The sequence below is a fragment of the Anabaena sp. UHCC 0204 genome, from assembly GCF_009711975.1.
Classification (GTDB): domain Bacteria; phylum Cyanobacteriota; class Cyanobacteriia; order Cyanobacteriales; family Nostocaceae; genus Dolichospermum.
Genome location: NZ_VIKW01000030.1, coordinates 1 through 45,566, shown reverse-complemented (window position 1 = coordinate 45,566; position 45,566 = coordinate 1). Strand labels below are relative to the sequence as shown.

The 45,566-nt window shown below is 37.3% G+C and carries 35 protein-coding genes and 1 tRNA gene; 12 read left to right on the top strand and 24 right to left on the bottom strand.

What is annotated here, in order from left to right; all coding sequences use genetic code 11:
* From FJR04_RS20135 to grxC, 4 genes are all read right to left on the bottom strand, one after another.
* On the bottom strand, window positions 1-1,857 hold a 1,857-nt coding region (locus FJR04_RS20135), incomplete at its 3' end, for a filamentous hemagglutinin N-terminal domain-containing protein (protein WP_168498089.1).
* Between the two features lie 303 nt (window positions 1,858-2,160).
* Window positions 2,161-2,928, bottom strand: coding sequence for a 1-acyl-sn-glycerol-3-phosphate acyltransferase (locus tag FJR04_RS20130; protein ID WP_168498087.1), 768 nt, complete (start codon window positions 2,926-2,928; stop codon window positions 2,161-2,163).
* A 113-nt stretch (window positions 2,929-3,041) separates the two neighbouring features.
* A complete protein-coding gene (gene tadA / locus FJR04_RS20125) occupies window positions 3,042-3,485 on the bottom strand; it encodes a tRNA adenosine(34) deaminase TadA (protein WP_217359448.1) in 444 nt (147 codons plus the stop codon).
* Between the two features lie 270 nt (window positions 3,486-3,755).
* Window positions 3,756-4,076 carry a glutaredoxin 3 gene (grxC, locus tag FJR04_RS20120; RefSeq protein ID WP_168498083.1) on the bottom strand — a complete coding sequence of 107 codons (321 nt, stop codon included), beginning with the start codon at window positions 4,074-4,076 and terminating at the stop codon, window positions 3,756-3,758.
* A 505-nt stretch (window positions 4,077-4,581) separates the two neighbouring features.
* On the opposite strand from grxC, the gene FJR04_RS20115 reads away from it, so the two are divergent.
* The 4 genes from FJR04_RS20115 (at window position 4,582) to FJR04_RS20100 (ending at window position 8,886) form a co-directional block, all read left to right on the top strand.
* Window positions 4,582-5,655 carry an amino acid ABC transporter substrate-binding protein gene (locus FJR04_RS20115; RefSeq protein ID WP_168498081.1) on the top strand — a complete coding sequence of 358 codons (1,074 nt, stop codon included), beginning with the start codon at window positions 4,582-4,584 and terminating at the stop codon, window positions 5,653-5,655.
* A gap of 46 nt (window positions 5,656-5,701) precedes the next feature.
* Window positions 5,702-6,628: an amino acid ABC transporter permease gene (locus FJR04_RS20110; protein WP_168498079.1), complete on the top strand. Its 927-nt coding sequence runs from the start codon at window positions 5,702-5,704 to the stop codon at window positions 6,626-6,628.
* Window positions 6,629-6,667: 39 nt separating this feature from the next.
* Complete coding sequence (locus FJR04_RS20105; protein ID WP_168498076.1) at window positions 6,668-7,813, top strand: amino acid ABC transporter permease; 1,146 nt, start codon at window positions 6,668-6,670, stop codon at window positions 7,811-7,813.
* 332 nt (window positions 7,814-8,145) lie between these two features.
* The gene (locus FJR04_RS20100; RefSeq protein WP_168498074.1) at window positions 8,146-8,886 is read left to right on the top strand and encodes an amino acid ABC transporter ATP-binding protein; all 741 of its coding nucleotides are present in this window, start codon (window positions 8,146-8,148) and stop codon (window positions 8,884-8,886) included.
* Window positions 8,887-9,007: 121 nt separating this feature from the next.
* Here FJR04_RS20100 and FJR04_RS20095 read toward each other — a convergent pair whose 3' ends face one another.
* The 11 genes from FJR04_RS20095 to FJR04_RS20045 form a co-directional block, all read right to left on the bottom strand.
* Window positions 9,008-10,057: a WD40 repeat domain-containing protein gene (locus tag FJR04_RS20095; protein ID WP_168498072.1), complete on the bottom strand. Its 1,050-nt coding sequence runs from the start codon at window positions 10,055-10,057 to the stop codon at window positions 9,008-9,010.
* Between the two features lie 72 nt (window positions 10,058-10,129).
* A complete protein-coding gene (locus FJR04_RS20090; protein ID WP_168498070.1) occupies window positions 10,130-11,116 on the bottom strand; it encodes a GTP-binding protein in 987 nt (328 codons plus the stop codon).
* A gap of 247 nt (window positions 11,117-11,363) precedes the next feature.
* Complete coding sequence (locus tag FJR04_RS20085) at window positions 11,364-12,734, bottom strand: aminopeptidase P family protein (RefSeq protein ID WP_168498068.1); 1,371 nt, start codon at window positions 12,732-12,734, stop codon at window positions 11,364-11,366.
* 138 nt (window positions 12,735-12,872) lie between these two features.
* A complete protein-coding gene (locus FJR04_RS20080) occupies window positions 12,873-13,685 on the bottom strand; it encodes a carbon-nitrogen hydrolase family protein (protein ID WP_168498066.1) in 813 nt (270 codons plus the stop codon).
* 81 nt (window positions 13,686-13,766) lie between these two features.
* Window positions 13,767-16,559, bottom strand: coding sequence for a pentapeptide repeat-containing protein (locus FJR04_RS20075; protein WP_168498064.1), 2,793 nt, complete (start codon window positions 16,557-16,559; stop codon window positions 13,767-13,769).
* 131 nt (window positions 16,560-16,690) lie between these two features.
* Entirely contained in the window at window positions 16,691-17,344 is a 654-nt protein-coding gene (locus FJR04_RS20070; RefSeq protein ID WP_168498062.1) for an HAD family hydrolase, read from the bottom strand.
* Between the two features lie 268 nt (window positions 17,345-17,612).
* Window positions 17,613-18,806: an NAD(P)/FAD-dependent oxidoreductase gene (locus tag FJR04_RS20065; protein ID WP_168498060.1), complete on the bottom strand. Its 1,194-nt coding sequence runs from the start codon at window positions 18,804-18,806 to the stop codon at window positions 17,613-17,615.
* A gap of 40 nt (window positions 18,807-18,846) precedes the next feature.
* Window positions 18,847-19,419 carry a GNAT family N-acetyltransferase gene (locus FJR04_RS20060; RefSeq protein WP_168498058.1) on the bottom strand — a complete coding sequence of 191 codons (573 nt, stop codon included), beginning with the start codon at window positions 19,417-19,419 and terminating at the stop codon, window positions 18,847-18,849.
* Between the two features lie 45 nt (window positions 19,420-19,464).
* Window positions 19,465-20,595 (bottom strand): succinylglutamate desuccinylase/aspartoacylase family protein, encoded by a 1,131-nt coding sequence (locus FJR04_RS20055; RefSeq protein WP_168498056.1) that lies wholly within the window; start codon window positions 20,593-20,595, stop codon window positions 19,465-19,467.
* Between the two features lie 386 nt (window positions 20,596-20,981).
* Window positions 20,982-21,227, bottom strand: coding sequence for a ChaB family protein (locus FJR04_RS20050; RefSeq protein ID WP_168498054.1), 246 nt, complete (start codon window positions 21,225-21,227; stop codon window positions 20,982-20,984).
* A 164-nt stretch (window positions 21,228-21,391) separates the two neighbouring features.
* Entirely contained in the window at window positions 21,392-23,023 is a 1,632-nt protein-coding gene (locus tag FJR04_RS20045; RefSeq protein ID WP_168498052.1) for a DUF655 domain-containing protein, read from the bottom strand.
* Window positions 23,024-23,142: 119 nt separating this feature from the next.
* Between FJR04_RS20045 and FJR04_RS20040 the strand changes: the two genes are divergently transcribed.
* Complete coding sequence (locus FJR04_RS20040; protein ID WP_168498050.1) at window positions 23,143-24,306, top strand: cysteine desulfurase family protein; 1,164 nt, start codon at window positions 23,143-23,145, stop codon at window positions 24,304-24,306.
* Window positions 24,307-24,441: 135 nt separating this feature from the next.
* On the top strand, window positions 24,442-25,452 hold the full coding sequence (locus FJR04_RS20035; protein WP_168498048.1) for an adenosine deaminase: 1,011 nt from the start codon (window positions 24,442-24,444) through the stop codon (window positions 25,450-25,452).
* A 168-nt stretch (window positions 25,453-25,620) separates the two neighbouring features.
* On the opposite strand, the gene FJR04_RS20030 is transcribed toward FJR04_RS20035, so the two are convergent.
* Window positions 25,621-25,956 carry a rhodanese-like domain-containing protein gene (locus FJR04_RS20030; protein WP_168498046.1) on the bottom strand — a complete coding sequence of 112 codons (336 nt, stop codon included), beginning with the start codon at window positions 25,954-25,956 and terminating at the stop codon, window positions 25,621-25,623.
* 171 nt (window positions 25,957-26,127) lie between these two features.
* Between FJR04_RS20030 and mutL the strand changes: the two genes are divergently transcribed.
* The 3 genes from mutL (at window position 26,128) to hisS (ending at window position 30,967) form a co-directional block, all read left to right on the top strand.
* The gene (gene mutL, locus FJR04_RS20025; protein WP_168498044.1) at window positions 26,128-27,786 is read left to right on the top strand and encodes a DNA mismatch repair endonuclease MutL; all 1,659 of its coding nucleotides are present in this window, start codon (window positions 26,128-26,130) and stop codon (window positions 27,784-27,786) included.
* Between the two features lie 61 nt (window positions 27,787-27,847).
* Window positions 27,848-29,269, top strand: a complete 1,422-nt coding sequence (locus FJR04_RS20020) for an aldehyde dehydrogenase family protein (protein WP_168498042.1) — start codon at window positions 27,848-27,850, stop codon at window positions 29,267-29,269.
* 309 nt (window positions 29,270-29,578) lie between these two features.
* Window positions 29,579-30,967 (top strand): histidine--tRNA ligase, encoded by a 1,389-nt coding sequence (gene hisS / locus FJR04_RS20015; protein WP_168498040.1) that lies wholly within the window; start codon window positions 29,579-29,581, stop codon window positions 30,965-30,967.
* Between the two features lie 189 nt (window positions 30,968-31,156).
* Here hisS and FJR04_RS20010 read toward each other — a convergent pair whose 3' ends face one another.
* The 4 genes from FJR04_RS20010 to FJR04_RS19995 form a co-directional block, all read right to left on the bottom strand.
* Window positions 31,157-32,527: a hypothetical protein gene (locus FJR04_RS20010; RefSeq protein WP_168498038.1), complete on the bottom strand. Its 1,371-nt coding sequence runs from the start codon at window positions 32,525-32,527 to the stop codon at window positions 31,157-31,159.
* Between the two features lie 489 nt (window positions 32,528-33,016).
* Window positions 33,017-34,516, bottom strand: a complete 1,500-nt coding sequence (locus tag FJR04_RS20005; RefSeq protein ID WP_168498036.1) for an Ig-like domain-containing protein — start codon at window positions 34,514-34,516, stop codon at window positions 33,017-33,019.
* Between the two features lie 27 nt (window positions 34,517-34,543).
* A complete protein-coding gene (locus FJR04_RS20000; protein ID WP_168498033.1) occupies window positions 34,544-35,308 on the bottom strand; it encodes a TIGR03943 family protein in 765 nt (254 codons plus the stop codon).
* Window positions 35,309-35,547: 239 nt separating this feature from the next.
* Complete coding sequence (locus FJR04_RS19995) at window positions 35,548-36,600, bottom strand: permease (RefSeq protein WP_168498031.1); 1,053 nt, start codon at window positions 36,598-36,600, stop codon at window positions 35,548-35,550.
* Window positions 36,601-36,907: 307 nt separating this feature from the next.
* Between FJR04_RS19995 and FJR04_RS19990 the strand changes: the two genes are divergently transcribed.
* Window positions 36,908-38,269, top strand: coding sequence for an ATP-binding protein (locus FJR04_RS19990; protein ID WP_168498029.1), 1,362 nt, complete (start codon window positions 36,908-36,910; stop codon window positions 38,267-38,269).
* A gap of 136 nt (window positions 38,270-38,405) precedes the next feature.
* Here the strand turns inward: FJR04_RS19990 and FJR04_RS19985 are convergent, their stop codons facing one another.
* From FJR04_RS19985 to FJR04_RS19970, 4 genes are all read right to left on the bottom strand, one after another.
* Window positions 38,406-39,374 (bottom strand): DUF362 domain-containing protein, encoded by a 969-nt coding sequence (locus FJR04_RS19985; RefSeq protein ID WP_168498027.1) that lies wholly within the window; start codon window positions 39,372-39,374, stop codon window positions 38,406-38,408.
* A gap of 40 nt (window positions 39,375-39,414) precedes the next feature.
* Window positions 39,415-39,864 (bottom strand): DUF29 domain-containing protein, encoded by a 450-nt coding sequence (locus FJR04_RS19980; protein WP_168498025.1) that lies wholly within the window; start codon window positions 39,862-39,864, stop codon window positions 39,415-39,417.
* An 83-nt stretch (window positions 39,865-39,947) separates the two neighbouring features.
* Window positions 39,948-41,357, bottom strand: coding sequence for an aspartate ammonia-lyase (locus tag FJR04_RS19975; RefSeq protein WP_168498023.1), 1,410 nt, complete (start codon window positions 41,355-41,357; stop codon window positions 39,948-39,950).
* Window positions 41,358-41,414: 57 nt separating this feature from the next.
* Complete coding sequence (locus tag FJR04_RS19970; protein WP_168498021.1) at window positions 41,415-42,602, bottom strand: SLC45 family MFS transporter; 1,188 nt, start codon at window positions 42,600-42,602, stop codon at window positions 41,415-41,417.
* 376 nt (window positions 42,603-42,978) lie between these two features.
* Here FJR04_RS19970 and FJR04_RS19965 point away from each other — a divergent pair, with 376 nt between their 5' ends.
* Entirely contained in the window at window positions 42,979-44,877 is a 1,899-nt protein-coding gene (locus FJR04_RS19965) for a GAF domain-containing protein (RefSeq protein ID WP_168498020.1), read from the top strand.
* Window positions 44,878-44,927: 50 nt separating this feature from the next.
* Window positions 44,928-44,999 (top strand) — tRNA-Lys (locus FJR04_RS19960).
* The last annotated feature ends 567 nt before the right edge of the window (window positions 45,000-45,566 follow it).

Genomic DNA, 45,566 nt, shown 5'->3' with positions numbered 1-45,566 from the left:
AATATCTCCACTATTACCATTACTAGAACTTGAGTAAGAATTAATATTTCCTGTGGTAATATACTGATTAGCATTTAAAGATATCGTTCCAGCATTTGCTACTGTAGGAGTAGAAGATATGACTTCTGTAGATAGGGATTCTGTAGTGATATTACCTCCAGATGTGAGAGAAATTATCCCTCCATATCCTGCTTTCCCAAAAAAAGGACCTGAATATGCTGGAGGTTGTGATTGGCCACCACCGGAGTAATTACCATAATTATAATAGTTACTGTAATTATAATAGCCATTATTAGAGTAATTATTATTGTAATCTTGCTCTAAACGGGAATAGTAATCTTGATTATTTGTATATGAGTAAGCTGCTAAGGATTTTGTACTAATATTTCCTCTAGAATTAATAGTGATTGTACCCCCATCTTGTTCAGGAGAATCTATAGCGTTAATGTAAGTATCTATATTTCCAATAATAATATTTGCCGAATTTGATAATAAATTATGGTTAGGTTTATATTCATTAGTCAAGAAAACTGAACCCCCATAATTGATAAAATTATAAGTATTTTTAATTTCTGTATAGGTCGTATAACTATCTTCACCAGTCTGAACAGTAAATGTATAGTAATCAACCGATAAGATATCTGCACTGGTAGGATGATTATTCACTGTAGCTGTTACACCTGATGGCAAAATGGGATTATTGTCTAATATTCCTGGCATTTTTTCTGGGTCAATTCCTGCTCGTATATCTAATAGACCAACATCATTTTTACTATTAACTGTAATTATTTGATTTCCGCCTTGACCATCGGAAATATCTTGATTTATTGATTTATAATCAGGATTATTAATAGTGACATTTCCTGTGGTAACTTTTCCACTTGCTAATATATATAAAGACGAACCTGTGTAATCTTCTAACTTAATATCTCCATTGACTTTGATTACATTATTATGAGGTATGAGAAAATCTATGGTATTTTGATTTAAATCTTCTGTAGTGAAATAACCACCTACTGTATATCTGCCATTACTTAATAATCTCACTGGTGATCTAAATACAATATCTCGATTAGATGTAAAATTACTATCAGGATGATTCAAAGCGTTTATTTCAATACTTTGATTACCTTGAATTGTGATATTACCAGCAGATTCTAAAATTACAGGTTTATTAATACTATCTTCAATCTTGACTGTTTCTTGTGCTTCTAAGATTAAATCTCCTCCTGTTTTCAGGGTAGAATCTTTTACGGTTACATTTATTCCTGATAATGTTAAATCTTTTCCAGTTTGTAAATTACCTTCATTTTTAATTTCTGCTTGTTGATTTTTTAAAGCATTTGTAAATAGGGCGTTGGGTTGTATATTTAATAAATTGCTAGTCTGTGGATTTTTAGCACTAAATAATCCAGTATCTCCTAATTTAATTTCATTAGCAGTTGTAGCTGTAAATGAACCTTGAATATTTAATGTTGCACCAGTACCAAAATATATACCATTAGGATTAATTAAAAATAAATTGGCGTTGCCATTTACTCCTAATGTTCCTAATATGTTAGAAACATTACTGCCTGTGACGCGAGTGAGGATATTTTCAATATTGATAGGATTAGCAAAATTAACAGTTTTTCCTACATCAACATTAAATTCTTGGAAACTATGAAATAGGTTAATTCCTCTTGTTGCACCACTTTCTATTTGTGCTGTTGTTGAATTAATATTATTGATTTGAGAACTTTCTGCACCTAATGTGCTATCAGGTATGAGTTGAGCAAATGCTTTTTGATTTGTAAAGGTGAATATTCCTGTGAATAAAGTGACTAATCCTAAGTTATAAACAATTTGATTTTTCATGGTTGTTATCTCAGTTGTTAGTTTTGGTTAAAATCCATTTAAAAATACATACTGGAGAAACACTTTCTAGGCTGTTTTTGCTTGTTTGAATAAGGAATATTAGCATATAAACTAAAATATGCTAGATCAAACAAATCAGATTGAACTGTGTTGCATTTCACAATGCAACCGACAGGAGTTTTTCCCGAAAGAGTATGTAAATTAAATGTTTAACAGCTTATAGATAACTATTTTATGATACAACCTCTTATCTGATCACAGTAATATTACGGTTTTATGGGAAAGGATGTAAATTTCTTGTAACTAATTGTGAATTTCTACAAAAATGCGATCGCTTATTTCTGATTCTTGATGATTTAATTGTTTTAATTTATGGGTTAAATCTGCTGTTAACCGTTTCGCTTCTAACTTTAAATTGCCATTAATATAATCTGTGACCTTGATAGGTTCACCAATGTGAATATCCACATCTGTACCCCAATTTGGATAGGGTTCGCTGTACTGGATGCCAACAGGTATAACTTTCACTTCTAATCCTGGATAGCTAGATTCAGCACTAACAGCTAAACGAGCGATTCCCGGCTTGAGCGGGTGAAGTTGACCATCACGATAGATGTTACCTTCAGGATAAATAACTAGCATTTCCCCTTGTTGCATTAACTCTACTGTATGACGGAGAGTAGCGATCGCGGGACGTTCAGTATTGACAGGAAAACCCCCCATTCTCCTTACAAACCAACCTTGTAATCCCTGACATTCATTACTCGTTACCATAAATCGCATATCTCTACCTGTCACATGACGACCAGTAGCATAAGGTAAAACCAATGAATCCCAACGGGAACGATGAGTAGGAGCAAGAATTACAGGACCCCTTGTAGGGATATTTTCTCGGCCAATAATTTTAATCCGTCCAAAGAAAGATGGCAGAACAACATAACGTCCTAAAAGATACGCTAAAGGAGTTAACCAAGGAGAAACCCGTGAGGTACTCTGAGCCACCAGAGGATTTACAGGCTGATTGAGGGTTTGTGAATGGCGTTTAGTAGAAGCAGAGTATGATTTAATCATAACGGTGGCTGGTTTTTAAGGCGGATAAAAGATGACGCAAACTTGATTATGTCCACCGTAGATTTTCTTGGGTAATTTTTGTTTTCCTATCTGGACAGTTTTACCTTTGTCTGTTATTTTTGCTGACGGCGTTGCGTAGTAAACCAATTTTGTAATTGTTCTCGACAGTCTGATTCTAGAATGCCTCCTAGCACTTTCAGCCGATGATTAGACGCAGGATGATCAGGGATGTTGATAACAGTACGAATTGCGCCAGTTTTGGTATCGTCCACTCCATAGATCAATTTTCCCAACCGAGCATGAACTATAGCACCAGCGCACATCGGACATGGTTCTAGAGTGACATATAAGGTACACTGATGCAAGCGCCAACTTTGTAATTTTTGACTAGCAGCCCGAATAGCGATAATTTCCGCGTGTGCGGTAGGATCTTGATCCCGTTCTTTGCGATTTTCACCGACAGCAATCAGGTAATCATCGGTGTCCACAATCACCGCACCCACAGGAACTTCACCAGCATTACCCGCTATCTGTGCCAATTCCAGGGCGTAATTCATCCATTTTCGATATTTTAAATATTCTGGGGATTCAAGCATGAATTGTCAGTTGTCAGTTGTCAGTTGTCAGTTGTTAGTTGTCAGTTGTTAGTTGTCAGTTGTTAGTTGTCAGTTGTTAGTTGTCAGTTGTCAGTTGTCATTAGGAAATTCTTTCCCCTGCTCCCCTGCTCCCCTGCTCCCTGCTCCCTGCTCCCTGCTCCCTGCTCCCTGCTCCCTGCTCCCTGCTCCCTGCTCCCTGCTCCCTACCCCCTGCTCCCTGCCTCTTCTCTGTCACTTGTCATCTGTCAACTGAGATAACAGGGGGTCAAGTTGAGCTTTTGTATCTAACTGATACAGGTCATCACAACCGCCAATATGTTGATTATTAATGAAGATTTGGGGGACGCTGCGGCGGCCGTTGGCGCGTTCGGCCATGTTGGCTCTGGCTGTTTCGTCGCCGTCAATTTTGTATTCTGTAAAATTAACGCCTTTCCACCACAGTAGCATTTTGGCACGGATGCAGTAGGGGCAAGTTTGCCAAGTGTATATCTCAACATTAGCTTTAATGCGTTCTGGATGGCGACCTAGAAGGGAGTTGATAAAATTCGGCATATTATTCACTTATGAATTGGTGTTAGCGATATTTTTGGGCGCATTACCCTGCGCCCCTACAGATGATATATTTATCACCAATATCAAAAAATCTGGCAATTGTCTTCTACCTTTTTAGGGTTATTGTGAAAAACTGGATTGTCAATAACTCAGAGCTAAAGCCACTGAGCTTGTAAAGAACAAACTTTACGTGTTTGACTAGCCCATTGAGACTAATCCTGATACGCACTTCCGAATGCTTCCCTAGTATGGCTTACGCCACGCTACGCTATCGGATTATCTGCAAGACTGTTTGTTCAGTCGTTGGGTTAAGCCAAGACATTTTGGATTAGTTGGGCGAGGGGACTTAAACAGGTTTGCTAGTTCCTGGGATTATATCCATTCAAAAACTAGCATTCTCATGACCACAGCGGTTAAAACCGTGGTCAGTGAGCCTGTCGAACTGCTCGTGTCGCTTCCCTCTCAGGGCTAAAGCCGCTGAGTTTCCTACTTACCGCGAGGTCTTATGAAATTTAATAAATTCTCTGTAATTTTATCTGGTATTGCAATTATTCCCTTAATTTTTGCTCTGAGTGCTTGTAGTGATGAACCACAGAACAACGTCAATAGTCCTCAAGGACAAGTTACTCGCGTTCTCTGGAGTCGCATTAAAAGCCGTGGCCAGCTTGTTTGTGGGATTAGTGGTGAACTACCAGGATTTAGTTTTGTAGGGACTGACGGCAAATATAGTGGCATTGATGTTGATATTTGTCGAGCGATCGCCGCCGCAGTATTTGATAATGCAGATGCTGTAGAATATCGCACTCTCAATGCGAAAGAACGGTTTACAGCTTTGCAAACTGGAGAGGTAGATGTTCTCAGTCGTAATACTAGCTGGACTTTTAGCCGCGCTACTGCCCAAGGTTTAGATTTTGCACCTGTGGTATTTTATGATGGTCAAGCTGTCATGGTTCGCAAAAATAGCAATATTAAATCTGTAAAAGACCTGAAAGACAAAGCTATTTGTGTGCAAACTGGAACTACTACTGAACAGAATTTAGCAGACCAAATGCGAAAACAGGGTATTACTTATAAACCCGTTGTTTTTGAAGATGTGAATGTTACTTTTGCTACTTATACAGAAGGGCGTTGTGATGCTATAACCACAGACCGTTCGGCGTTGGTTTCCCGACGCACAACCCTAGCTAAACCTGAAGATAACGTTATTTTAGATGATGTTCTTTCTTCCGAACCTCTTGCGCCAGCAGTTGCTAAAGGTGATACTCAGTGGAGTGATATAGTTACGTGGACTATTTACTCTTTGATAAAAGCGGAAGAATTGGGGATTAATTCGCAAAATTTAGCCGAGTTTGCAAATAGTCAAGATCCCGATATTAAACGTTTTTTAGGAACAGAAGGAAACCTGGGGGAAGGAATTGGTTTAACAAATGATTTCGCTGCCAGAATAATTAAACAAGTTGGTAATTATGGCGAAATTTATGATCGCAATTTGGGAACAAAGACAAATATAAATCTCCCCCGTGGACAAAATCAACTAGGAACAAAAGGAGGATTACTTTATTCTCCACCCTTTAGGTAAATAATTGACAATTGACAACTAAAAACTGACTAATTACCAATTATTAATGACTAATTCTAAACCTCCTTTATGGCGTGATCATCGGTTTTGGCAAAGTGCTATCCAGGTACTTGTTTTATTTTTAGCAGTATTTATAGTTCTAATATTGTGGGGAAATGTCAGACGAAACTTACAGCAATTAGGAATTCAATTCGGTTTTAATTTTCTCAAGAGACAAGCATCTTTTGATATTGGTGAAACCTTAATTAACTATAAACCAACGGATGCTTATAATTACGCTTTATTAGTGGGATTAATTAATTCTCTCAGGATAGCAGTAATGGGAATTTTTCTTACCACAATTGTGGGGATTACTGCGGGCATTGCGCGATTATCAGATAATTGGTTAGTCAGAAAAATTAGTCTAGTTTATATAGAGATTTTTCGGAATACACCATTATTATTACAATTGCTATTTTGGTACTTTGCGGTTTTCTTGAGTTTTCCCAAAGCAGATAATAAAAGTTCCTTTTTAGGTTTGGTTAATTTTAGCCAAAATGGAATTGAATTTCCTTGGTTTACCTTATCTCCAGAGTTTTCCAGTTTATTATTAGGGTTGACTTTTTACACAGGTGCGTTTATTGCGGAAATTGTGCGCGGGGGAATTCAATCAGTACCAAAAGGACAAGCAGAAGCAGCTAAATCACTGGGGTTAAAACCAAGTTTAGCAATGCGATTGGTGATTTTTCCCCAAGCCTTGCGGGTGATTATTCCCCCATTAACCAGTCAATATCTTAATTTAACAAAAAATTCCAGTTTAGCGATCGCTATCGGTTATCCTGATATTTATTTTGTTGCTTCTACGACTTTTAACCAAACGGGAAAAGCAGTGGAAGTGATGCTGTTAATTATGATTACTTATCTCACTTTGAGTTTAATGATTTCCCTGACTATGAATTTATTTAATCGTTCTGTGCAGATTAAAGAAAGATAATTTTGACCGCAGATAAACGCAGATAAACGCAGATGAATAATGATTAAACTTACTTGGTTCAGAAACAATCTCTTTAATAATTGGTACAATAGTTTACTAACTGTTGTTTGTTTTATATTTCTATTTTGGCTAGTTCAAGGATTTGCAACGTGGTTAATTATTAAAGCACAATGGCAAGTAATCCAAGTTAATTTACATTTATTTTTAGTAGGAAGATTTCCCCAAAGTTTATATTGGCGGATTTGGGTTATTTTGGGAATATCTACAACTTTAACCGCACTGACTGGGGGTGCATTTACCACAAAAGCAATATTCGTAAAACGCAACTTTTTGATTTCTGCTTTTATCGTTTGGATTTTATTGGTTGTTTTACCCATAGCCTTAGCAAGCCGTTTATACCTATTATTAATAATAGGTTTGACAGTTGCAGGTTTGATAATTGGTCAAAAATTTACTAAAATTATCACACCTTGGCTTTCTCTAATTTGGTTATTATCTTTTCCCATAATTATTTGGTTACTTGGTGGTGGTTTAGGATTACAACCAGTATCTACAAATTTATGGAATGGGTTATTACTTACCCTATTAATGGCAATAATTAGTATTGTCCTTTCCTTCCCCATAGGAGTTTTACTCGCATTAGGAAGAACAAGTAATTTACCTGTAGTGCGTTGGTTTTCTATTCTCTATATTGAAATTCTCAGAGGATTACCATTAATTGGTATTTTGTTTTTAGCCCAAGTCATGTTACCCTTATTCTTACCAGCAAACTTACGTTTAGATAGATTAATCAGAGGAATTGCCGGACTAATATTATTTAGTGCAGCATACATGGCTGAAAACGTGCGTGGGGGACTACAAGCAATTCCCAAAGGACAAATAGAAGCAGCAAAAGCACTAGGATTAAATACACCTTTAGTATTAATATTAGTCATCTTACCCCAAGCCTTACGCGCAGTCATTCCTGCAATTGTTGGTCAATTTATTGGCTTATTTAAAGATACTTCACTTTTATCATTAGTAGGATTAGTAGAATTAACAGGAATGGCACGTTCTATATTAGCACAACCTCAATTCTTAGGAAGATATGCAGAAGTATATTTATTCATCGGTTTGATTTATGGACTATTTTGTTATTCAATGTCCTTAGCTGCTAAAAAATTAGAAAAAAAATTAATATCGTAGGTTGGGTTGACGGAAGGAAACCCAACATTTATCAAATGTTAAACTACACAAAAGGAATAACTGTCAGAATCAGGATATCCAGGATTAAAGGATGAACAGGATGAATAACAATGATTTTATCACCAATTACCCGTAGGTTGGGTTGACACAAGGAAACCCAACATTTATCAAAATTTAAACTACACAAAAGGAATAACTGTCAGAATCAGGATAGCCAGGATTAAAGGATGAACAGGATGAATAACAATGATTTTATCACCAATTACCCGTAGGTTGGGTTGACGCAAGGAAAACTAAAATTTCTCAAAATTTAAACTACACAAAAGGAATATATGACAGAATCAAAACCGATAATTATCGCTGAAAACGTTCACAAATGGTATAGTAAATTTCACGTTCTCCAAGGAGTCAGTTTAAATGTAGAACGAGGAGAAGTCGTTGTTTTAATGGGACCATCCGGTTCAGGAAAATCAACCTTCATTCGCACATTTAACGCCTTAGAAGAATATCAACAAGGGAATATTACCATTGATGGAATTACCCTCAGTCATGATTTACGCAACATTGAAACAATCCGTAGAGAAGTGGGAATGGTATTTCAGCAATTTAACTTATTTCCCCATTTAACAGTTTTAGAAAATATCACCTTAGCACCAATATATGTCCGCAAAACATCCAAAGTTAAAGCCGAAGAATTAGCAATGCAATTATTAGAAAGAGTGGGAATTTTAGCACAAGCGCAAAAATATCCAGGACAATTATCCGGTGGACAACAACAACGAGTAGCCATAGCGCGTGCATTAGCAATGCAACCAAAAATCATGTTATTTGATGAACCCACATCAGCATTAGATCCCGAAATGGTAAGAGAAGTTTTAGACGTAATGCGAAATCTTGCTAATGACGGAATGACAATGGTAGTTGTTACCCACGAAGTCGGATTTGCGCGAGAAGTTGCTGATAGAGTAGTGCTAATGGATAGTGGTTTATTAGTTGAATCCTCCACCCCCGACACATTTTTTACTAATCCCAAAGAAGAGAGAACCAGGAAATTTTTATCACAAATCCTGTAATTAAAAAATACAAAAACACAAAATCAATCTCTCCTATCTTCTTCTTTTCTTCCTTCGTGTTCTTCGTCCCTTCGTGGTTCATTCAATCCATATTCCCCAAATTCGTCCCCTCGTGGTTCATTCAATCCATATTCCCCAAACAAGTTGACCAAATGATTAATTCACCTTGTTCACCACCAGCGGCTAATAACTGTCCTTGAGGATGCCAAGATAGAGTAGAAAAACCTGCCGAAGTCTCAGTAAAAATCTGTGATACTTCTTGATTTTCATCCCATAAACATAGCCAACCATCAGCACCAGCAGAAGCGAGAATATCACTTTGGGGTGCAAAAGCGATCGCATTAATAATATCCACATGATTGCTTAATACTTGCGCTTCCCAACCCACAGATTCATCTGGGGACTTTTCCCATAAAACTATTCCTTCCACGCTGGAAGCAGCCAAAATTGGCGCACCTGTGGGGGTTTTTAAGTCTGACCAAGCTAATTGACGAATTTTCCCTGGAAAGCCACGCATGACCCAAGGATCAGGATTTTCCCATTCTACAACGGTGAGAGTCCGATCCATATTCCCAGACGCTAAATATTTACCATCAGAGGACCATGCGATCGCTATACTAACAGTAGGCATGGCAAGTATAAATGGTTCATCGTCCCAATCTTGACTAGACCAAATTTTCACCCCTTTATATCCATTAATAGCCAAATATTGGCCATCTTTACGCCAATCAATTCCCAAAATAGAAGAATCATTAAAATTCAGGGTAGCAATAACTTCTGATGTGTCTGCATCCCAAATCTGCACATAACGTCCTAAACTAAAAGCTAGTTGATTATCAGTAGGACTCCATGCTAATTGATCAACCCAAACAGGCGCATTTTCTAAAGTGCTAATTAATTGATCTCCGCACCAAATTTTTACTTTCCCATCTTGTCCAGCAATGGCTAAATATTTACCATCATGGGAAAAAGCCAGACAATTTATTGCTTTATCTGTAGCAGTTTGTAAGCTTGTTAATTCGCCGTTTTCCCATAAAACAACTTCTCCAGCAGCAGAACTAGCTGCTAATTTTTTCCCTTGAGAAGACCAAGCTAAAGCAGTAACATAATCTGCAAGTTTTGTTGAATAATGCTTTGTAAATTCGGGGGATGTTCTGGTTTTTAAGTTCATAATTTTGCTATTTTATTTCTAGATTTCCATATCCCCGACTTCTTAAATAAGTCGAGGATCTAATTAGTTTATTTAATTCATACAAGCAGAAAAATCTCGTTTTAATTTGGCTTCATCTAAATTTCGACCAATAAAAACAAGTTCATTTTTGCGAGATTCATTTACTTTCCAAGGTCTATCTGCTTTACCATCAAAGATCATGTGTACACCTTGGAAAACAAAGCGATTGTCTTCGTTGTCAATATTTAAAATCCCTTTCATTCTGAAGATATCTGTACCTTGGGTACTGAGTAATTCTGACATCCAGGCATTTAATTTTTCACCATTTACTGAACCATCTGCTACTATAGCAACAGAATAAACACTTTCATCATGAACATGAGCATCTTCTCCTAAGAAATTGGGATCAATTTCTAAAGCATGATCTAAATCAAATGCTTTCACTCCTAATAAAGATGACATTGCTAATTCGGAATTATGAGTGCGGTGAATTTTTGCCATTGCATTCATTGAACGAATGCGGGTTTCTAACTCATCTAAAACTTCAGGTGTTACCAAATCAGTTTTATTCAATAAAATCACATCAGCAAAAGCAATTTGTTCTTGGGCTTCGTCAGCTTCCCAATGTTGCCAAATATGTTTAGCATCTACAACTGTCACCACTGCATCTAATGACAATTGACTTTGTAAATCCTCATCAACAAAAAACGTTTGAATTACAGGTGCAGGATCGGCTAATCCGGTGGTTTCAATCACTAAATGATCAAACTTATCTCGACGTTTCATTAAGTTGCCAATGATGCGAATTAAATCACCACGAACTGTACAACAAATACAGCCATTGTTCATTTCAAAAATTTCTTCATCGGCATCAATTACTAATTGATTATCAATTCCTACTTCTCCAAATTCGTTGACAATAACGGCAACTTTTTTACCGTGTTCGTAGGTAAGAATGTGATTTAACAGGGTAGTTTTACCTGCGCCTAAATAGCCAGTGAGAACAGTTACTGGTACTGGATTGAATGTTTCTGATAGTTCCAGCGTGGTGTTAGTCATAGTTATGATAATGTCAAAACGAATTTGATAATCTTACAAAAAAAGGGAACAGGGAACAGGGAATAGGGAACAGATAAGAAACACTCATTTGGACCAGTTTAAAGCTCAGTCAAAAAAAGGATGTTTTTCAAAGATGACGAGCAGCGAAAAAAACAGTGCCATTATTTCCATCTCATTTTTTTAAACATGAGTTTTTTCTGTTCCCTGTTCCCTCTGAATTATCATAACAGTTTTTATCCAGAGCATATTATATTGAACAACTAACTAAATCTTCGACAGCAGTGGCTTGATTTGGTAATGCGGCTGTTAAAACTTCCCTTCCTGATTCTGTAACTAATACATCATCCTCAATCCGAATTCCCCGCACATCTGCAAATTGTTCTAATCGTTCCCAATTGACTAAATATTGATATTGTGACCGAGTTTTAGGATCATTTAAAATGGCGGGAACTTGATAAAATCCTGGTTCAATTGTTACTAACATTCCTGCACGTAAAGGACGATTTAATCGTAAATAACTTAAACCAAAACGGCTACTTCTACTTCTTCCTTGATCATAACCAGCGATATCTCCTAAATCTTCCATATCATGAACATCTAAACCTAAAAGATGCCCAATTCCGTGAGGAAAAAATAAGGCATGAAGATCCATTTTTACTAAATCTTCTGGTTTACCTTGCAAAATTCCTAAATTTACTAAACCTTCTGCAATGACAGTTGCTGCTAACAGATGAATTTCTGCATATTCCACACCAGGGGCGATGTTTTGAATACAAGCATCATGGGCGGCTAAAACAATATCATAAATATCTCTTTGGGTAGATGAAAATTTACCAGAAACAGGCCAAGTCCGGGTAATATCAGCAGCCCAACCTGTCTGGGTTTCTGCACCCACGTCAGCTAAAAGTAAATCTCCTGGTTTGAGAGAGTGGTAATAATGATTATTGTGTAAAACTTCGCCATGTACTGTCACAATACTGGTATAAGCAGTGGTCATATTCTGAGCCATGATGACTGCTTCCATTGCGGCACGGACTTCGGCTTCGAGTTTAGCTGGAGGAGTTGCAGCCATTCCTGCTTTATGTGCGGCGACACTCACTGCTGCGGCTTTGCGTAATTCCACTAGTGCGGTTTCGTCGTGGGTGAGACGGAGAGAAGCGATCGCTTGAGCTAATTCTAAATCAATTCCTGCCAGTTGATTTTTCGGTAAAACCCATCTATCTAAAAGTTGTGTTTGTTGTGTCCAAGTAGTCGCATCTTGGACGGGAAGAGTCGCCACATTTTCTAAGTAATTTGCTAATTCTGCCATTGGTCTGGCTTCATCTGCACCGATTGTGGCGGCTATTTCTTCACGGTTCGGGGTTTCACCATGCCAGAGGGCGTTACTGGGGTGGGGGTCATCTATAAATAGTTGTAGTTTGCCACTTTCTAGGCGAATGGCGGCGTTTTCAAGAGGAATGCCGGCAAAATAAAGGAAATGGCTATTGGCGCGGTAGGGGAAGGTATTGGCGGGGAAGTTACGGGGACTGCTACCACCTGACCAGAGGACCACGGGGAAGTCAATGATTTCTGCTAGTTTTTGGCGACGGTGACGGAGGGTTTCAGGAAGGGTAGACATGGGAATTTAGTTTTGGGGTGATGTCCCGACACCAAGCAGCGGTTTTGCTATGGTGTCAGTTGTCAGTGGTCAGTTGTCAGTTGTCAGGAGGAATAATTAGGAGGAGGAAAGGTTTTCAGTTTGTTAAGTCAGCCCCAATTAAAAGACGCGATGTTGTAAGGATGGCATTTGGCGACGGACTTGTTCTAATCTGGTGGGTTTGATTTCGGCGATCGCTACTCCCGGTTTTTCGCCAGCATCTGCTAAAATTACACCCCAAGGATCAATAATCATGGCGTGTCCATGGGTTTGACGGCGGTCATAATTAGTACCAGTTTGGGCGGGGGCGATGACGTAACAGGTATTTTCTATCGCCCTAGATTGTAGTAATACTTGCCAGTGGTCTTTACCAGTAAAAGCGGTAAAAGCGGCGGGAACAAATAATATATCTGCACCCTGATTTGATAAATGTCGGTACAGTTCCGGAAAGCGGACATCATAGCAAATAGAAAGGCCAATTTTACCCAAGTCAGAGGAAGCATAAACAGAAGGTAACTCCTGTCCAGCCATGACGGTACTTGATTCTCGATAGGTATTACCATCAGGGACATTGACATCAAACAGGTGTACTTTTTGGTAACGGGCAAGTTCTTGACCGTTGGGATCTATGAGTAATGCTGTATTATAAACTTTACCATTACTATCTCCTGGGATAGGGAAGCCGCCGCCGAGAATAGTCACTTGAAAGCGTTGTGCCATTTTGTAGAGAAATGTTTCCGTTGCTATTGCGATCGCATCCCCTTGAGCTAGTTTATCTTTTTCCTCGCCCATAAAGGAAAAATTTTCTGGTAAACCCACTAATTCCGCACCCCGACGCACGGCCAAATCAATTAATTCTTCTGCTTGTGCCAAATTTTTCTGCAAATCAGGCACACTGGTCATTTGAATAGCGGCGGCTAAATAAGACTTCATAAATTCAAGAACAAACGGTAGATTGAAATAATTCAGATATTTAAATATATCGTCATATCATCTCAGTTTGAACTTCTATCTTTAGCTGCAATCAGATTCTGACAAAAATCGTTTTTTTAAAGCTACTGGGACATTTTTCGCTAGTTCTAAACCTTCCGCATTTTGCCAATTAGTTTTTGCATCCCAACGGATATCACCACAGGTATCATTACTGAATATAGCACCCATAAAATTCGCACCATCAAAGTTTGCACCTCGCAAGTCAGCACCCCCCAGATTAGCACGACTCAAATCCACATCTTTGAGATTTGCACCAGAGAGGTTAGCACGGCTGAGATTTGCACCACTTAGATAAGTTTCGCCTAAATTGGCAGATGTAAAATCTACCTCTCTTAAATCTGCACCAATGAAATAAGCACTGTGAAGATTAGCATAGCTGAAATTTGCCCCACCCAGACTAGCACGGCTGAGGTCTGCTTCTGTCAGGTCTGCATAGCTAAGATTTATATGTAACAAACTTGCACCCCGAAGATGAGCGCCACTGAGAAATTGACCAACTAAACTCCGGAAATTTTCACCCTTTAAGCAACTACTGTAATAAATAATGTTTTGTAGTTGGTAAGTGAAATTATTTCCTTCTGGTTGACCAGATGGATAAAAAATTATATGTTCTTTAAGTACCTCATGTTCTTGGGCATAACGCTGTATAGCTAAAAGTAAAACCATCACATTTAACCCAGCATAAATATCTACTTGACGCTGACCTAATTGGTAAATACCAGCATTTTGCAATTCTCGCAGCTTAATTTGCGGTAAAGTTTCTTCAGCAGTATCAATAAATTTACCTTGACACCAACTAGCGTAAAAATTCTCTAACCGTCTATATAGTCGTATCCAGTTAAAGTTGGGAATACCAATAATTAATCCCATTAAATATTCAACTATCTCTTTGGTGAGAATTCCATAACCTAGCAAGTCATAAATTTGCCAATTCATTTGGGAGTCGCTGGTAATTATTTCCTTTTGTGTCCAATCAATTAGGCTTAATTTCAAACGTTCAGTAAATAGAAATTCACCAAAACTGCGGTGAAAAAATTTTATCCCTTGATCTGATTCATGGAGGGAATCAAGATGAGAATATACCAAAGGCGTTTTGATCATGCCGTTGTTAATTATCTCCAAAGTTTTGGTATCATCTTGACAGCGAGATTTGAGCATAGGAATAGAAGCAAATTCTCTACCTGACTGCACTACAGCAACAGCAGCTTCTGTCAAAAAATGTTTTACATCATCACCTGATTTACGAATTAACCAATTTATAGCTTCTTGATAAATTAAAGCTGTCACAGTTCGAGAATCATCTGCTCTTAAATTATCAATTATGAGTTGATCATCTCGATACATTCCCGCCAAGAAGTAGAGTAATATTGGTTGATGAATTAATTCTTGAACAATTGCGGGACATTTTTGATTTGATAAAAAATGCTGTAAATCTGTATTTTTATCATGATTAGTTGGTAACGATTGCCATTTTTCTAACCATTTTTCCTGTTGTTGTTGATCTAAAGGCAGAATTTCCACCAGTTCTAAATTTGTGGGTAAATTAGGAATAATTTCTAAAGGAATATTATTACCAGTAATTAATACCCTATGTCCCATTTTCTGGTCATTTTTGCATTGTTGTTGAAATTCGGCAACTTGTTTAATAAATGTTTCTAAATTCTGATTATTTCTAGCAGCAATTGATAATTCATCCCAGCCATCAAAAATAAAAAGAAATCGCGTATTTTTATTTCTCAACCAGTTATCATCACTACTATTAAAACGTAAATCAATATTGGCAATTAATGTTGCTTCTAGATGAGATGATAAAGTTTTGATATCTTGAAGATTAATTAAAATTGGTGTCCATAAAGGATGCAAATGTTGTCTAATCCAATCTGCGAAGATTTTACAGAAAATACTTTTACCACTACCTCTTTTTCCTTGGATAAGCATAACTTTTTCCAAGTTGTTTTCAGTGAGGATATTTTTCTTTACCCATGCTTCTAAATCCCCTATTTCACCATTGGCATATTTAACTTTCAGGGGAATATAAATATCTTTAAATGAACAACTTTTGTCAAAAACTGGAGCTAATACTTGAGTGGCAATTTCATTGTTGAGATATTCATGAATGTGTTGAATATTCTGTTGTTCTTGTTGCCATTCTTCTCGACAATTAGGGATAAATACTTGGATATCATCACCCAAATCTATCAAGGTTTGAATAAGATATTGATGAGTATTTCTGGCAATTCTTTTTACTAATAATTTAGCTGGATATTGGCTGAGATGAGGTGATATTAACCTGGTCAATAATAATTGATTAAATGCAGTTGCTAATGGAGATTCATGAAAACATTCAATTATTTGAATAGCCGTTTCTTCATCTAATTCAATATTATTAATATTTTCGAGAATTTTTCCTAATTCTGGATTTTCATCTGGGTTATCATAGTGCAAAGATGGATATAAAGATAAAATATCGCGGATACTTTCTAAATAAGCAGCTTGACTAATAATAGATATGTAGTCTTCTAAAGTAGGTGCTTGTTGAGAAGTATCACGATAAGCTTTGAGTAAAGCCATTCCCAGAGATAAAAATGATAATTCTCTATTTATCACCAGGGTTAATGGTGAACATAGCACATCTAATAAAGAAGATGAATCTTGTAGTAACAGTTTCCAAACTTCTAAATTAGCACCTTGTTCTTGAATGGTTATTGCTGCTTCTAAGACTGCTTTACCAGTTTCAGGAGTGGGATTTATACTTTCTGTTACTAAGAAAGATTGGCGAAATTTATACCAAGTATGTGTTAGGCATTTTTTCATTTTTTGCCACAGCCAGAATTACTTAACAATGTTTCTAGAGTAACAGTGATAAATTATGAATATGGCAATATAGATAATCTTTGCAAGAAAAATTTACACCATAAACAAAGATTGACAGTAAAATTACGGTGTTAACTAGTGGGATTACGGTTAATCCAAATTCCCCTCATACCTGCTGCTTTAGCGCCTTGATAGTCATCTGTGATGCTGTCGCCAATATGCCATGCGTCTTCGGGGGAACACTGGTGTTTATTTAAAGCAAGTTTAAAAATTTCTGGATCTGGTTTAGCGGCACGGGCTTGGGTAGAAATGGTAATAGAGTTAAAATATTCTTTGAGTCCTAAACCTTGTAATACTAAATATAGGCGGGAATCAAAGTTAGATAATACTCCTAGTTCTACTCCTAAGCGTCGCCAATTCATTAAAGCTAAAGTGACATCAGGATAAACATACCAAGGTTCAGGAGTCCCAAAGTGAATATAAAGTTCGCTAAAAAATGCGGAAAAGTCGGAAAAGTCTTTAAGAACACCTGCACCTTCAAAAGTATTCAAAGCAATAATTCGCCACCAATCATATTCGCGTTGGGGAATATCTCTAATATCTGCATCAAGAAATATAGGCGGTGGTGCTGCTTTAAAGCTGTTCACAAAGTTTTTATCTAATTCTTGGGCGGAAACTTCTACCCCAAAATCCTGGGCGATTTGGCGATAAATTTTACCAACACTACCTTTAACACCAAATAATGTACCTACAGCATCTACAAAAATAACTTTGGGTTTTTTCATAAAAATTGATACTTCAGTCTTCAGTAGTAAATATAGCAATCATATCTGAACTTGCAAGTTTTAATATCCCCGGCGATTAAAAGTAGGGGCGAAGCATTCGGGCGATTAATTATCGGTTTTTTCCCATGTAGGGGCGAAGCATTCGGGCGATTAATTATCGGTTTTTTCCCAAGTTTATTTTCCGAATGCTTCGCCCTTACACCGAATGCTGATGCTTCCAGCCCCCGTTAGGGATACGCCCTTACACCAAATGCTTCGCCCCTACAATTTACCGAGAAATGGCTTCTATTATAGGGCTAACCAACCAGTTAAAACCAACTTTCAATTGATGATTTAAAGTGGGTAAACGATACAGATAAGCCAACCGACGGGCTAAGTATGCAAAAGAACCGTCTAATTGCACACCTAACCCAGTGAGAGTGGCGTTATCTATTCCCAAAGCCATCATTTCTCCTAATGGTTGATAGCGGAAAGGAAGTAAGGGACGATTGGTGATAGAAGCCCAGATATTCCACGCGGTATAATCAGCTTGTTGAAAGGCGACTTGGGCGGTGGCGGGGACTTGTTTTCCTTCTGCGTCGAGACAGTCGGCTAAATCTCCTAAAGCAAAGATTTCGGGATGTTCTACGGCTTGTAATTCCGGTGTGGTGGTGATTTGTCCCCGCTGATTTTGCTTCAGTGGTAAGGTTTTCACTACTGGAGAAACTTTTGTTCCTACGGTCCAAATAACCAAATCTACGGGAATGGTATCTACTTGATTTTTATACTCTAGAGAGATGCTATCTTGGTCAACTGATACTACTTTAGTTTCTAAGTCAATAAATACGCCTTTGCTATCTAAGGCTTTTTTGGCGGCTTCACGATTAAATTCTGGGGAGGTTCGCAAAATTTGATCACTAAGTTCAATGAGGCGGAAACGTCCTTTTGCGCCGATTCTATCTGCTAGTTTACAAGCTAATTCTACGCCACTGTAACCCGCACCAACGATCGCCACACGGATTTTTTCTGGATTTGCTGATTCGAGAACTCGCAGCCGTTCTTCTAATTGATAAGCATCAGTAATAGTACGAAATGGGTAAGCATGGGTAGCAGCACCGGGAACTAAGTCTAGAGGCGTTTCACCACCTAAGGCTAATACTAAGCGGTCATAAGTCAGTTCTGATTGATCTGCTAATTGGATTGTTTGCTTGTTAATATCTATGTCAGAAACAGCAGCTTGGTGAAACCGGATATCTGTTCCTTGGAGTAGTTCTGAGTAAGGTGGGGCGATTTCCCAGGTTTGGAGTTCTCTGGTGAGGAGTTCATAAAGGAGGGGGGAAAAGACAAAGCGATCGCTCTGATCGACTAAGATAATCTCAGGTTTGGGTGTAGATTCCCACGGTAATTGGCTTAAACGCAGGGCGGTGTAAAGTCCACCAAAGCCACCACCTAGTATACAAATTTTTGTAGTTGGTTGAGTCATGGTTTTTATAGAAAGCTAAATCCCAGCAGTTAATTTATTCTTAGTCTAACGAATTATTACGTTTTATTGCCATTAACCAGCAATCCTGATATTTACCTTCATGTAAGTCATGACATAGTAAAAGCTTGATTTTCACAAAACCACATTTCTCATAGCAGCGGATAGCGCGGAGATTATTGACGTTGGGATTAATGACAATTTTAGCAGCTTGTAGTTGATTAAAAATATAGTCTATGGCAGTTAAAAGCACTTTTGTACCAATTCCCTGATTCCAATATTCAGTTTCTCCAATAAATAAGTCAATTCCATAGACATTATCTGTATTTTCTAAACAATACATTTGTCTAAGATCCTCTGGTAATTTGTTTAAATTATAATATTGTAAATAGCCAATTTCTAGATTTTTATCAACAAATATACAAGGAGTAATTGCTTCTTTCCCAACTATTCTGGGTTGATAGGTTTCTATAACTTTTTCTAAATCATAAGGATAATCTCTCCCACCATAAAATTGCAATACTTTTTCATCGCTACGCCATTTTTCCATTAACTGATAATCATGGATATGATCTTGCATGGGACGAATAGCGATCGCATTTTTGATAATTAACATTGATTAATTGAAATTGTGTGAAATTAAATTGTTTTTAATGACAAACTACATCGTTCCTAGTACAAATTCTCCTTCATTTACAGAATCATTTATAGATATATCATAAACTAAACCTGTGGTTTCTGCATAAACATGAATGATAGTTGGTAATTCACCTGTTTTATTAAAAGTCAAAACTTTATATAGCAAGTCTCCCTGATTTACTAAAGTCCCTAATCTAGGTTTAGATAAAATCATTCCTCCTACGGGTGTCCAGTATTCCTTTACTTGACTTAGTGAACGAAAACTGGTTTGATGAGATATAGTTTCTGCTTGAGGAAAATCCTGTATTTCTAAAATACCTTTTTTAGCTAAATAGTTTTTAATTCCGCGCACTCCTTTAGTTATTGAATCTGGATTCATTTGCATTCCTGAACCTAATTCTAAAGTCCATGCTTCTATATCAAATCTAACTTTTTCTCCTGTCAATTTTAAAAAAGCTGCCTCTAAAGCTAACCAAGGTTTGATAAATGCTTCATCAAAAGCATCACCATCATATTCATCAAATAAAATGCCATAATTGAGGAGAAAAAAATTAGCACTATCTTCTCGATTTTGGAAATAATAAAGGTATTCTATTCCTTGTCCAGTATGACTATGTAAATCAATGATATAATCTGCATCTAAATACAAAGATTGTAACTTATAGCGATATTTATCAGTTAGCCTGACACTACTACGGGAATTGATTTGATCTAAAAGACTATCAAAACTATGTTTAATTTTTCTAGAAAAGTTATCCTGGATAGTATCTATATCTAAACCAATTTGAGAACGGGCAAATTCTTCTATATCATGATGTTTTTTCTCATAATCCCAAAAAATTCTATTCCAATTTTTGCCGTCATAAATATTGAATCTACCTGTAGAAAAGCTATGATTTCGTTGATTAATCGCTAAAGGATTACAAACAGGAACGAGCCAGATTTCTCCTACTATTTGAGTAGTTTTTAATGTTCTAAAAAAATCAATCAATTGGTAAATGACAGCATTACCAACAATTTCTGCACCATGCAAATTAGATTGTATATATACTTTTTTCCCAGATTTAGCACCAACAAATTTATATACCTGGAGAGAGAGGAACTCACCAGAAGCAAGTTGAAAAAGGGGAATAGTGGAAATAATGGGAATCATAAAGAAGGAGTTAAAAATTAGAAAAAATCGCCAACATTACTTAATTCTATTTAATGTAGGACTTACGCAATAACTCTCCAAAACTCTTATTTCTCTGTGTCCTCTGCGTCCTCTGCGGTATGCGCTTCGCGCACGCTTTGCGAACGTTTTTTCATGATTTTGCGTAAGTCCTGTAATGATTACAAAATTATTATTCCTGAAAAAGCGGTCTATATAACAATAACTTGTCCAAATCGAAAAAGTCTTGATTTGTAGGTTGGGTTGTTCGCGTTAGCGTTGCGGAGCAATCGGTACAAAACCCAACAAATGCGTCGGGTTTCACTTCGTTCTACCCAACCTACAAAAAATGGACAAGGTATTGAAATTAAGATTGATTTTTTAGCCAATTAATTACCACCAGACGTTACAGCTTTATGATGTGTAGCAGGATCTTCTGGCTTTCTGTGCCAGTTACCTTCTCCGTCTGGTTCATATTCATTGTGAACACTATTCCAAGCTACTTCCAGGGCATCTTTCTCATTCATTCCATCACGTTCAACAGCATTAAAAGCAGCTACAAAAATCTGTTGAGCGTGTTCTGGTAGTCGTGCTTGGATATCTTGAGGCAATTCCTCTATTGTACTATAAGGCATAAACAAACTCCGATTATCTAAGTTATATTTATGTTAAAAAAATTGTTCTCTAATTTCATCTTTCTATAAGTAGATAATCATATTCCCATACTTTTGATAGATCAACTAATTGGCAATTTTGGATTTATTTGAGCCACAATAGGTTTCACGGGAAATATGTACTGTTACCATGTTATACTAGATTCCCATTTTTCTATCATCCTCATACTAATACCTGGAACTTTTTCTATGTCTTGTAAAGATGTAAATTTTTGTTGCTGTCGGGCGAAAATTATCCTTTCAGCTAACTTTTTACCGACACCAGGAAGAGTTTCTAATTCTGCTTGAGTAGCAGTATTGAGATTAATTTTAGTAATAATTGGATTTACAAAAGATGATGGTTGTTGAATTTGGGAACATTGTTTAACTTCTGCATCAATTCTTGCTTGAATATGGGCTGGTAAACCTGGTTTGATTTTACCATAAAGTCGGTCAAATTCTCTTTGAAAATGGTTGGCAACTGTAGAGTTTTCGATGATTATTAATGTTTCATCGTTGCCATGATTTGCTGCTTCTGACCAATTATGTGAACCTGTAATTACAGTTTGGTTATCTATAACTGAGAACTTATGATGTAACAAATCTCCTTTAGCTAAAATTGGCACTCCAACTGTAGAAATAGGATTTTGCCAAGGACGGTTATCAACTTCATATTTACAGTTATCACTTAAAGCAAATCCCATCATATCTAAAGCTTCACTATAGGGACGATAAGCAAATTGAGGTTCAATTAAAGCCCGAATTTGGACATTTTGATAATGACGTGATTCAAGAATATTAGCAAGTTGTTGATCTGAAAATACAAATAATGCTAAATCAACCGTTTTTGTACTTGCAGATAAAGTTTTAGCAATTAAACCATTACTGCTCATACTCCAAGGTTGAGTTGCAGAAATCGGGGAAAAATGAACTGTAATTTTAGTGTTATCTGAGATAATAGTTTGCGGTTTTCGGACAGTTTTTTTCAGTCCAAACTTACTATCTGGTTTCCCCCCTACACCGTCACCCCACATAATATCAAACTCTTCCGTTAATAAAGTTGCTAATTCAGAGTTATCAATTTTTAATAAATTATTAGCATTACCTAAACTGCTAGGATTTGTAAAATCTCCAGAAGTATCACTTAAAGTAAAATTAGCAGAAGTAATAATCACAAACCGATTATCAACAACGACAAATTTATGGTGCATTAAACTGCTACCCTTTGAACCATCAGCAGTATCATCTATCCAAGGAATTTTAGCATTTTGAATAATTGCTAAAGCATCCCTTTGACTAATTTCCTCCGGTGTAATTTGATTATCTTGATTAATATCAACAAATTTCCGAAACTCATTATATCGTTCTTGTTCTCTTTTCTCCAACTTAGCTATTTCTGCGGAAGTAAAACTACTCCAAGGACGAGAATAATTATTTTCTAAAATTAACCTTACCTTGATTCCGGCTTTTTGCTTTTCTGCTAATATCTGAGCAATTTTTGGTAAACGCAACTCTTGTACAGCTATATCAACAGTAGATTTAGCTTCAGCAATAGTATCAACAATCTGCCTTTCCAAATCATCCCCTAACCGGGTTTGCTGACGATAAGTTTCTGGATATTCCGACGATTCCGAATGATTGAAGTAAACTTGAATAAAAGGATCTTGTGGTAAAGGTGCTAAACGCTGATTTGATGATTTGACTTGTTGACACCCAGTAAAAGTAAATAGTAATAAAAAGATATAGAGAAAATAGCGGATTCGTGGGAAAATAAACACAGTAATCTGATAAAAATAAATTACAAGGATTTTAATGTATTTATATCACACCTTGAATTAACTTCTTTCTTCCTTTGCGCCTTTGCGCCTTTGCGTGAAACTCTTATTTATTAATTTTTATGCAAATATATCTAGATTACAGTGCAACTACTCCAACTCGTCCAGAAGCGATCGCAATTATCCAAAAAATCTTAACACAACAGTGGGGTAATCCTTCCAGTTTACATGAATGGGGCAACCGCGCCGCCTTAGTTGTCGAAACAGCCAGAATGCAAGTTGCAGGTTTAATTAACGCTGTTCCCGAATCTATTATTTTCACTTCCGGGGGAACAGAAGCAGACAACTTAGCGATAATGGGAGTAGTGCGATCTTATACCGTCCCCCAACATATTATTATTTCCAGTGTAGAACATTCAGCTATTTCTGAACCGGCGAAAATGTTAGAAAATTGGGGTTGGGAAATTACCCGTTTGGGTGTAAATCATCAAGGAAGAGTCAACCCTGAAGAATTAAAAGCAGCTTTGCGACATAACACAGTTTTGGTATCTGTGATTTATGGACAAAGTGAAATCGGCACAGTTCAACCAATTGCCGAGTTAGGGAAAATTACTCAAATCCATGGTGCTTTATTTCACACAGATGCAGTGCAAGTTGCTGGACGCTTACCCATAGACGTACAGACTTTACCTATAGATTTATTGAGTTTATCTAGTCATAAATTATATGGTGGTTTGGGTGCAGGGGCGTTATATGTGCGTCCTGGAGTAGAATTAAAGCCGCTGCTAGGTGGTGGTGGACAGGAGTCCGGACTGCGCTCAGGGACACAAGCAACACCCGCTATTGCTGGATTTGGAGTAGCTGCGGAGTTAGCAGCACAGGAATTAGAGACAGAAAGGATCAGATTAATCGGATTACGCGATCGCCTCTTTGCAATTTTAGCAGATGTTCCCGGTTTAATGCCCACAGGCGACAGAATTCACCGTTTACCCCATCATCTCAGTTTTTATTTAGAAGCTGCGGACGGAGAAAAAATCAGCGGTAAAACATTAGTCCGTCAGTTAAATTTAGCCGGAATTGGGATTAGTGCCGGTGCTGCTTGCAATAGTGGAAAATTAACCCCCAGTCCGATTTTATTAGCAATGGGATATTCTGAAAAAGCCGCTTTAGGAGGAATTAGATTAACTTTAGGAAAGGAGACAACAGCAGCAGATATTGATTGGACAGCAATGGTTTTAAAACAGGTTTTACAGCGGTTAACAAATGTAGAATTAGTAATGGATTAAAAAATCAAACTCTTACTCTCTGTGACTCTGCGCCTCTGCGTGATAAACTCATAAATCAGTAATGCCAGTTAAAAAATCAAACTAGTTGCTAAATTTTCGTTAAACTTAATAAAGTTTTGACAGCAAAATACCCCTATGGCTTTATACGCAGAATTGCATCGGCATCTAGGTGGTTCAGTTGTACCGCGTGTATTATGGCGATATTTCCAGCGGCACAACACTGAGTTAATTTCTCGCTTTGCTGAATATCCAGAATTTGAAGATTTTTATACTCGTCCCCGTAACACCTTAGATGAATATCTCGAACTGCACACCCTAGTTGAAAGTGTGCAAACAGTGGAAACTTTACCGTACTTTATTTACCGCTTATTACGCGGTGCTTATATTTTCGAGAATTTGGCTTATTTGGAATTACGCTATACTCCCTATTTGCGAACTCCTGAACATCTCAATCAAAACGAAAGAATTGATAAAATGGGAGAAATTGTGGATATTGTAGGTAAATCTAGTCATGTACCCGAATATCCCATTATTACCAGCCAAATTCTTTGTATGCACTCCCGTTTACCCTTTGAGGTAAATAAGGCAATTGTTGATTTAGCAGCGCAAAATAGAGAATATGTCTGTGCCATAGATGTGGCAGGAGGCGATCGCTATTATGCCCAAAGAATGGAAGAATGGATCAGTTTATATAATTATGCCCATTCACTGGATATTAAGACCACAGGGCATCTTTATGAAACAAAAGATGGTTGTTATCCAGAATTATTACCCTATTTAATGCGAATTGGTCACGGTATCCAAATTCCTCTTTTATATCCTGAATTACTCCCAGAAATTGCCAGACGAGGACAATGTTTAGAAGTTTGTCCAACCACTTATTTAAAAACTGGAACTTTACAGGATATTCGGGAACTTAAATTAGTTTTTGATCGTTGTTTTGAAGCTGGAGTGGATATTGCCATTTGTACTGATAATGCGGGATTACATAATATGCGTTTACCGTTTGAATATGAAAATCTTTTGACTTACGACATTATCAATTTTCAGCAGTTACAAATTTGTCAAGATGCAGCTTTTCGTCATGCTTTCGCCTGGCCTCACACTCAACGTCCAGCATCTTTATTAACTGGTTTGTTGAAGTAGGGAAGAAGGTTACAGGTTACAGGTGACAGGTTACAGTGAAGAGGCAGGGGGCAGGGGAGCAGAGGAGCAGAGGAGCAGAGGAGCAGGGGAGCAGGGGAGCAGGGAGAAGATGTTTTCCACGGACAACGAACAACTGACTCCTGTCACCTGTCACCTGTCACCTGTCACCTAATTGTCTACTCCTTCTGTCGCACCACCGATGCTTTTCCAGGCTTGTAAACCACCTGTGAGTTCAGCTACTGCGGTGAAACCAAGAAATTGTAAGGTTCTCACGGCTTGGGCTGCTTGGCTGTCATTTTCGCCATAAATGTAGATTCGGCGTTCTCTGTGTAGGGATGTTTGGGCGCGAGATTCCAAGTCATTGAGAGGGATAGAAATCGCTCCTGTGATGCGACTATGATTGTATGTTGAGCGATCGCGCACATCAACAATTGTCAAAGCAGGTTGACCCCATTCAAGACTGGTTTTTAAGTCATTAACATCGACAGCTAGATTAATACTCATAAACTTTTCCCGCTTCTAATCTAATCAAAAATCTAGCAAATATCAGCTATGAATTCCTGTTTCTTTAGAATGACAGCAGATTTTATAAATTAATATTTTCAAGTCATAATATTGTAAGCTAATTATCTATCCATGCAGACAATTTTTAATTATTAATTTTTAATTATTCAGATGGTATCTACTATTCAATCTTTACCAACAGATGTTGTATATCTAATTACGGCGGGAGAGGTTATTGACTCTTTCATGGCTGTTGTCAGAGAGTTAGTAGAAAATTCCCTAGATGCTGGTGCAACGCGCATTGTAGTTTCTTTATGGCCACAACAGTGGCGAATTCGTGTAGCTGATAATGGTTGCGGAATGAATTTGGATGATTTGCAACAAGCCGCAACAGCACACAGTACCAGTAAGATTCATTCTAGTGCAGATTTGTGGAAAATTAACAGTTTGGGATTTCGTGGTGAAGCATTACACAGTTTAACAACTTTGGCAGATTTAGAAGTTTTAAGTCGTCCTTTAGGGGGAAATGAAGGACAGCGGGTTATATATAATCATGAAGGAGAAGTAACACAAGTAGAAATTAAAGCGATCGCACCTGGTACAGTAGTAACAGTTAATAATTTATTTGCTAATTGTGCATCTCGTCGTCAAGGTTTACCAACTATAAATCAGCAATTAAAAGCTGTACAAGGGATAATTCAACAAATAGCTTTATGTCATCCTCACGTTAATTACCAAGTTTGGCAAAATGACAAAGAATGGTTTACAATTTGTCCAGCAAAAAGTGGAGGAAAACTCATTCCCCAAATGCTTCCCCAAGTGCGACAAGGTGATTTACATGAAATGAATTTTAAAATACCAAATCTGGAAAATTCATCATTATATTTAGTAATCGGATTACCTGATAGATGTCATCGTCATCGTTCTGATTGGGTAAAAGTAGCCATTAATGGCAGGATGATTAAATCACCAGAATTAGAGCAGACTATCCTTTCAGCTTTTCATAAAACATTACCACGCGATCGCTATCCAGTTTGTTTTTTACATTTAACTATTTCTCCAGAACAAATTAACTGGAATCGTAACCCAACTAAAACAGAAATCTATCTCAATGAACTGACCTTTTGGCAAGAACAAATTACTGAAGCTATCAATAAATCACTCCGCATTTCTGAAACTAACATTAAAGAATCTGTCCAGACAACACGAGTTAGTAATTTACTCAAAGTCGCAGAAGCTAAAGGTGAATATAACTTTAATTCTCAAAACTCTCAAAATAGTGAAACTCAAAATTATTTAAAAGCCGTTGCTCAAGTCAGCAATACTTATATTGTCGCTGAACATTCTGGGGGAATGTGGTTAGTAGAACAACATATTGCCCATGAAAGAATTTTATATGAACAACTATGTGATCATTGGCAACTAATACCTGTTGAAACTCCAATTATTCTTTATCAATTATCACCAGCCCAGGTTTCCCAATTAGAACGTATCAATTTAGATATTGAACCTTTTGGTGATAAACTTTGGGCGGTACGTAACATTCCTGCTATGTTACAACAACGTGAAGATGCTGCTGATGCAATTTTAGAATTAAGTTGGGGAGGAGATTTACAAACTGCTCAAGTTGCTGTTGCTTGTCGCAGTGCAATTCGCAATGGTACAAAAATGAGTTTACCAGAAATGCAAACATTATTAGATAATTGGCAACGTACCCGCAACCCCCGCACCTGTCCCCATGGTAGACCAATTTATTTATCTTTGGAAGAACCTGCATTAGCACGATTTTTCCGCCGTAATTGGGTAATTGGTAAAAGTCATGGAATTTGAAGTATCTTTAAATAAAGTTATTTACGTAATTAGATAAAATTCACATTTATATTAATGACAAATGAGCAAACCAATTGAAGTCCGCAACCCCCGCACAGGGAAATTCGATTATGTCATAGTTCCTCCTCCACCAAAATTGCTTTCTCAGCAATGTCACCGTTTGCGACGTGGACAAATTAATTGGCAAAAATTAGAAATACAAGAGAGAATTGAAGCCTTAAAAGCATGGAAGCAAGCTATCATATCAGACCGAAATTTATTAACAGAAGCCTTAGTTAATGACACCGGGAGATTATCAACATCAATATTAGAAATAGACTCACTTATTTCTAGTATTGATAAATGGTGTAATTTAGCTCCCCAATTGCTACAAGACACCGCTAAAAATACATCTATTTCTTTTATATCCTTACAACAAACATCAGTTCCTTATCCTTTAGTTGGGGTAATTAGTCCTTGGAACTTTCCTTTATCCCTATCTACAATTGATACAATTCCTGCTTTATTAGCTGGTTGTGCAGTCATAGTTAAACCTAGCGAAATAACTCCCCGATTTGTCGCTCCTTTAATGACAACCCTGAACACTATTCCTCAATTACGCGATGTTTTAAACTTTGTTGAAGGAGCAGCACAAACAGGATCAGATTTAATTGAAGATGTAGATCTAATTTGTTTTACAGGTAGCGTAGAAACTGGGCGTTTAATAGCTGAAAATGCCGCAATTAATTTTATTCCCGCTTTTTTAGAATTAGGAGGAAAAGACCCAGCAATTGTTTTAGAATCAGCAAATTTAGATTTAGCAACTTCCGCAATTTTGTGGAGTTCTGTAGTCAATACAGGACAATCATGTTCATCAATTGAAAGAATTTATGTTGCTGAATCTATCTTTGCAGAATTCTATCATCAATTAGTCACTAAAGCCCATGAATTAAAACTAGCATATCCAACTATTGAAGATGGAGAAATTGGTCCAATTATTTCTGAAAAACAAGCAGCTATTATTAATGATCATCTCCAAGATGCCATTTCTAAAGGGGCAGTAATTCACTGTGGTGGTAAACTAGAAGAATTAGGTGGAGGTTGGTGGTGTCGTCCTACAGTTATCACTGAAGTTAATCATTCTATGAAGGTAATGTCTGAAGAAACATTTGGTCCGATTATGCCTGTTATGTCTTTTGCTAATATCGAAGAAGCGATAAATTTAGCCAATGATTGCATTTATGGACTAAGTGCTGCTGTCTTTGCAGAATCAGAAACACTAGCAATAGAAGTTGCCCAAAAAATAGAAGCAGGTACTATTAGTATTAATGATGCCGGATTAACAGCATTAATTCCTGAAGGAGAAAGAAACGCTTTTAAATTTTCTGGATTGGGTGATTCACGGATAGGAACAATTGGATTAAAACGCTTCTTGCGAAAAAAAGCCTTGTTGATTAAAACCAACTCTAATAAAGACCCTTGGTGGTTCAATAATGGTGATTAATTAAATGAGCATTATGTAACATATAATAATCGTAGTGAGCGATTCATCGCTCAAAAAAAACTCAGGAATTTATTCCTGACTACAAACAATATGTAGTCCTAACCAACTCTAATAAAGACTCTTGGTGGTTCAATAATGGTGATTAATTAAATGAGCATTATGTAACATATAATAATCGTAGTGAGCGATTCATCGCTCAAAAAAAGCTCAGGAATAAATTCCTGACTACAAGCAATATGTACTCTAATTCAATAAGAAAGGGTAAAATAGAAATTCTGTAGTTAATTTCCCATTTTGTAAGGTACAAACATGACTAAAAGTGACAAAATAAACTTTTCTACTCCGAGCGGGTTTCCGGAATTTTTGCCTAGCGAAAAGCGGTTAGAAGTATATTTACTAGATATTATTCGCAAGGTTTTTGAAAGTTATGGTTTTACACCTATTGAAACTCCAGCAGTAGAAAGGTTAGAAGTGCTACAGGCTAAAGGTAATCAAGGTGACAACATTATATATGGTATTGAGCCAATTTTACCACCAAATCGCCAAGCAGAAAAGGATAAATCTGGAGAAACTGGTTCAGAAGCTAGGGCTTTAAAATTTGATCAAACCGTTCCTTTTGCTGCTTATATTGCTCGTCACTTAAATGAATTAACCTTTCCTTTTGCTCGTTATCAAATGGATATGGTATTTCGAGGTGAACGGGCAAAAGATGGACGATTTCGACAATTTCGACAATGTGATATTGATGTAGTTGCTCGTGGTAAACTCAGTTTACTTTATGATGCCCAAATGCCGGCAATTATCACCGAAATTTTTGAAAAAATTAATATTGGTGATTTTGTCATTCGCATTAATAACCGCAAAATACTTACAGGGTTTTTTCAATCAGTAGGAGTTGCAGAACAGCAAATTAAAACCTGTATTAGTATTATTGATAATTTAGAGAAAATTGGCGAATCTAAAGTTAAACAAGAATTAGAAAAAGAAGGTATTTCCCCAGAACAAACGGATAAAATTATTGAATTTATTAAAATTGATGGTAGCACTGATGATATTTTAGATAAACTCAAACACCTATCAGAAAATCTGCCCGAAGCAGAACAATTTAATTTAGGAGTTACTGAATTAGAAACCGTAATTAATGGAGTTAGAAATTTAGGAGTTGCTGATAAACGTTTCTGTATTGATTTATCTATTGCCCGTGGTTTAAATTACTATACTGGCACAGTTTATGAAACTACTTTATTAGGCCATGCTGCTTTGGGAAGTATTTGTTCTGGTGGCAGATATGAAGAATTAGTGGGAATGTTTATCGGTGAAAAAATGCCTGGTGTGGGTATTTCTATTGGTTTAACTCGGTTAATTAGTCGGTTGTTAAAAGCGGGGATTTTAAATACTTTATCTGCCACACCTACCCAAGTTGTAGTAGTAAATATGCAAGAAGATTTAATGCCTGTTTATTTACAAGTATCACAACAGTTACGGCAAGCAGGAATTAATGTTGTCACTAATTTTGAAAAACGTCCTTTAGGGAAACAATTCCAAGCCGCAGATAAGCAGGGAATTAGGTTTTGTGTAATTATTGGTGCTGATGAAGCTGCATCTGGAAAATCATCTTTGAAGGACTTAAAATCAGGGGAACAAATAGAAGTAGCTTTGGTAGATTTAGCAGAGGAAGTTAAACGCCGGCTGGCATAAAGCAGGAGCGAGGAGTCAGGAGTAAAACTGGATTATTGACAATTAACAATTGACAACTAAGAAGGCTTAATAACCCAGATTCGAGAATATTCTGATCTCCTTCTTCCTGAACTCCTGACTGGGCGCAGGCCCTGCGCCCCTACCTCCTGATAGTGTAGCGTGGTGTAAGCCATACTCCTAGCCCAACCCCTACTTCGCTGGAGGTCGAAAATTTGGCAGTTCTACAGATGCTAAAGACTTACGTCCCTTGGGTGGTCGTTGTGGATAAATTAATGGCGAAGGGGATTTATGATCAGATTTGTTGTCATCTAATAATTCAGATAAACTATCATTAGTTGGTAAATTTGATTCTGTAGTAGATGAAACATCTAACCAATAATCTTCCATTTCTATATTGATTTGAGGATTTACGGAAGTAGAAATAATTGACAAATCCTCTTTTTCAGGATTATCAGTTATAGCATAAGCATCAATTTCTATGTGTGAATTTTGGGGGATTATTATTTCTGTTTGTTTATTATCCTCAGCAGGAGATACTAAAGTTTTCAAGACTAATGTATCAGCTTGATTAATATTTACCTCAGTTTCTGTCTGGGGGTCTGCTGGAGTAGATGGTAGAGCAAAAAACTGATGAATTATACCTTCTAATTGCTGGTCTAGGGATGATGGTTCAGAACTATCTACAGTTGTTAATTGAATTGTTGACTCATTAACTTGTGCTGGTGGAGAAATGGATGGTTCTGAATGATAAGTACAATTTTCCGAAGATGTGACTGTAGGCTTAACCCAAGAATTATGTACAGATTCACTCAGAGCATCTCCTTCTACTGACCAAGGTCGAATAGGTTGGGCGTTAGGAAACAAAGACCGGGCTTTTCTAGAGAATCTTGTATGTTTATGGATGACATCATCAGGATGATGAATATGATCCTCTAAATTTTCATGGTTGGGAATTGGTGTATCTAGACATTTTTCGAGAGCCGCTTTAAATTGCAGCGTCTGTCGTTGTTGGCGCATAAGTCTAGTCCGCAACTCACGACAAGTATTTTCAGAGTGTAATAGCTGCTGAGACTCTTCAGTATAATTAGTTTGTAAAAGAGAACATTCTCTTTCCAAATGAGCTAAACGTTGTTGGCTAATTTGCAAATGGGCTTTATAAGTTTCTATGGATATTTCTTGCTGTTGAACTGTTTGTGTAGAAGCTTCTAACTGATGATATAGAGACTGAATTTGCTCTTGGGCGGCACAAAGGTCTTGACTTTGTTGATTAAACATGGACTCTGTAACACTAGATCGTGTTTTTTGCCACTGCAAAATTTTTTCCGCTTCAGCTAATTCAGTTTTTAACTGCTCTACTTGAGTAAATAAATCATTATTAGCTGTACGTAATTCTGTATTTAACTGTAATAGCTGCTGAAATTCTAAATTGACCTGTGCTTGTTGATCAATATCAGGTTCTGCAATCCAGTCTTGTTGGTTGCTGTCTTCCAATTTTTCCATAACTACGGCTTCATAGTGATGATCTGTAGCTGGTTGATAGCGTAGCGTGGCGTTAGCCATAAAAGAGGTAAATTTGTCACGGTCATTACCGCCTTGGAGTTGGTCAATTCGGGGTACTTTTGTGATGTACTTTCAACGGGACAATTACCGATTCAAATTTCCCCACTCTGTACGCATAATGTATTTATTGCTCCAAAGAGCCTCCCATTTCTGGGGTAATGTTAGCTTCGACCAGTTATAAAAGCTTGTTAGGCTTGCAACACTGTTCCAGTGACCTTAGAACTGTTTAATCACAAGCGACAGAGCGGGGAACTAGCTACGCATTCCAAGGTGTCGTAACTCAAATAACGGCTACCATAAGACTAAGCTCAGGGTGGTCTGGTCAGCACGGCTTGCTTGATTACTCTTGCAAGCCCAGTCCCTTTAGGGCTGGGTTACTGACATTGTCATTATCCACAAATACGTAACCGTCATCACTTATTTACACAAATAAAAATTGATAGTCAACTACTGACAATTGTCAATTATCAATTGTCAATTGTCAATTAATTAGGGTAGCCACTGGGGATGAAAGCCGACTAAAGGGAGTTGCTCTGGTTTAATGTCAATATTTGTACTATCAGCGATCGGTAGCAAGGGCATCAACCAGAGACTACTAGTAGAAATCGGTTCACCATCATCAGTTTTTAAAGTGTTTGCTGGTAATTGTGTCATGTTATTAGCAATGGGAACTACTTGGTCGAATAAGAAGCCTAAACCGTCGGGTGCTAAACTGGTTTGGACATTGCGTTGAGCAGGAGGTAAGAGTAGCAGTGGTTTTTGCGTTCCTGTTTTCAAGTCAATAGAGACTAAATAAGGTTGTTCTACAAATTGTTCTTTAGAAAGAAGTTGTGTGATTAAGCAATAGACGGTAGGGGAAGCTGGGTCAAACTGACAACTGAGGATTGAGCCTGTAGTCTTTAATAATTGTTTTTGTACGCCTTGGTTGGTGACTAAAAACAAATCTCGCGTATAGTCAGTATTAAATTTGACCATTGCTGCTTGTGAACCGTCTTTAGAAAAGGCTTGGACTAAGCCAAATTGGGGGAGAAAATCTAGGGGTTTGCTGCTATCACCTTCTAGAGAGACAATTGCTGTTCCTTGACCTTGAGACACAGCTACGGCTTTGCTATCGGGTGTAATCAGAAAATCTCCACCTGGTTGGCCTTGTAAGCGTTTGGGGGTCGGTTTTTCGGCAGAAATATCATTGCTGGTTGCTAAGTACCATAGAGCAAAGTCACCAGGATTATCTCGTTTACCTCTTTGAATAACAATGGTTTGGCCATCGGCTGAGAGGTCAAATTTGAGGTTTTGATATTCTTTGTTATCTAAAATCAGGTCTACTTTACCTGCTACTTCTGTTTCTTCACCAACTTGACTCTTGATACCTGTGGTGACAGTATATAGTTGGGCTGAAAGGAGGTCAGGATTGTTAGAAGAACGAGCAGAGAATACTATTTTTTCACCATTTGGGAATGGTTCAAAATCCATAACAATTAAGTCTTTAGGGGTAAGAACTTTTTTTTGTTCTTGGGTTAAGTTATAAAGTACCAACTGCCCTTGGACTTCTGGACTAGCACCAATATAAAGAATGACGCGGTTGCGGGTGGTAAAGCTACCTGTAAAAGGCTGCATCACCCGGTTTTGTCCTTCTGCTTGGGAGTATTTATCTCGACCTTTTTCTAGTTTAACTTGGTAATTTGTGCCGTAAGGGGCTGGTGTGAGGAGTGTATACACCATTCTTCTTCCTGCCCAACTGAATTTACCAGCTAGAGGGGGATTGATTGTTAAATTCTCCTCGATGCTTTTGTACTCCATTGGCCGACTAAAGGTGAGGGAGAAGGAGAGATCATCTGCGCCGATTTGTTGATTTTCCCAGGTAAAGGTGCGGACAATCGGTTTGACTGCATCACCTTGCCAAATGATCACCCCGATTAGCACGCTGATGAGGAGCATGAAGGCGATCGCCACCCGATCTAATGGTTGAATAAATTTAGAGGATTTGCTCATGTATGTTAGTTGCCAGTTGATTACTGACTAATAACTGTAAGGATTTTGAGGTTGAGGAATTTTTTTGAGGGTGTTAGCTTTGATTGTCAGTTGGCGTTTTTCGGCTACGGTTTGTGTTGTCATTTGTCCTTCTATTTCTAACCACGTATCCTGTGGGTACTGTTGACGTGATTCAGGTATTTGGACTGGTAATCCTACAGGATAGGCATCTGCGGCACAACAACTGAGGACAAATCGGGCTAACAATATATATTCTTCACCAACATTAGGGGGATGAATCACAAATCCCTGCACTTTTACTTTTTGTCCTGTGTATGCGTCTGGTTCAGGATAAACGTTAAGTGTTCTTACCCAGTCAACAAGCGATCGCTCCTCTGGACGCATTGTCGCCCGAAATGCTTGGGGTTGGGCGCGACTTGTACCAGTTAATTCTGTAATTCCCCGTTCTAGTGCTTTTTCACTGGCAAAGACACGAGGTGTAATCATTAATCCTAAAATTGCAGTTGTCAGTAGTAGAAAACTGCCCCAACCAGGAGGAAATAAACTCATGTGGGAAGCATTAGGTATTTCCGGACGGCGACGGTGTTTCAACAGTTGTAACCCCTTGGAAAAACCGATAATTAATAAAGCTATTCCCGCTAAAATTACTAACCAAAAGAAATCAGGGTGAATCAACAAGTAGAGTTTGCCTGTCAGCCAGTATTTCAGCATTAAAATACCCCAAGCTGTAATAGCTACCACGTCTAGCCAAGGAATAAATTTATTTGGGGGTTTAGTTTGGGAATTTAGCATTGAAGTTATTTAAGTATCACAGGTGACGGGTGATAGGTGATGGGTGATGGGTGATAGGTGACACAGAGAATATTTATTGTCTATCACCAATTACTAATCTCCAGTTCCTATATTCCCACCTTATGAGGATTTAAACCCCATACCCCACACCCCACATTTCACTAATGCAATCAGCAGTAAACCAAAAATCAAAACAGAGAAATCTTGATATATAAAGCTGTCAGGATGATTGGTGCAATTTAGATCACGTGCAAATTCATGATTAAAGTGAATAAGAATGTCAATTGCCCGGCTAAGACAAAGAGATAGATCAGGGCTTTCGGTTTGAAAATAGATAACATCAAACCAATGCCTTTAATATCAATCATGGGTCCAAATACTAGAAATGCTAATAATGACCCACTGGTAAAGCTGGAAGCAAAGGATAGGGCAAAAAAGGCATCAACTGTAGAGCATATTGATACGACTGCTGCTAATACTAGCATGGCTAAAATTGAAGTAATAGGTCCTGCGCCAAGACTGAGGATCAGTTCTCTAGGGGCTAAAACTTGAATAGCTGCGGCTATGGCGCTGCCTATGACCATTACTCCTCCTAATTCCCGCAATTCTTGAATGATATTATCTAATAGGGAACGGAGTTTCTCTGGTAATGGCTTACCGACATTAGAAATTTCTGGTAATTCATCATAACTATCATCTATGCGTTTTGGCGAGCCTGCTTTGCCACCGAGTATATACGTTCCTGATTGCAATAAACTGGATGTAGTAGTTTGGGGTTGTAGTTGAGATTGTCTACCCCGGCGTTTTGTTTTTGGCTGGGCGGGGGGGTTAAACTTGAGATAACGAGCGATCGCTGGTTGCAGAAAAGGCACTAAGTCTGATTGAAAACTGAAGATAAAACCAATAGTTGTAGCAATAATCAGAGAAAATACTATTCTTAACACTACTATTTCTGGTTGATCGCGGAATGCAGACCAAGTTGACCAAATTACAATTGGGTTAATTGTCGGTGCTGCTAATAAAAAGCCAATTGCAACCGGTGTGGGTACTCCCTGCATCAATAACCGCCTGGCTACAGGCACATTACCACACTCACAAACTGGAAACAAAAAACCAATCATGCTGCCACATAAAGCACCCAATAGGGGATGTCTGGGCATTTTCTCAATCAATTTGCGTTCATCAATAAAGAGTAGTAGCACACTAGATAAAAATACACCCAGCAGCAAAAAGGGCATCGCCTCAACTAGTAGACTGAGAAATATTGTAAAACCATTGTTCAGTTGATTCATGGGCGTTGCAGTCAACAGCGGTTCTGAGTTTTAGGGTTTTGTTTTGTCATTCTATCCAAATGGGGATCATTCATGATTCATGGGATTGCTAAAATTTAACCTCATTATAGTTAGGGAATTATAACAATCCTCAATGATTTGTGAGAAAATCTCTTGCTTCTTACCTTCCACCTGTAAATTTATAACTTAGGTAAGAGGACTACATAGGTTATAAAATTAATGATTGATGCAGTTATTTTTAAATTCCTGATTTTTGAGGAAGCTTGAAAGCATTAATAACTGCTTATATATTTTTTTGGTGTTTCTGGTGTCACAAGAGTTAAATTCTCAAATTTCATCACTATTGTTGTCTGTCGGGAGCAATCATGCTCTTAATTTAGAATCCAATCTCCAAGAACTACCAATGTACACTTTTGAGGTGGAGATTGGTTGTATTGTCCAAGAATTTGCAAAATTTTTGGATCAATATCCGTTACTACCAGGAGTAATCTTACTAGAACATGGTCGCTATATAGGGATGATATCTAGAAGAAGACTATTAGAATTTTTAATTCGTCCTTATGGGCAAGAGATATTTTTTAAAGAATCTTTAAGGGTTATTTATAGTTATGCACGGGTAGAAATTTTACTATTACCGGAGACAACACCTATATTAACAGCTATGCAACATAGTTTACAGCGATCGCCTGAACTTTTAGCTGAACCAATTGTTGTGCAAACAGCAGATAATACCTATAAATTATTAGCTATAGAAGCATTAAATTTCGCTGCTTGGCAAATTCAAACTATAGCGAATCAAATACGCTACGAAAGCAGTCAAGCTAAAATGATTCAAAATGATAAAATGGCGAACTTAGGACGCTTAGTAGATGGAGTCGTTCATGAAATTCTTGATCCTGTAAGTTTTATTTGGGGTAATTTAACTTATGTGACTAGCTATACTCAGGATTTATTGAAACTCATCAATGCCTATGATCAAAACTTAACTCATAGTTCTACAGAAATAAATACACTCAAATCGGAAATAGAATTTGATTTTCTAGAACAAGATTTATCAAGTACATTAAATAGCATTCGCAGTGGTGCAGAAAGATTAAAAAAGCTAGTTACTAGTTTACAAAATTTCTGTCATATTGACGAAGTTCATCCGAAACCTGTAGACTTACACGCTTGTTTAGATAGTACAATTTTGTTAATTAATACTCGCATTAAAGGAGAAATAGAAATTATTAAAAATTATGGTAATCTGCCACCAGTCTACTGTTTTATGAGTCAATTAAACCAGGTATTTATAAATATATTAAGTCAAACCGTCAATGTTTTACTAAATACCTCTTTATCATCTAATCAATATAATTCTCATAGTTTAAATCCCCAGCAAAAATCCAGAATTGAGATTACAACCCAAGTAGTTTCTCAACCAGCTACCAATTCCCACGCATCTGATTCTCGTTGGGTTTCTATTCGCATTACTGACAACGGACCAGGAATATCTCCAGAATTACAAAAGCGAATTTTAGAATCTTTTTCTTCAGAAAAAATGGCTGACAAAGAAACCAGTTTAGGGATGAGTTATCGAATTATCACCTCTAAACATGGCGGAAAATTTCATTTTCGTTCTCAATTAAATATTGGCACTGATATTGAAATTTTATTACCTTTAGTTTGATTCGTAGGGGCGAAGCATTCGGGCGATAATTTATCGGTTTTTTCCCAAATTTATTTTCCGAATGCTGATGCTTTCAGCCCCCGTTAGCGATACGCCCTTACAGGAGTCAGGAAGAAGAAAATTACCCAATCCCCAATTACTTAATATAAGCACTCATTGGTTCTTTGATAAATCGGATGTAAAGATGCCTAAAAGTAGACTTAATGACACGAGGCATGGCAAAATCTATAGGCATTAACTTTTCAGGTAATTGCCAATCGTTAATTTGTAGTAAATCAGGTGATAAATTAGGAAAATTGATATCACTTAATTCTGGACATATTCCTAATCTTTGAGAAGCTGCAACAGTAGGAACTTGTGCAGGTGCAACTTGGAGAACCTCTAACATTGCTCTATCTAAAGCAAATACATTTGTAGAAGCTGCTAAAATTTCTAAATTCCGAGGTTCTCCCCCACTTGGTCCATTACCTTCATGACCAATAATTCCATCTAAAATTGTTAAAGTTGGATTAATTGCTCTGGCAGTTTCTACCAACATTTCTCCAAATTTGTCAGCATCTTTACCTGCTTCCATGTGCCACCAAGCTTTCATTTTTCCAGGAACACAACCAAAGAGATTTTTTACGCCCAAAGTTAGAGTCAATTGCATATGAGATTTAACTTTGGGAAGATTAATAATCACGTCTGCTTCCATTGCTTCTTTCGATAAAAGCAGATGATTAAAATTGTCGTTGACAGTTTGATAACGTTTACCGTGAAATTCCACAAGTGGTAATTTTAGTTCTTCTAAAATTGGTAATAAACCATTAGCTATTGCCACACCTTTAGCACTTCCAAAAGCGGGACTATCTCCTAAAAATGGGTTTCCACCAACTGCAATTACCATTTCGGCAACAGCACGAACTAATTCTGGACGAGTGGTACATTCTTTAGTAGGACGAGAACCTGTAAGGAGGTTAGGTTTGAGTAAAACGCGATCGCCTGGTTTGACAAAAGCAGCCATGCCTCCTAAAGGTTCTAGCAGCGTTTCCAAGGATTCTTTTAAAGCGTCTTGTTCGTAGGATTTAGCCCGAATTAGACTAACAGATGGTTGTTGTATTTGCATGGGGAATAATTGCGTTATTATATAATAATATAAAGGAAATTTAATGGAAAAACCATTCGATATCCAGTAATTGCTCAAGAGAGTAAGGGCATTCTGGGGGAAAATTCACAGAGTTTTGAGTTTTAATTTTCACAAATCCTAACGCATCTTTGTAAATAGAATCTAATTCTGATGCTAAATAATTGCGAAGATTAGTTGTAATTCTTCGATTTAATTGAGTTCTAAAAGTATAAATTTCTCCTTGCCAATGAACTGAATTATTCTCGGATTCACTTGTCCAATATTGAAGTAGTAATAAATGACGGATAATCTGTTCTAAAAGGCTGACTACAGCATTTTTATCTCTTCTTCCCAAATCCTCTAACTCCTCAATTAAATTCTCTAAATCTAATTCTTGAAATTGGTGTTCTTTAAGTAATTTTATAGTTTCTTCTAGCCATTGAGAATCATCAATTTCGTAAAGTTGTTTTAAATTAGTAATTCTTTTCATGACTCTGACCTAGTGAGAGTGTTCTAATTATATAGTAATCCTTTCAGATCCCCGAATTCCTCCAGAAGTCGAGGACCTTGTATTTATGTTAAAGGCACGATCGCACTCATTTGATCTAAATCTAGCACAGTGGCTAATTCTGCTTCTGTCATTAAACCTTTTTCAAGAACTATTTGCCGCAGAGATTTACCTGTTTCTAAAGATTCTTTAGCCACAGCCGCAGCATTCAAATAACCGATGTGAGTATTCAAGGCGGTGACTAATGCTAAACTGCCTTCAGCATAAGCTAAACATCTTTCTTTATTAGCAGTAATGCCTTGAATACAGCTTGTAGTTAAAGCCGAAATTGTATTACCTAAAATCTCAATGCTGTGAATTAAATTATAGGCAATGAGGGGCATCATCACATTTAATTCTAATTGTCCAGCTTGGGCAGCAAAAGCGATCGCATTATCATATCCCATTACCTGAAAACATACCATTGATGTCATCTCTGCCATAACTGGATTATATTTTCCGGGCATAATTGAAGAACCAGGTTGTACAGGAGGAAGTTGAATTTCCTTAAATCCGGTTTTGGGTCCTGAATCCATTAATCGCAAATCATGAGATATTTTGACTAAATCCTGGGCTAAATTCCGCAAAGCCCCGGAAACATTCACAAAAGCCCCCATACTTTGCATAGCAGCCATTAAATGGGGTGCAGGTTCTAGGGGAAATTCCAATAATTGCGAGAGGATATCTACAACTCTTTGACGATATTCCGGGTGGGTATTCATTCCTGTTCCCGCAGCACTACCACCTAAACCCAATACCATCAAATCCCCTGAAGCAATGTAAAGCCGGTTTTGATGTTCTGAGAGAATTTGCGCCCAAGCAGCGAAATTATCACCTAATCGCACTGGTACAGCGTCTTGGAGGTGGGTTCTCCCAGATTTGACGATATCTTGAAATTCTGTGGCTTTGGCTGCTAAGGCGGAAATGGCCTGTTCTAAGGCTGGGTGCAAAGTGCGAGAAAGTGCCAATAATCCACCAATGCGGATAGCTGTAGGGATGACATCATTGGTAGACTGTCCGTAGTTTACATGATCGTTGGGACTAACGACTTTGTAATTACCTTTTTGATCACCGAGAATTTCTAAAGCGCGATTTGCGAGAACTTCGTTAATATTCATGTGGTGTGAAGTTCCCGCACCGGCTTGATAAACATCAACGACAAATTGATCCCGTAATTTACCTGCTAAGATTTCATCAGTTGCTTGAATGATGGCTGTGCTGATATTTCCGGGTATACAATCCAATTCTCCATTCACAATAGCGGTGGCTTTTTTAATATATAAACAAGCATCTATATAAGTGGGTAAAGGTTTAATACCGCTAATGGGGAAATTTTCGATAGCCCTTTGGGTTTGAATACCATAATAAACGTTATTGGCAATTTGGCGATCGCCCATTGAGTCTTTTTCAATGCGAAAATCTGTATTGTTAGTCATGATTACTTATGAAGGGAACAGGGAACAGGGAACAGGGAACAGGCAAAAAATTTGTTTTTAACTCAATTTAAGATTGCTATATTTCCCACTTATTATAATACACACACTAGCCAGCAAAAATGCCAATATACTGCTAATTCCAGCTACTACAGATGTGATTGTTGGTGGAAATACAAAGACAAATAGACTCATAGCTAAGGAAAATCCCCCAAAATACATCCCAATTCCTAAACCTACCCACCGTTGAGGCATTAATTCTAAAATAAAGGGAATTGCCCCGTTTATAATTAAGCTAAATCCGGCTGCTGTCAATAATATAATTAGGAAATGTGCGCCTAGATTTAACATGAATATTATGGACAAAATAGTTGCACAAATACCGATTAATATTGCTTGACGATTCCCAATTTTGACAGCGAAAAATCCCGCAGGTAAGGCAGCAAAAGCTATAATTAAGCCAATGCCTAACATGATTACACTAATATCATTTGTCTGTAATTGGGTTTTGAGTGTTTTACTAATAGTATCCATGAGTAGTCGAGAACCCCAAGCTACACTAAAACCTGTTCCTAAAATTAAAGATAATTTGGTAATTGATATTTTTGGTATTGCTAATTTGTCTGGATTTTCAGGGATTTCGGGAGGATGAAAAAACCGTAAGGTAAAAGCAGCAGCTAAAAGTACAAAGGAAGCTATAGAAAAAGCAAAAATAGGACTTAAACTTAAAATAAATGTATTCGCAATTCCCCGAAAAGCCCCAATTATTCCCCCAGCTAAAGTTAGAAAACTGGCGGCTTTTGGTAACTCTTTGGGGATAGCATATCTGCCTAATAAGGATATTGCTGGAGAACGAAAAATTGTCATTGCTAATGCCCAAGCTACCAAAGTTAATGGTAAAATTCCTCTAATTACTTCTGTTGGGGGAATGAAAGTAACAATGCAGGGGATAACAATAAATAAGGTTGATGCTAATATTACACCTGCGGAAATGAAGGGAAAACGACTTCCTACCCAGCGAATAGCTTGATCTGAAAGTCCCCCCATAAGTGGTTCTAATACCACACTCAGGGCATTTTCTAACACCAATAAACCAATTGCTAAGGATGCAGGAAATCCAAATTGAGTTAAAAGTTGGGGTAAATATAGATTATAAACTAACCAAGTTAGGGTAATTGCCCCTTGCACCCCTGCTAAAACCCAAACTTGTACCCATAAAATCCTGGGTTGAGGTTTTGAGATATTCATAAATTAGATCGGAAAATTCTTTAAATTATCATTTTCCCAAGTTATGGGTTGATGATTTGGGAAATAAATATTTGTAGTATAGGCTTTTTATGTCTCGGATGATATGCAGATTCATAAAGATTTAGGATTAATTTTGAACAATGTAGTAAAATGATGGTATGGAATTAGCTGTAACTTAAAGTACCTGTTCACAAACCGTCACAAGGGTTGTTATCAGCAATACACAATATTTGGTATGCTCACCCATACTAACGTCAGTTTTGAGTTAGGGGATAGGTAATAGGCAGATGGGAAGATCAGTAATGAGTAATATATTCTTTCCAATTACCTCTTCCCCAATCACCAATTATCCATTACCTGTTTCTTAATCTGTTGCATGAATCTAAATCAAATTGAATCCATCCCAGAATGGACACAATCACCATCTCCATCCATATTCCGTAAGATAGAAGAATATGAACAAAGTCATAATCATCAACAATTTCTGAGGATAGAAACGGAAGGCTATCGGTTACTAGAATCAATTTCTCATCGGATTCGCCAAAGTCAAGATATAGCAACAATTCTTCAAAAGACAGTTAAGGAAGTCCGAAATTTCCTCGATTGCGATCGCGTACTTATCTATCGCTTTGAGACTGATAATACAGGTATATTTATAGCCGAATCAACTATTACTGCTGGTATTTCCCTTTTAGGGCAAAATATGAATAATACCTGCTTTGATCAAGAATATCAAGAATATTATCAACAGGGTTCTGTTCACATTATAGAAGATATTAATTCCACAGGGTTACATCCTTGTCAACGAGATTTTTTAGCATCAATAGAAGTGCGAGCAAATCTCGTTATCCCTATTTTATTAAAACAAGATTTATGGGGTTTATTAATAACTCAACATTGTCGAGGAACTCGGCAATGGCAACAGCAAGAAATTGACATTCTCCAATGTATATCTATGCAATTTGGCATGGCTACCCAGCAAACACAATTACAACAGCAGATCCAAAAATTACAAATACAAATAGAGTCAGAAAGACAAGAATACAAAAATAATTTACAGAAAAATCTGAAGTTTCAAGTATTACTGCAACGTATTTTGGAAAAAATCCGGGATAGTCTAGATGCTAAGAAATTATTACCACTTGTGACTCAGGAACTAGCTGATTTATTCCAACTTAATAGTTGTCAAATTGAACTTTATAATCCATCTCTAACTTCCACGACAGTTACTTATGAATACAGTTCTAGTTTACCAACTTCTCAAGGGTTAACTAGAGAAATTGCTGACTTTCCGCAGGTTTATCAATCTTTATTTCAAAAACAAATCTGGCAATCGGTGGAAATTATGCCAGGATATTATTCTAGTTTACAGATGATGAGTCAATTAGCTTGTCCAATTTTTGATGATCAAGGAATTTTGGGTAATATTTGGTTAACTCGACAGACAGAGACAAAATTTGGAGAATTAGAAATATCTTGTTTACGACAAATAGCGAATGAATGTGCGATCGCTATTCGTCAATCTCAACTACAAGCCCAAACCAAAGCCCAGATTAAGGAGATAGAAAAACAAGAACGTCATAAACACGAATTTCTTAAACACCTTTCCCAAGAATTACGGACACCTATTACTAATATTAGTCTTGCGGCTCAAACATTAGAAAGTCTCATGACACCAACAGGAATTTTAGATCCAGAAATAGTCCCCCAATTATTACAAATTCTTCATAATGAATGTGGTAGAGAAAACAAATTACTTAACGATCTTCTCACCTTTGCATATCTCAAAACCCATCCTGAACCACCTACTTTAATTACTATTGACTTCCCCACTTGGTTATTTCCCATTGTTGAATCTTTTCGAGATGTTACCAGTTGTCAACAACAGTATTTACACCTGGATATCCAATCAGAAATTCCAGATTTATCCACAGATATCACCGATTTAGAAAAAATTATTACCTTGTTACTTAACCAAGCTTGTCAATGCACACCCGCGGGTAAATCAATCACAGTGTCCGCTCATCTGAATGCAGAGACAGTAGAATTAAAAATTAGTATTTCCGGTGTGGAGATTCCCCATCATGAACTATCACAAGTTTTTCAGCCATTTTACCGTATCCCCAAACATTCTTCTTGGCAAGCACAGAACACGGGTTTAGAATTAATACTAGTCAAGACCATGGTGCATCGCTTAAATGGATTAATTCATGTTGCCAGTGCTAATAGTCAAATTAGTTTTACCATGCAATTTCCTCTACACCCAGTTTTTTAACTGCAACACTAGCGCCAACGTCAAAAGTCTGATATCATGGCTTTATCAGCGGGTGAGTAGCTCAACGGTAGAGCAGTTGACTCTTAATCAATTGGTTGCGGGTTCGATTCCCTCCTCACCCATTAGCTTTCACCATTTCGTATTTTAGGGATTGCCTAATTCTTGCCTAAAGTCAGGCAATATCCCCATCTTAAAAGCTTATTTTGGCTGGAAAATTGATACAAAATTCTTGACTAAATTTTATAAATTTTTAATTACAAGGGAGTTTAATTCTCCTTTTTTTTAGCAAAACAATCACTCACAAACTATATAGGCATATACTGATATGACAGTATCGCAATATAGACTTAACATGGCTCAACCAACATTTTCCGACTTATTTGACCTTTGCTCAAACAGTCACACCTACTCAAGCGTTGGGAGCAGTCCACCACTTCCTCTAACATACCTCTAAGATACAAGGTTGGTGTTAAAAATAGTCGTTATTGATAATCTTTAGGACTTACGCACTGTACAAATTGACTATGATGTGCATGAACGAAAATCCGTCGTTTCAGGCTTCTGGTGATTAACTTCCGCTCAAAAGCGATCGCTCAAAAAGCATCAAAAAATCACGTTAGAATGCCCGAAACCCATACCTCATATTTGGTTGATCCTGTCAATGCGTAAGTCCTAATCTTATATAATTA

Excerpts from the sequence above, each read along its gene's own strand:
- FJR04_RS20005 (WP_168498036.1), bottom strand. The coding sequence starts at position 34,516 with ATGAGCAAATCCTCTAAATTTATTCAACCATTAGATCGGGTGGCGATC.
- FJR04_RS20060 (WP_168498058.1), bottom strand. The coding sequence starts at position 19,419 with ATGTTAATTATCAAAAATGCGATCGCTATTCGTCCCATGCAAGATCAT.
- FJR04_RS20040 (WP_168498050.1), top strand. The coding sequence starts at position 23,143 with ATGCAAATATATCTAGATTACAGTGCAACTACTCCAACTCGTCCAGAA.
- FJR04_RS20115 (WP_168498081.1), top strand. The coding sequence starts at position 4,582 with ATGAAATTTAATAAATTCTCTGTAATTTTATCTGGTATTGCAATTATT.
- FJR04_RS20030 (WP_168498046.1), bottom strand. The coding sequence starts at position 25,956 with ATGAGTATTAATCTAGCTGTCGATGTTAATGACTTAAAAACCAGTCTT.
- FJR04_RS20075 (WP_168498064.1), bottom strand. The coding sequence starts at position 16,559 with ATGAAAAAATGCCTAACACATACTTGGTATAAATTTCGCCAATCTTTC.
- FJR04_RS20095 (WP_168498072.1), bottom strand. The coding sequence starts at position 10,057 with ATGAACTTAAAAACCAGAACATCCCCCGAATTTACAAAGCATTATTCA.
- FJR04_RS20100 (WP_168498074.1), top strand. The coding sequence starts at position 8,146 with ATGACAGAATCAAAACCGATAATTATCGCTGAAAACGTTCACAAATGG.
- FJR04_RS20080 (WP_168498066.1), bottom strand. The coding sequence starts at position 13,685 with ATGAAGTCTTATTTAGCCGCCGCTATTCAAATGACCAGTGTGCCTGAT.
- hisS (WP_168498040.1), top strand. The coding sequence starts at position 29,579 with ATGACTAAAAGTGACAAAATAAACTTTTCTACTCCGAGCGGGTTTCCG.
- FJR04_RS19980 (WP_168498025.1), bottom strand. The coding sequence starts at position 39,864 with ATGAAAAGAATTACTAATTTAAAACAACTTTACGAAATTGATGATTCT.
- FJR04_RS20070 (WP_168498062.1), bottom strand. The coding sequence starts at position 17,344 with ATGAAAAAACCCAAAGTTATTTTTGTAGATGCTGTAGGTACATTATTT.
- FJR04_RS20020 (WP_168498042.1), top strand. The coding sequence starts at position 27,848 with ATGAGCAAACCAATTGAAGTCCGCAACCCCCGCACAGGGAAATTCGAT.
- FJR04_RS19995 (WP_168498031.1), bottom strand. The coding sequence starts at position 36,600 with ATGAATCAACTGAACAATGGTTTTACAATATTTCTCAGTCTACTAGTT.
- FJR04_RS20065 (WP_168498060.1), bottom strand. The coding sequence starts at position 18,806 with ATGACTCAACCAACTACAAAAATTTGTATACTAGGTGGTGGCTTTGGT.
- FJR04_RS20000 (WP_168498033.1), bottom strand. The coding sequence starts at position 35,308 with ATGCTAAATTCCCAAACTAAACCCCCAAATAAATTTATTCCTTGGCTA.
- FJR04_RS20130 (WP_168498087.1), bottom strand. The coding sequence starts at position 2,928 with ATGATTAAATCATACTCTGCTTCTACTAAACGCCATTCACAAACCCTC.
- FJR04_RS19985 (WP_168498027.1), bottom strand. The coding sequence starts at position 39,374 with ATGCAAATACAACAACCATCTGTTAGTCTAATTCGGGCTAAATCCTAC.
- grxC (WP_168498083.1), bottom strand. The coding sequence starts at position 4,076 with ATGCCGAATTTTATCAACTCCCTTCTAGGTCGCCATCCAGAACGCATT.
- FJR04_RS19970 (WP_168498021.1), bottom strand. The coding sequence starts at position 42,602 with ATGAATATCTCAAAACCTCAACCCAGGATTTTATGGGTACAAGTTTGG.
- tadA (WP_217359448.1), bottom strand. The coding sequence starts at position 3,485 with ATGAATTACGCCCTGGAATTGGCACAGATAGCGGGTAATGCTGGTGAA.
- FJR04_RS20050 (WP_168498054.1), bottom strand. The coding sequence starts at position 21,227 with ATGCCTTATAGTACAATAGAGGAATTGCCTCAAGATATCCAAGCACGA.
- FJR04_RS20110 (WP_168498079.1), top strand. The coding sequence starts at position 5,702 with ATGACTAATTCTAAACCTCCTTTATGGCGTGATCATCGGTTTTGGCAA.
- FJR04_RS20105 (WP_168498076.1), top strand. The coding sequence starts at position 6,668 with ATGATTAAACTTACTTGGTTCAGAAACAATCTCTTTAATAATTGGTAC.
- FJR04_RS20010 (WP_168498038.1), bottom strand. The coding sequence starts at position 32,527 with ATGGCTAACGCCACGCTACGCTATCAACCAGCTACAGATCATCACTAT.
- FJR04_RS20035 (WP_168498048.1), top strand. The coding sequence starts at position 24,442 with ATGGCTTTATACGCAGAATTGCATCGGCATCTAGGTGGTTCAGTTGTA.
- FJR04_RS20085 (WP_168498068.1), bottom strand. The coding sequence starts at position 12,734 with ATGTCTACCCTTCCTGAAACCCTCCGTCACCGTCGCCAAAAACTAGCA.
- mutL (WP_168498044.1), top strand. The coding sequence starts at position 26,128 with ATGGTATCTACTATTCAATCTTTACCAACAGATGTTGTATATCTAATT.
- FJR04_RS20055 (WP_168498056.1), bottom strand. The coding sequence starts at position 20,595 with ATGATTCCCATTATTTCCACTATTCCCCTTTTTCAACTTGCTTCTGGT.
- FJR04_RS20090 (WP_168498070.1), bottom strand. The coding sequence starts at position 11,116 with ATGACTAACACCACGCTGGAACTATCAGAAACATTCAATCCAGTACCA.
- FJR04_RS19975 (WP_168498023.1), bottom strand. The coding sequence starts at position 41,357 with ATGACTAACAATACAGATTTTCGCATTGAAAAAGACTCAATGGGCGAT.
- FJR04_RS19965 (WP_168498020.1), top strand. The coding sequence starts at position 42,979 with ATGAATCTAAATCAAATTGAATCCATCCCAGAATGGACACAATCACCA.